General features: G+C 68.4%; 45 protein-coding genes (1 of these 45 running past the window's edge). 22 read left to right on the plus strand and 23 right to left on the minus strand.

Features of this window, described 5'->3' with window-relative positions; translation table 11 throughout:
• On the minus strand, positions 1-266 hold a 266-nt coding region (locus IPJ59_RS25830), incomplete at its 3' end, for a hypothetical protein (RefSeq protein ID WP_293273732.1).
• Between IPJ59_RS25830 and IPJ59_RS25835 the strand changes: the two genes are divergently transcribed.
• The 11 genes from IPJ59_RS25835 (at position 265) to IPJ59_RS25880 (ending at position 17,107) form a co-directional block, all read left to right on the plus strand.
• The gene (locus IPJ59_RS25835; protein ID WP_293273733.1) at positions 265-1,455 is read left to right on the plus strand and encodes a hypothetical protein; all 1,191 of its coding nucleotides are present in this window, start codon (positions 265-267) and stop codon (positions 1,453-1,455) included. The genes IPJ59_RS25830 and IPJ59_RS25835 overlap by 2 nt on opposite strands.
• A gap of 186 nt (positions 1,456-1,641) precedes the next feature.
• Positions 1,642-2,445 carry a coiled-coil domain-containing protein gene (locus IPJ59_RS25840; protein ID WP_293273734.1) on the plus strand — a complete coding sequence of 268 codons (804 nt, stop codon included), beginning with the start codon at positions 1,642-1,644 and terminating at the stop codon, positions 2,443-2,445.
• Positions 2,446-2,586: 141 nt separating this feature from the next.
• Positions 2,587-4,128, plus strand: a complete 1,542-nt coding sequence (locus IPJ59_RS25845; protein ID WP_293273735.1) for an AAA family ATPase — start codon at positions 2,587-2,589, stop codon at positions 4,126-4,128.
• On the plus strand, positions 4,125-6,161 hold the full coding sequence (locus IPJ59_RS25850; protein ID WP_293273736.1) for a hypothetical protein: 2,037 nt from the start codon (positions 4,125-4,127) through the stop codon (positions 6,159-6,161). The genes IPJ59_RS25845 and IPJ59_RS25850 overlap by 4 nt, the downstream gene beginning before the upstream one ends.
• A gap of 1,235 nt (positions 6,162-7,396) precedes the next feature.
• Positions 7,397-8,503 (plus strand): hypothetical protein, encoded by a 1,107-nt coding sequence (locus IPJ59_RS25855; protein WP_293273737.1) that lies wholly within the window; start codon positions 7,397-7,399, stop codon positions 8,501-8,503.
• 759 nt (positions 8,504-9,262) lie between these two features.
• Positions 9,263-9,355: a K(+)-transporting ATPase subunit F gene (gene kdpF / locus IPJ59_RS38125; protein WP_366524684.1), complete on the plus strand. Its 93-nt coding sequence runs from the start codon at positions 9,263-9,265 to the stop codon at positions 9,353-9,355.
• On the plus strand, positions 9,352-11,052 hold the full coding sequence (gene kdpA / locus IPJ59_RS25860) for a potassium-transporting ATPase subunit KdpA (protein WP_293273738.1): 1,701 nt from the start codon (positions 9,352-9,354) through the stop codon (positions 11,050-11,052). The genes kdpF and kdpA overlap by 4 nt, the downstream gene beginning before the upstream one ends.
• A 15-nt stretch (positions 11,053-11,067) precedes the next feature.
• Positions 11,068-13,137 carry a potassium-transporting ATPase subunit KdpB gene (gene kdpB / locus IPJ59_RS25865; RefSeq protein ID WP_366524685.1) on the plus strand — a complete coding sequence of 690 codons (2,070 nt, stop codon included), beginning with the start codon at positions 11,068-11,070 and terminating at the stop codon, positions 13,135-13,137.
• Between the two features lie 13 nt (positions 13,138-13,150).
• Positions 13,151-13,726, plus strand: a complete 576-nt coding sequence (gene kdpC, locus IPJ59_RS25870) for a potassium-transporting ATPase subunit KdpC (protein ID WP_293273740.1) — start codon at positions 13,151-13,153, stop codon at positions 13,724-13,726.
• On the plus strand, positions 13,713-16,406 hold the full coding sequence (locus IPJ59_RS25875; RefSeq protein WP_293273741.1) for a sensor histidine kinase: 2,694 nt from the start codon (positions 13,713-13,715) through the stop codon (positions 16,404-16,406). The genes kdpC and IPJ59_RS25875 overlap by 14 nt, the downstream gene beginning before the upstream one ends.
• Positions 16,403-17,107 (plus strand): response regulator, encoded by a 705-nt coding sequence (locus tag IPJ59_RS25880; protein ID WP_293273742.1) that lies wholly within the window; start codon positions 16,403-16,405, stop codon positions 17,105-17,107. Before IPJ59_RS25875 ends, IPJ59_RS25880 begins: the two co-directional genes overlap by 4 nt.
• Positions 17,108-17,132: 25 nt before the next feature.
• Here the strand turns inward: IPJ59_RS25880 and IPJ59_RS25885 are convergent, their stop codons facing one another.
• Positions 17,133-18,443 (minus strand): outer membrane beta-barrel protein, encoded by a 1,311-nt coding sequence (locus tag IPJ59_RS25885; protein ID WP_293273743.1) that lies wholly within the window; start codon positions 18,441-18,443, stop codon positions 17,133-17,135.
• 143 nt (positions 18,444-18,586) lie between these two features.
• Between IPJ59_RS25885 and IPJ59_RS25890 the strand changes: the two genes are divergently transcribed.
• The 3 genes from IPJ59_RS25890 to IPJ59_RS25900 all read left to right on the plus strand — a co-directional run bounded on the left by IPJ59_RS25890 (position 18,587) and on the right by IPJ59_RS25900 (position 24,449).
• Positions 18,587-21,265, plus strand: coding sequence for a sensor histidine kinase (locus IPJ59_RS25890; RefSeq protein ID WP_293273744.1), 2,679 nt, complete (start codon positions 18,587-18,589; stop codon positions 21,263-21,265).
• Positions 21,246-21,380: a hypothetical protein gene (locus IPJ59_RS25895; RefSeq protein WP_293252891.1), complete on the plus strand. Its 135-nt coding sequence runs from the start codon at positions 21,246-21,248 to the stop codon at positions 21,378-21,380. The genes IPJ59_RS25890 and IPJ59_RS25895 overlap by 20 nt, the downstream gene beginning before the upstream one ends.
• Positions 21,381-21,518: 138 nt before the next feature.
• Positions 21,519-24,449, plus strand: coding sequence for a serine/threonine-protein kinase (locus IPJ59_RS25900; RefSeq protein ID WP_293273745.1), 2,931 nt, complete (start codon positions 21,519-21,521; stop codon positions 24,447-24,449).
• 6 nt (positions 24,450-24,455) lie between these two features.
• On the opposite strand, the gene IPJ59_RS25905 is transcribed toward IPJ59_RS25900, so the two are convergent.
• The 5 genes from IPJ59_RS25905 to IPJ59_RS25925 all read right to left on the minus strand — a co-directional run bounded on the left by IPJ59_RS25905 (position 24,456) and on the right by IPJ59_RS25925 (position 31,191).
• Entirely contained in the window at positions 24,456-25,781 is a 1,326-nt protein-coding gene (locus IPJ59_RS25905) for a tRNA modification GTPase (protein WP_293273746.1), read from the minus strand.
• A gap of 152 nt (positions 25,782-25,933) precedes the next feature.
• Complete coding sequence (gene mnmA / locus IPJ59_RS25910) at positions 25,934-27,064, minus strand: tRNA 2-thiouridine(34) synthase MnmA (RefSeq protein ID WP_293273747.1); 1,131 nt, start codon at positions 27,062-27,064, stop codon at positions 25,934-25,936.
• Positions 27,065-27,117: 53 nt separating this feature from the next.
• The gene (locus IPJ59_RS25915; protein ID WP_293252903.1) at positions 27,118-28,002 is read right to left on the minus strand and encodes a hypothetical protein; all 885 of its coding nucleotides are present in this window, start codon (positions 28,000-28,002) and stop codon (positions 27,118-27,120) included.
• An 80-nt stretch (positions 28,003-28,082) separates the two neighbouring features.
• A complete protein-coding gene (locus IPJ59_RS25920) occupies positions 28,083-28,433 on the minus strand; it encodes a hypothetical protein (protein WP_293252905.1) in 351 nt (116 codons plus the stop codon).
• A gap of 73 nt (positions 28,434-28,506) precedes the next feature.
• Positions 28,507-31,191 carry an alpha/beta fold hydrolase gene (locus IPJ59_RS25925; RefSeq protein WP_293273748.1) on the minus strand — a complete coding sequence of 895 codons (2,685 nt, stop codon included), beginning with the start codon at positions 31,189-31,191 and terminating at the stop codon, positions 28,507-28,509.
• A gap of 472 nt (positions 31,192-31,663) precedes the next feature.
• Between IPJ59_RS25925 and IPJ59_RS25930 the strand changes: the two genes are divergently transcribed.
• Together IPJ59_RS25930 and IPJ59_RS25935 are read left to right on the plus strand one after the other, a co-directional pair.
• A complete protein-coding gene (locus IPJ59_RS25930) occupies positions 31,664-33,901 on the plus strand; it encodes a DUF4215 domain-containing protein (RefSeq protein WP_293273749.1) in 2,238 nt (745 codons plus the stop codon).
• 204 nt (positions 33,902-34,105) lie between these two features.
• Positions 34,106-34,474, plus strand: a complete 369-nt coding sequence (locus IPJ59_RS25935) for a hypothetical protein (protein WP_293252914.1) — start codon at positions 34,106-34,108, stop codon at positions 34,472-34,474.
• 68 nt (positions 34,475-34,542) lie between these two features.
• Here IPJ59_RS25935 and IPJ59_RS25940 read toward each other — a convergent pair whose 3' ends face one another.
• Entirely contained in the window at positions 34,543-35,139 is a 597-nt protein-coding gene (locus tag IPJ59_RS25940) for a hypothetical protein (RefSeq protein ID WP_293273750.1), read from the minus strand.
• Positions 35,136-35,306 (minus strand): hypothetical protein, encoded by a 171-nt coding sequence (locus tag IPJ59_RS25945; protein ID WP_293273751.1) that lies wholly within the window; start codon positions 35,304-35,306, stop codon positions 35,136-35,138. The genes IPJ59_RS25940 and IPJ59_RS25945 overlap by 4 nt, the downstream gene beginning before the upstream one ends.
• A 167-nt stretch (positions 35,307-35,473) precedes the next feature.
• On the opposite strand from IPJ59_RS25945, the gene IPJ59_RS25950 reads away from it, so the two are divergent.
• Entirely contained in the window at positions 35,474-37,126 is a 1,653-nt protein-coding gene (locus tag IPJ59_RS25950) for a vWA domain-containing protein (protein ID WP_293273752.1), read from the plus strand.
• Between the two features lie 150 nt (positions 37,127-37,276).
• Here IPJ59_RS25950 and IPJ59_RS25955 read toward each other — a convergent pair whose 3' ends face one another.
• The gene (locus IPJ59_RS25955) at positions 37,277-37,780 is read right to left on the minus strand and encodes a hypothetical protein (RefSeq protein WP_293252923.1); all 504 of its coding nucleotides are present in this window, start codon (positions 37,778-37,780) and stop codon (positions 37,277-37,279) included.
• A 402-nt stretch (positions 37,781-38,182) separates the two neighbouring features.
• Here IPJ59_RS25955 and IPJ59_RS25960 point away from each other — a divergent pair, with 402 nt between their 5' ends.
• The 5 genes from IPJ59_RS25960 (at position 38,183) to IPJ59_RS25980 (ending at position 43,518) form a co-directional block, all read left to right on the plus strand.
• Positions 38,183-38,545: a hypothetical protein gene (locus IPJ59_RS25960; protein ID WP_293273753.1), complete on the plus strand. Its 363-nt coding sequence runs from the start codon at positions 38,183-38,185 to the stop codon at positions 38,543-38,545.
• The gene (locus tag IPJ59_RS25965; RefSeq protein WP_293273754.1) at positions 38,509-39,156 is read left to right on the plus strand and encodes a DUF4215 domain-containing protein; all 648 of its coding nucleotides are present in this window, start codon (positions 38,509-38,511) and stop codon (positions 39,154-39,156) included. The genes IPJ59_RS25960 and IPJ59_RS25965 overlap by 37 nt, the downstream gene beginning before the upstream one ends.
• Positions 39,157-39,257: 101 nt before the next feature.
• Positions 39,258-39,425 carry a hypothetical protein gene (locus IPJ59_RS25970; RefSeq protein ID WP_293252927.1) on the plus strand — a complete coding sequence of 56 codons (168 nt, stop codon included), beginning with the start codon at positions 39,258-39,260 and terminating at the stop codon, positions 39,423-39,425.
• A gap of 102 nt (positions 39,426-39,527) precedes the next feature.
• The gene (locus IPJ59_RS25975; RefSeq protein WP_293273755.1) at positions 39,528-41,450 is read left to right on the plus strand and encodes a LamG-like jellyroll fold domain-containing protein; all 1,923 of its coding nucleotides are present in this window, start codon (positions 39,528-39,530) and stop codon (positions 41,448-41,450) included.
• A gap of 205 nt (positions 41,451-41,655) precedes the next feature.
• Entirely contained in the window at positions 41,656-43,518 is a 1,863-nt protein-coding gene (locus IPJ59_RS25980) for a spherulation-specific family 4 protein (protein WP_293273756.1), read from the plus strand.
• Positions 43,519-43,523: 5 nt separating this feature from the next.
• On the opposite strand, the gene IPJ59_RS25985 is transcribed toward IPJ59_RS25980, so the two are convergent.
• From IPJ59_RS25985 to IPJ59_RS26045, 13 genes are all read right to left on the minus strand, one after another.
• Complete coding sequence (locus IPJ59_RS25985; RefSeq protein ID WP_293273757.1) at positions 43,524-46,481, minus strand: serine/threonine-protein kinase; 2,958 nt, start codon at positions 46,479-46,481, stop codon at positions 43,524-43,526.
• 79 nt (positions 46,482-46,560) lie between these two features.
• Complete coding sequence (locus IPJ59_RS25990; RefSeq protein ID WP_293273758.1) at positions 46,561-47,673, minus strand: tyrosine-type recombinase/integrase; 1,113 nt, start codon at positions 47,671-47,673, stop codon at positions 46,561-46,563.
• 809 nt (positions 47,674-48,482) lie between these two features.
• Complete coding sequence (locus IPJ59_RS25995) at positions 48,483-49,184, minus strand: P-loop NTPase family protein (protein WP_293273759.1); 702 nt, start codon at positions 49,182-49,184, stop codon at positions 48,483-48,485.
• Between the two features lie 38 nt (positions 49,185-49,222).
• On the minus strand, positions 49,223-50,440 hold the full coding sequence (locus IPJ59_RS26000) for a hypothetical protein (RefSeq protein ID WP_293273760.1): 1,218 nt from the start codon (positions 50,438-50,440) through the stop codon (positions 49,223-49,225).
• Between the two features lie 4 nt (positions 50,441-50,444).
• Positions 50,445-50,678, minus strand: a complete 234-nt coding sequence (locus IPJ59_RS26005; RefSeq protein WP_293273761.1) for a hypothetical protein — start codon at positions 50,676-50,678, stop codon at positions 50,445-50,447.
• 407 nt (positions 50,679-51,085) lie between these two features.
• The gene (locus IPJ59_RS26010; RefSeq protein ID WP_293273762.1) at positions 51,086-51,673 is read right to left on the minus strand and encodes a class I SAM-dependent methyltransferase; all 588 of its coding nucleotides are present in this window, start codon (positions 51,671-51,673) and stop codon (positions 51,086-51,088) included.
• Positions 51,674-51,692: 19 nt separating this feature from the next.
• Positions 51,693-52,862 (minus strand): hypothetical protein, encoded by a 1,170-nt coding sequence (locus tag IPJ59_RS26015; protein WP_293273763.1) that lies wholly within the window; start codon positions 52,860-52,862, stop codon positions 51,693-51,695.
• Between the two features lie 26 nt (positions 52,863-52,888).
• Complete coding sequence (locus IPJ59_RS26020; RefSeq protein WP_293273764.1) at positions 52,889-53,506, minus strand: hypothetical protein; 618 nt, start codon at positions 53,504-53,506, stop codon at positions 52,889-52,891.
• Positions 53,503-53,811 (minus strand): hypothetical protein, encoded by a 309-nt coding sequence (locus IPJ59_RS26025; RefSeq protein WP_293273765.1) that lies wholly within the window; start codon positions 53,809-53,811, stop codon positions 53,503-53,505. Before IPJ59_RS26025 ends, IPJ59_RS26020 begins: the two co-directional genes overlap by 4 nt.
• 211 nt (positions 53,812-54,022) lie before the next feature.
• Positions 54,023-54,706 carry an SDH family Clp fold serine proteinase gene (locus IPJ59_RS26030; protein ID WP_293273766.1) on the minus strand — a complete coding sequence of 228 codons (684 nt, stop codon included), beginning with the start codon at positions 54,704-54,706 and terminating at the stop codon, positions 54,023-54,025.
• A 9-nt stretch (positions 54,707-54,715) separates the two neighbouring features.
• Positions 54,716-55,288, minus strand: a complete 573-nt coding sequence (locus IPJ59_RS26035) for a hypothetical protein (protein WP_293273767.1) — start codon at positions 55,286-55,288, stop codon at positions 54,716-54,718.
• A complete protein-coding gene (locus tag IPJ59_RS26040) occupies positions 55,281-56,177 on the minus strand; it encodes a peptidoglycan-binding protein (protein WP_293273768.1) in 897 nt (298 codons plus the stop codon). Before IPJ59_RS26040 ends, IPJ59_RS26035 begins: the two co-directional genes overlap by 8 nt.
• 36 nt (positions 56,178-56,213) lie before the next feature.
• Positions 56,214-57,671 carry the end of a hypothetical protein gene (locus IPJ59_RS26045; protein ID WP_293273769.1) on the minus strand. Its footprint extends 1,842 nt past the window's final position, so 1,458 of the gene's 3,300 nt are visible here — the last part of the coding sequence; its start codon lies beyond the right edge, outside the window; its stop codon occupies positions 56,214-56,216.

The raw sequence follows: 57,671 nt of genomic DNA on the forward strand, positions 1-57,671 counted from the left end.
TGCGGAGGACACCATGGCGTCGTTCGATAAGGCCACCCCGGTCCTTCGCTTCCCGGCGTGGCAAGGTGCCGGGCGCCGTGTGGCTCCTCTGGCCCGTATTGGTCTGGCGGGTAGTCGCGCCGGTGCCGCGCGAGCAGGTCCTCAACTTCTTCCAGCGCGCCGTCTTGGCGCTCGCGCGCGCCGGTGTGGTCCGCGTTGTCGACGTCGCCGAGCGTCTGATGATGGCCAGACCTCACCGGTCTCGTCGTCCAGGAACTGCGCGGCATGGGGTTACTCGATTACTCCGCTCGCCCCACTCACCGCGGGCTACAGACGCTCGACGATATCGAGTTCGATCCTCCGGAGGACGCGACCTTCGGTCACGTCCTCTCCGATCCCATCACGGGCAAACTGTGGCCACGCTTCATCACCGGGGACCTTCCGATCGCGGATGTCGAGCCAGACGAGGAAGGCTGGCCTGTGCTCCTCGGCGGCAGCGCAGGCGATCCATGGAAAGATCGGACGTACAGCGTCATCCCAGGCACCCAGCGGATCGTCCAGCCGGACGCCCGCGACGTGCTTCGCGTCGCCCGGCGGACACGTCGGCAGCGCGCGCTCGAAGACGACGCGCGGGACATCCCGCGGCTGCAACGAGTCTCGTTCGTGGACTTGCGCCCTCAATCGTTCTGGCTCGCCGTATGCGTGCGCCGGCACGAGTCCGGCGACTGGATGGTCGACGACCCCCTCGGACACGGCGAGTCGATGGAAATGCGGGCACAGATCGATGCCATCCTCGACCGGCACCAGGAGCTGCGCCGAAGGATCTCTCGGATCATCGGCGACGATTCTGGCTCACCGTCGCTGACCCAGCTCCATGCGCAGGCCACATTCGACATCGATGAGCGACTGACGATGGCGATTCGCCAGCACGAATCCGTCCACGAGCGCCTGGTCGCCATGCAACGCGCGTGGCTCGAGGCATCGCTGGACGGTGCTCCGGGCGACAAGCTGGACGACGTGCTGGTGAAGGCCCAGCGAGCCGCCGAGCGAACCTTGCGCATCGCCCACGATCCCTGGCGCGACGTGGCTCCGCCGCTCTTCAGCGAGCTCGCCGAGTCCGACAAGGCGCTCAATCAGCAGCTCCTCGACACGATCGCCAGCGAGCTCGGGTTTACCACGCCCCTGCCGCCGACCCTCGCGTCGGTCCGCCGTGGCAAAGTCCAGCACGCCGAGGACAGTGGCCACGGCAGCCTGCGCCCGCTCGTCATCCTGGCGCTGCTCGGCGCCGGCCGGGACCGGACACACCCCTTACACCGCGCCGCATGCCGGCACCCGGACCTGCTCGAGCGCCTCGACCGGCTCGCACAGGCCCGCGACCGCGTCGCCCACGATAACGACGATCCCCCGTCCAGGACGGTCGAGCGCCACCGCGAGACCGTATTGCTCCTTGTCGAGACCCTCCTCCTCACCCGCTGAATCGACCGAGATATACCTGCATGAGCAAGAAGAACGGCAAGAACCGACCGAACCCCACCCCGCGGCCCCCATCCACCCCGACGGCCGCGGCGACCCCAACGATCGAACCGACGACCGAGCAGCTCGCGCGCCTCGATCAGGCCGAGACCCTGGTCGCAGCGCTGACCACCGAGCCCGGGCCCGTCGTTGAATGCCCTCCTGAGCCGCCCGGCCCGACCCTCGCGGAGTGTCTGCGCCGCGTCGAACCCCTGCTCCGGGACGCACGGACCCATTTCGAGAGGGCCAAGCAACGCGAGGCAGCCGCCAGGGGCCGAGGAGGACCGCGTCGTCAGCGAGAAGCGGGCGCAGGACGAAGCGCTCCGGCAGGCCAGTCGCACTGCCGACGAGCAGCTCGCTGCCCGCAAGACCGAGCTCGACAGCGCCGACGCCGAGATCCTGCGCCGCATCGAGGCCTGCGACGCCCGCGAACATGCGGCCGATCGACGATCCTCCAAGCTCGACACACGCGAGGCCCTCCTCCTCGAGACGTCCGCCATCCTGACCGAGCGCGAGCTCAACGCCGAGCACGGCTTCCTCGCCGAGAAGCTCCGGATCCTCGCCACGGTCGAGGCCGACGCTGCCCGCCTCCGCGACGAACGCGACGGCCTCGCGGAGGAGCTCGCATCCAGACGTGCCACCGCCGAGGAGGCCGCACGAAGGGCCGCCGACGAGCGCGCCGCGAAGTGGGCACTAGACGACGCCCGACGGATCCAGGCAGCCGCCGACGCCCGCGTCGCCCTCGGCGCTGAACTTGCCGGCACGCGGGATACCAGGCTGACCAGTCTCGGCGCCGAGCTGCAAGACAGACGCGCCCGGGCTGAGGCAGAGCTGCAAAAGCACCTGAGCGCCCGCCGCGCTGCCTTCGATGACGAAGCAGCGGCCCTCGAAAGCACAGGCGAGGGCCCTCGCCGAGAAGCAGCGGGCCCTCCGGGGGCATCGAGCTCGACCTGAAATCCGAGCAGGATATCCTCGCCGAGGATCGAGCCGCGCTAGCGAAGAAGCTCGAGCGCCTGGTCGCCGAACGCACCGAAACCCTGCGCCACGAGGCCGCATCGATCGAGCGGCAGCTCGCCGACGCCCGCGTCCAGCGCGATGCCTACGCGGTCGAGATCGACGCGCCGCGAGCTGGATCGGCGCTTCGGCGACAAGACCCCCGAACACATCCTCGCCGACATCAAGCACCTCGAGCAGGAGCGCGACGAGCTCGCCCGCCAGCTCCGCGAGCGTCCGGACGCTCGCGACGGCGAGCGCCTCGCCGCGCTCCTGCGCGAGCGCTCGGCCTGGCTGGAGGAGCAGGCGATCCTTCGTGGCGATCTGGCGAAGGCCGCGGGAGAGCTCGCCACCCGCAGGCTCGCCGCGATCGAGCTCGAATCGCTGCGGAAGGAGAAGGAGGCCCTCGAGGTCCACAAGCAGCTTCTGGACGGCGCGCTGGACGAGCTCCGCGCCCGCGTCCAGGAGCTGACCCGGCAGGAGGACCATCGAAACCCGATGACGGCCCTCACTAGCCTCGACACCACTGAGGCGCTCCAGAGCGAGAAACGGACCGTCACCCCGCTCCGTCCGGCCACGCCGACCCTCCGCGAATTCGCCGACGACCTTCGGCACCGGATCGCCACCGGCATCGACGGGCGGACGCTCTACTACGCCGCGCGAGACGTCCGCGCGTTCCTCGGCGGCCTCGCCATGACCCGCCTGATGCTCCTGCAGGGGATCTCGGGCACTGGCAAGACCAGCCTCCCGCTAGCCTTCGCCAGCGCCGTCGACGGCGGCCGCGAGGTCGTGGAGGTGCAGGCCGGCTGGCGCGACCGCCAGGATCTCGTCGGCTACTACAACGCCTTCCACCGCCACTATTACGCGACCAACTTCCTGCAGGCGCTCTACCGTGCCGGCACCCCTGCCTTTCGTGATCGGCTGTTCTTGATCGTCCTCGATGAGATCAACCTCTCGCGCCCGGAGCAGTTCTTCGCCGACTTCCTTTCCGCGCTGGAGCAGCCCATGGAGGACCGGCGGCTCACCCTCGTCAGCGATCCCGTCGCGGACGCGCCGCGCCTCCTGGTCGATGGGCGCCATCTGCCGATCCCGCCGAACGTCTGGTTCATCGGCACCGCCAACCACGACGAGAGCACCGCCGAATTCGCGGACAAGACCTACGACCGTGCCCACGTGATGGAGATGCCGCGCAATACCGGAGCGGCTCGCTTCGACATCAACGACAGGGGCCCCCGCGCCCCGATCTCCTACGGGGCGCTGATGGAGGTCTTCCAGGGGGCGCGCGGTCGGCAAGCCGACGCGGTGAATAAGGCGTGGACCTGGCTGCAGCGCGCCTCCTTCGCCCGCACGATCGAGCAGAAGTTCCGGATCGGCTGGGGCAACCGGCTTGAGCAACAGCTCGCCGCCTACTTGCCGGTCGTCGTCGACGCCGGCGGCACCATCGGTGAGGCGATCGATCACCTGCTCGTCACCAAGATCCTGCGTAAGCTGAAGGACCGCCATGACATCCGCGTCGACGCCCTGGAGCAGCTCCAGGCGCAGCTCACGGACGACTGGAACGGGCTCGACGACACGCTGCCCGAGCGTTGCATCGACCTCCTCGGGCGGGAAATCGCCGCCAAGAAAGTCGAAACCAACGAGTGACACGCTTTCTCGATCGTCTCGGCGGCGCCTCGTCGACGCTCCCCCGGCCAGCCGTCTGTGACGCATGGACGGCCGACGACCGGCGTTTCGGCGACGAATGGCCTGCTCTCGCTGGCGACGCCGTGCTGGGGCGCTGGCCCGACGAACTCGAGACCGAGGCGGCGACCAGCCTGGCGATCACATTCGGCGACGACGCAGCGTGGGACGACCTTGCCGGCGCGCCCGCCGTCGTCCAGGGGCTCGCCGAGCGCGCCCGCCTCCAGCCGCTCGACCGCGAGCTGCTGCGCCATCTCCCGCACCTACAGCACGTCTGTCACAGACCCCGTCTCCACCTCCGCGTCGACGAGGAGCGCGTACCGGTCTCACGCGCTCGCCGGACCCCCGTCCGTGCGGTCGCCGACCTTGTGTCGCACCCCGGCGACTGGGAGCACCGAACACTTCGCAGCATTCAGCCGTCCCGCGTGCTCGCCCGCCTCATCGAGGACGAGTGGAACCTCTATGAGAACCGCGTCGCCGCCCGGCTCGTCGATCATCTCCTCGCCTACGTCGCCCGACGCCTGGCGGAACTGCACAAGGTCGAGCGTTCGCTCCGCGCCCACAAGGAGAATGTCGACGAGGGCAAGACCTCGTTCTGGCGCGCGCGCCGGATCATGACCCTCTGGGCCGGGGCGCTCGACTCGAAGATCGAGGACGACCTGCGCGCGACCCGGCAGCAGCTCGAGCACGCGAGGCGCGACCTGCAAGCCCTGCTCGACGCACCACTATATCAGCAAGTGCCCCGGCGAGTGAGCGTCGCCCTCTCGCTGCAACCGACGAACATCCTCGTCAACGACCCTCACTACCGCAAGGTCGCGGCGCTCTGGCGGGCGTGGGTCAAGCTCGGCCACAGGCGGCAGGAGACCCAGGAGCAGCGTGCGGCCCGGCGACAGATCGAGGCGCGTGCATGGGACCGCTTCGTGCTGCACCTCGTCATCCGCGCCTTCTCCAGCCTCTCGTGGAGCGCCACCTGCACGCGAGCGGGCTGGACGCTCTCGCGCGATGGCCACTCGACCGTCGACCTGACACGCGACGATCAAGGCGTGATCGTCCTGCGCGCCGCCGAGGGGGCCACGCTCCGCCTGCTGCCGCTCTGCGCCTCGTTCGCGGAAGAGGACGGTCCTGGTTTGCTCGCGCAACTCCGGAGCTGGGACCGGCTCGGCGCCCTCGTCGCAGTGTACGTGCATTCCCCGGTCGAGCGGGCGGGTGTGGACGTAGGGGCAGAGGCGGTCCAGATTCCGCTTGAGCGGTTGGATCCCGATCGGGCGAGCGGCTGGATCCTCGCCGAACGAGCGGCGCTTCTCGGGTGCTCCCCCTGGGGCATCGACAGCGAGGAGCGCATCACGCGGATGCTCAACGGCTGGATCCATCGGACCACTGTCCCCCGCTATCCCGCGCACGAGAAAGCGCGTGACCTGCCTACCCTCCCGGCGACTTGGCGGTGGCTCCGCTACGACGGCATCCACCTCGTGGCAATGCAAGCTCCCACCCCGAACGAGCGCGACGCCGCAGCCACATGGGCAGCCGCGCAGGAGGTCGCCTTTGAGGCCCAGGCGCGCGTAGCGAAGACCACGCGGCAGGCCGTCAACCCTGCGCCGCTCGCGGCAATCAAGACACTCCGCCCATGGGTCGACCAGGCCGTCAGCCTCCTCGACAATCTGGGGACCTGCCCGGTCTGCGGCGAAGAGGGCCACGTCGAGGCTCGACCCGGCAAGGAGCCCGACGGCTCCGACGCAACATGGTGGGCCCACTGCACCGCATGCGAGAGTGAGTGGGGGCTGCGGCTGTGCCGGGGCTGTGGCTTCCGCTACCGGGCACTGACGCCTGCCGTCGGGTTTGATCTCCAACAGACGGCCGGCAGCGTTGCCGAAGCAGAATGGCCCGACAGCGTGCTCGGACGCGATGTGTGGGCACAGCCTTGCCGACAAACACCTCGACAATTTCGTTGTCCAGGTTGTGGGCAATGCGCGCAAAGGAATTGCGGTCGGTGCCAATGACCACCGTGTTGGTCGTCGTGGCGCGTCCCGGGACCATCCTCGCTCTTGGCGAGCTGCCAGCTCCACTCGGCGAGGATTTGGTCCCCGGAGGCGGAGCGGGCGCGGGCGAGCGTGAGGACGTAGGCGCCTCCGACAGCCGCACTCCGTCACTCGAGCGACGCCACCTGACTCAGGCACGACCAACACAGGAAGGATGGGATCGCCTTGGCGACCAGTCCTTCCTGCTTTGCCTCGGTCCAGCCCCGACCCATCGCCTGTTGCCGGGCCCGCCGCCGATGTGATCGCCGAGATCACGCGTCCGTTTTGCGTAGCAGAGCCGGACCTATCCTGGTGAGCGCTGAAGTCCCGGGCGATCAGGCCGCTCGACGCGCGAGTTTCGGGTCGCCAGAGACTCAAAGCCCTGCGCGCGACCACGGACGAGATCGCCGTGATCGTGCGAGAGACCGACGCCAGGAAGTCAACGGAGCCGCGTGATTGTTCCACGCGTCCGTCTGGTGTTGCCCAAAGGCGACGAAGGGCGTAAAATAGGCCGTGGCTAAACGTCCCACAGCCCCCCCGGAACGCATACGCAATGAATCGGATTTCAAGAGGGGAACCGTAACGGGTTGGCCGCACGCGAACGATGAGAACCTCATACTGCGTGCGCATTACCAGCCCGATGGGAAACACAAGAGCTACGCTGACCCCAGATGGGGACAGGTTGGTCGTTCTGAAGGCCAACGCTGCCCGAAGATCCCAGACGAGGCGTGGCCGATCTTGGCAGAGGCGCTCCACGAAGCGCTAAGGGCCGGTGTCGTTGATTTCACCGACATCCGCGGACCCTTTCCTACAAGGGCATGGGCTTATATCAACGGCCACCTATTCGAGGCAAAGCTAAGCAACAAGGTTAGCGGTATGTTTCATGGGTTTCCGCTCGACCATGAGGAGCATTTTCCAAGAGATCAAATGGGGCGACTGGCGAATGCACCGAGGAAACAGATATGAGTCGCCTCGAAGTTGAATGGAATCGCGTCCCCGATGAGGGAGATCCGATCGAGTGTAGAACGTGGGCCCGGCTAGAGTGGTTGGCGGGGAGGCACATTCTTACGCGTGTCTATGATCGTGATGCTCGAAGCGAACGACGTGGAATTTACGTGCCCCAGTATCCAATTGCGAATTGGATTGTAGCTAATTGGTGGTCTCTACTCTACGAGCCTTGGCCGTTCGATGGTCCCATTCCGGCCCCGGGTTCAAAAATGAGCGAAGATGTCGCCGAATGGCTTCAGCGCCACTGTCTGCGCGCGTCAAATTCGGGATACGCGTGCCCATTCACGTGCATTTTCAGCCAAGGGAAGGCGAAGATCGCCATTGTAAACCGAGAAGACCCTAGTGATCTTTATCCGCATTGTCCTGTAGAGTTTATTGAAGACGCTGAGCTGACCGAGGACCGGCAGGAGATTCGTGATGTGCTATCCGAATTTGTCAATCATGTCATCGCTCGCCTGGATGGGTTCGAGGATGAACGTGTGAGTTCGCTGCGGGCTCAATGGCAGACAGTTCAAGGGCTTTCTGCTGAAGAAGAGGAATTCTGCCGAGCGTCAGGTCGGCTCGGCCTGGATCCGTTTGATATGGAGAATTGGCCGGCGGGGTTACTCAGCTGGTTTGAGCGCGCGCTTCCGGGAGAGCTCGATAGTGCCTTTGCCATGGATCTGATGGAAACCCCGGGGCCAGCACGAGAAAAATCTGCACATCACCAGGCCCTGCATCAAATCATTGAGAGTTTTCATCTGGGCCCCGCGGCTAACATTATGGGGCCGGCATTTAATGCTCAGACCCCGTATGATGAGGGATACTCTCTTGCAGAGTGGGTGCGCAGAAAACTGGGTCTCGCTCAGTCGGATCAGCTTGCTGACGTTAACGATGCGGCAGAGGTTGCCTGTCAGCGAGCACTGAGAATCCAAACTTCGAACCTAATCCCTCAAAGCCGCGTGCTCGCGGTTGTTGGGTGGGCCCGCAACCCTGGACCGATCATTGCAATGCGAGATCAGCCCAAGTTGGATGCAGCCCGTTTTCTGTGCGCTCGCGGGGTCTATATGGCATCTCGTGCGTCGAGTAATGGTCCGCGTCTGGTGACTGAGGGAAGAACTTGGGATCAACGAGCATCCCGAGCGTTCGGTGCTGAATTGCTTGCCCCCCGCGTTGGAGTCAGGGAGATGTTCGAATCGACGTTGCGGCGGATTGGACAAGACGAAGTCGGCCATTATGAGGCTGAGACACGTGTTGCACAGCATTATAATGTGAGCCCCATGATTATTCGGCATCAACTGGAAAATTCTCGTAGCAGCCTGTCTGGATGGATGTAGGCAGTGCGGATTCGGCGCCCGCTATGGTTTGCTGCTGCGCATTTACGCTCGGCGATGTACGGCTCGCTGACCTTGGACCTTGGAGCTAGGGATTGTCGCCTGCGCGGTGCTCCAGCTCATCGTCACATCCGCCGGCCGAGCGCATCGCCCTCGGCCCCGCCCGCGGCGGACCCCCGCGCGTGCACAGCCACCTCGTCCCTCACACAGCTCGTAGAACGTAGAACTGTCGTGTACCGTGTACCGGTACACGCGACGCAGGCCGCCGCTGCGCGGCTCCAAGCGTCTCCACCAGCTCTCCAAGAGTGGGGCTGAATCCCGAGAGTTTTGGGCACTCACGGGAGTTCAGCCCCTGGGCGAATTCACAAATGACGACGCGGACTTGTGGCGAAAGGCGAGCGCTTACAAGGGGTTGTGAAAATCCGCGTCATCGTGTTTCCAACAGTGATGGTCTCTTGGATCTGGCCGCGTGCGAGGACCGTGGGTCCAGTCGGATGGCGAGGCGTGGCGCGTCTACAAGCAGCCGATCTTCTGCTGGCAGCTGGTGACCGAGCTCGAGCGCATCCTGCAGCGGGCGGCGCGATCTTGACGCTTTCTTGATCCGGCGCGCGCATCTTGACGCTTCCTTGAGGTGTCCCCGCCTATCCTCCGATCACGGAGTATCGGCGTGGACGACCTCATCAACGTGCTCATCATCCTGGGCTTCTTCGCCCTGTCCTGGGGCTTCGTGCGCCTGTGCGACCGGTTGTGGGGGGGTCCGCCATGCTGAGCTTCGAAGCCATCGCTGCGGTGCTCGCGGTGCTCCTCGCCGCTTACTTGCTTGTGGCCCTGTTGAACCCGGAGAGGTTCCAATGACTGGGATCGCCATTGTTCAGTGTGCTGTGTACCTCGCGGTGTTGATCGGCCTGAGCGTCCCGCTCGGCCGCTTCATGGCGCGCGTCCTGGAGGGCGAGCGCACGTGGCTGCACGCCCTTCTCGGGCCGCTGGAACGGCTGATGTACCGCGCGGCGGGCGTCGATCCGCAGGCTGAGATGCGCTGGAGCGCCTACGCCGGGGCGCTGCTCGTGTTCAACGTCGCCGGCCTGCTCGTGGTGTACGCGCTGCAGCGGGCCCAGGAGGCGCTGCTGCTAAACCCCGATGGTCTCGCTGCGGTCGCCCCGGACCTCGCGCTCAACACGGCGATTAGCTTCGCCTCCAACACCAACTGGCAGGCCTACAGCGGGGAGACGACGCTCAGCTACGCGGTCCAGATGCTCGGATTGACCGTGCAGAATTTCGTGTCGGCGGCGACCGGTATCGCCGTACTCGTGGCGCTGATCCGCGGCCTGACGCGGCGACAGAGCCCGGGCGTCGGCAATTTTTGGGCCGACCTAACGCGATCGACGCTGTACATCCTGCTGCCATTGTCGCTGGTGCTGGCCATGGTGCTGGTCGCGCTGGGTGTGGTCCAGACCTTCGACGGCGCCGCGACTGTCACCACCCTCGAGGGCGGCACCCAGACGATCGCGCTCGGGCCGGCCGCCTCGCAGGTGGCGATCAAGCAGCTCGGCACCAATGGCGGCGGCTTCTTCGGGGTCAACTCGGCCCACCCCTTCGAGAATCCGACGCCGATCAGCAACTTTATCGAGTGTCTGGCGATCCTGCTGATCCCGGCGGGGCTTTGCCATACCTTCGGGAAAATGGTCAAGGACGTTCGCCAGGGCTGGGCCTTGCTCGCGGCGATGACGGCTGTGTTTGTGGGCCTGCTGGCCGTGTGCGTGTGGGCCGAGCTGGCCGGCAACCCAGTCCTGACCGCCCTCGGCGTCGATGCCACGCCCGGCAACCTCGAGGGCAAGGAGCTGCGATTCGGCGCCGTGAGCTCGGCCTTGTGGGCCACGGCGACCACCGCGGCGTCGAACGGCTCGGTCAACGCGATGCACGACAGCTTCACGCCGCTGGGCGGCCTGGTGCCGATGTGGCTGATGCAGCTGGGCGAGGTCATCTTCGGCGGCGTCGGCTCTGGACTCTACGGAATGCTGGTCTTCGCGGTGATCGCCGTGTTCATCGCGGGCCTGATGGTCGGGCGCACCCCGGAGTATCTCGGCAAGAAGATCGAGGCATTCGAGATGAAGATGGCCGCCCTGGTGGTCCTGCTGCCGCCGTTCGTCGTGCTGCTCGGCACCGCGATCGCCGTCCGCGCGGACGCTGGCGTCGCGGCGATCGCCAATCCCGGCGCGCACGGCTTCAGCGAGGTGCTCTACGCATATTCCTCCGCCGGCAACAACAACGGCAGCGCATTCGGCGGGCTCGGTGTCAACACGCCATTTTACAATCTCACCCTCGGGCTGGCGATGCTGCTCGCTCGCTACGGCGTGATCGTCCCGGTGCTGGCGCTCGCCGGCTCGCTGGCGATGAAGAAGCAGATCCCGCCGGGGGCGGGCACCTTGCCGACCCACACGCCGCTGTTCATCGCGCTCCTGATCGGCACCGTGGTGCTGGTCGGCGCCCTCACCTTCGTCCCCGCCCTCGCGCTCGGCCCCGTCGCCGAGCACCTCCAGCTCATCCGTCCCTGAAAAGCGAGCGCTCCCATGCGTACTCCCACTGTTCGTCCCTTGTTCGACCGCGCGCTCGTCCGCGTCGCGCTGGTCGACGCGCTCAAGAAGCTCGACCCGCGGCGCATGCTGCGTAATCCCGTGATGTTCGTCGTCGAGGTCGGCGCGGCCTTCACCCTCGCGCTGGCCGTCCAGGCCGGGCTCGGCCGCGGCGAGGCGCCGGTGGGCTTCATCGTCGCGATCTCGACGTGGCTGTGGCTCACGCTGCTGTTCGCCAACTTCGCCGAGGCGATGGCCGAGGGTCGCGGCAAGGCCCAGGCCGACAGCTTGCGCAAGGCGAGGCAGGACGTGTTCGCGAACAAGCTCGCGGAGGCGCGGCGCGACGCGTCGACCCAGAAGGTGCCGGCGTCGTCGCTGCGCCGCGGCGACCTGGTGCTCGTCGAGGCGGGCCAGGCGATCCCCGGCGACGGCGAGGTGATCGAGGGTATCGCGTCGGTCGACGAGAGCGCGGTCACTGGCGAGAGCGCTCCGGTGATCCGCGAGAGCGGCGGAGACCGCAGCTCGGTCACGGGCGGCACCCAGGTGCTCTCGGATTGGATTGTCGTGCGCATCAGCGCGAACCCGGGCGAGACCTTCCTCGATCGAATGATCGGGATGGTCGAGGGCGCCAAGCGCAAGAAGACGCCCAATGAGATCGCCCTCGACATTCTGCTGGCTGCCCTCTCGCTGGTGTTCTTGCTGGCGACGGCGACGCTGCTGCCGTTCTCGCAGTTCGTCTCCGAGGCGACCGGTCGCGGCGCCCCGGTGACGCTGACCGTGCTGGTGGCATTGCTGGTGTGCCTGATCCCGACGACGATCGGCGGCCTGTTGTCGGCGATCGGCATCGCCGGCATGGACCGAATGATCCAGGCCAATGTGATTGCCACCTCGGGTCGCGCCGTCGAGGCCGCGGGCGACGTCGACGTCCTCCTGCTCGACAAGACTGGCACGATCACGATCGGCAACCGTCAGGCGGCCGCCTTCATCCCGGCCCCGGGCGTCAGCGCCAAGCAGCTCGCCGAGGCCGCGCAGCTGGCCTCGCTCGTCGACGAGACGCCCGAGGGCCGCAGCATCGTCGTGCTCGCCAAGGAGCTGCACGACCTGCGCGCTCGGGAGGTCCGCGGCGGCAACGCTCGCTTCATCCCGTTCTCCGCCCAGACCCGCATGAGCGGCGTCGACATCGACGGGCGAGAGATCCGCAAGGGCGCGACCGACACGATCGCTGCCTACCTGCGCGAGCGTGGCGGCAGCTTGCCCGCCGAGGTCGACGCGGCCGCCCGCGAGGTCGGGCGCGGCGGCGGCACGCCGCTGGTGGTCTGCGAGGGCAAGCGCGCGCTCGGCGTGGTGCACCTCAAGGACATCGTCAAGGGCGGCATCCGCGAGCGCTTCGCCGAGTTTCGCGGGGTCGGCATCAAGACGATCATGATCACCGGCGACAATCCGCTGACGGCGGCGGCGATCGCCGCCGAGGCCGGCGTCGACGACTTCCTCGCCGAGGCCACGCCGGAGGCCAAGCTGCGGCTGATCCGCGAGTATCAGGAGAAGGGCCACCTGGTCGCGATGACCGGCGACGGCACCAACGACGCGCCGGCGCTGGCCCAGGCCGATGTCGCCGTGGCGATGAACACGGGCACGCAGGCGGCCAAGGAGGCCGGCAACATGGTCGACCTCGACAGCGACCCGACCAAGCTGCTGGACATCGTCCAGATCGGCAAGCAGATGCTGATGACCCGCGGGGCGCTGACCACCTTCAGCGTCGCCAACGACATCGCCAAGTACTTCGCCATCATCCCGGCCGCGTTCGCCGGCATCTACCCCGAGCTCGCGCAGCTCGACATCATGCACTTGCACTCGCCCGCCAGCGCGGTGCTGTCGGCGGTCATCTTCAACGCCCTGATCATCGCATTCCTGATCCCGCTGGCGCTGCGGGGCGTGGCCTACCGCGCCGCGCCGGCCTCGGTGACGCTGCGCCGCAACGTGCTGGTCTACGGCGTCGGCGGCCTGGTGGTGCCCTTCATCGGCATCAAGCTGATCGACCTGCTGCTGACCGTGACTCACCTGGCCTGAAAGGACATCCACCATGCTCACGCACATTCGTCCGGCCCTCGTCCTGCTCGCCTGCTTCACCGTGTTGACGGGTGTGATATACCCGGTGCTCGTGACCGGGCTCGCTCGCTCAATCTTCCCGCACCAGGCCGGCGGCAGCCTGGTTGGTGGCGCGAATGGCGAGCTCGTCGGCTCGGAGCTGCTCGGCCAGACATTCGCCGAGGCCCGTTATTTCGCGGGCCGTCCGTCGGCCACGGGTCCCGCGCCTTACAATGGCGCCGCCTCCGGGGCCACCAACCAGGGCCCGCTCAATCCGGCCCTGCACACCGCCGTGACCGAGCGGATCGCCGCGCTGCGGGCGGCCAACCCGGAGATGAAGGGCGAGATTCCTGCCGATCTGGCGACCGCGTCGGGCTCGGGGCTCGACCCGCACATCAGCCCGGAGGCGGCCCGCTTCCAGGCCCCGCGGGTCGCCGCGGCGCGCGGCTGGACGACCGAGCGGGTGCTCGTGCGGGTCGAGATGCATGTCGAGCCGCGGACCTTCGGCATCCTCGGGGAGCCGCGGGTCAACGTGCTGCGACTGAATCAGGACCTTGATGCGCAGCGCTGACGAGCTCGCCCGTCCGGACCCCGAGGCTCTGCTCGCGGTGGCGGCGCGCGCCGACGAGGGGCGCGGGCAGCTCAAGATCTTCTTTGGTGCGGCGCCTGGCGTGGGCAAGACCTTCGCCATGCTCGAGGCGGCCCGCCGGGCCCAGGCCGAGGGCCTCGACGTGGTCGTCGGGGTGGTCGAGACCCACGGTCGCGACGAGACGGGCGCGCTGCTCGCGGGCCTGCCGGCGCTGCCGCTGCGTCAGCTCTCGCACCGCGGCGTCGGATTGCAGGAGTTCGACCTCGACGCTGCGCTGAAGCGCCGTCCGGGGCTGCTGCTGATCGACGAACTGGCGCACACCAACGCTCCGGGCTCGCGCCACCCGAAGCGCTGGCAGGACGTGTTCGAGCTGCTCGCAGCCGGCATTAGCGTGCACACGACGCTCAACGTGCAGCACCTCGAGTCGCTCAATGACGTCGTCGCGCAGATCACCTGGATCCGCGTGCGTGAGACGATCCCCGACGCGGTCTTCGATCGAGCCGACGAGGTCGAGCTGGTCGACCTCCCGCCCGACGCCCTGCTCGAGCGCTTGCGCGAGGGTCGCGTGTATCTCCCCGAGCAGGCCCGGCAGGCCGCGCACGCCTTCTTTCGCAAGGGCAACCTCCTCGCATTGCGCGAGCTGGCGCTGCGGCGCATGGCCCAGCGGGTCGACAGCGACGTGCAGGCCTATCGCCGCGAGCATGGCATCGCGACGATGTGGCCGGCGGGGGAGCGGCTGCTGGTCTGCGTCGGCCCGAGCCCCAGCGGAGCCAGGCTGGTCCGCGCGGCCGCCCGCATCGCCGCGAGTCTGCGCACCGAATGGATCGCCGTGAACGTCGAGACTCCGGCGCTTGCGCTCGCGGGCGCGGCCGAGCGCGACCAGCTCGCCGGCTCGCTGCGACTCGCCGAGTCGCTCGGGGCCGAGGTCCTCGTTCTCGTGGACGAGGCCGTGGCCGACGCGTTGATCCGCCTCGCGCGTGAGCGCAACGTCACCCGCATCGTCGTCGGCAAGCCGGCACGCAGGCGCTGGCGCGATCAACTGCGCCGATCGCTGCTGCGTGAGCTCGTGCGCGGCAGCGACGGCATCGACATCCACGTCATCACCGGCGATCGAGAGGCCCCGGCGAAGCCGCCCGGGCGCCCGGGCTCCGAATATTCTCCGGCAGCACATTATCTGTGGTGTATCGCCCTGGTCGCAGCGCTGACGGCGGTGGATTCGTTGCTGTTCCCATATGTCGATCGCTCGGACCTGATCATGCAATATATCGTCGGCATCATGCTGGCCGCGGTCCGCTTCGGGCCTGGCCCGGCGACGATGACCGCCCTGCTCAGCGTCGCGGCCTTCGACTTCTTCTATGTCCCGCCCTACTACACCTTCGCCGTCAGCGACGGGAAGTATGTGCTCACATTCGCGGTCATGCTCGCGGTCGGCCTGCTGATCTCGACCTTGACCGCGCGGATCCGGATGCAGGTCGAGGCGGCCCGGGTGCGGGAGCGTCGGACCGCCGCGCTCTACTCGCTCAGCCGCGAGCTCGCGCAGCTGCGGCACAAGGTCAGCATCGCCACCTGCGCCGCCCGCCACATCGGCGAGACGCTCGGGGCCCGCGTCGCTGTCCTCCTCGTCGACGAGCGCGGCCAGCTCGTGCCGGTCCAGGGCACCGATGCCGAGCTGGTCGCGGACCCCCGCGAACTCAGCGTCGCTCGCTGGGCCTTCGAGCACGGACCCGCCGGTCGCGACACTGATACGCTGCCTGGCGCAGCGGCGACCCACCTGCCCCTGGTCGCCGCCGGGCGCACGATCGGTGTCCTGTCGGTCGAGCCTGGCAAGCGCCCTCGCGACACCGCCGCCGCTCAGCTGCTCGAGACGCTCGGCAGCCAGACCGCGCTCGCCTTGCATCGCGTCCTGCTGGCTCAGGAGGCCCAGGCCGCCGAGCTGCGCGCACGGGCAGAGGAGCTGCGCAGCTCGCTGCTCAGCTCGGTGTCGCACGACCTACGCACGCCGCTGGCGACGATCACCGGGGCCGCCACGACGCTGCTCGAGGGCGGGCCGGAGCTGCCGCGGGAGGTGCATCGCGACCTCGCGGACGCGATCCGCGAGGAGGCGGAGCGCCTGGCGCGGCTGGTCGGGAACCTGCTCGACATGTCACGCCTCGAGTCGGGCGAGCTGGTGCTCGCGCGCGAGTGGACCCCGATCGACGAGCCGATCGGCGCGGCGCTCGGCCGTCTCGAGGGGCGCCTGGCCGGACGTGCCGTTGACGTTCAGATCGAGCCCGGTCTCCCGCTGGTCGCGCTCGACGCAGTGCTGATGGAACAGATGCTCACGAACCTGCTCGAGAACGTCACGAAATATACGCCGCCGGGTACGCCGATCACGGTCCAGGCGGCGCGCGAGGGTGAGTCGATCGTGCTCGAGATCCTGGATCGCGGCCCGGGGATCGCGGACGACGCGTTGCCGCGGATCTTCGACAAGTTCGTGCGTGCTGGCGGTCCGCCGGGGACACAGGGTGTGGGTCTCGGCCTGGCGATCTGCCGGGCCGTCGCCGAGGCCCACGGCGGGAACATCACGGCCGGCAAGCGCCCCGGGGGCGGCGCAGTGTTTCGTGTGACCTTGCCGATCGGCGGCGTGGCCCCACCGATACCCGCGGAGGAGGAATCCGAATGACCGAACACAGTCCGCTGATCTTGCTGGTCGAGGATGAGCCGCAGCTGCGACGCTTTCTTCGTCCGATGCTGCGGGCCCAGAACTACCGCCTCGTCGAGGCGGAGACCGCCCGCGAAGGGGTGGCGCTCGCCCACTCGCACAATCCGGACGTCATCCTCCTCGATCTCGGTCTCCCCGACGGCGACGGCGTCGAGGTCACGCGCCAGATCCGTGTGTGGTCGCCGGTGCCGATCATCGTCATCTCCGCGCGCGGCAAGGAGCAGGACAAGGTCGGGGCCCTGGACGCGGGCGCCGACGATTACCTCATCAAGCCCTTCGGCTCCGCGGAGCTGCTCGCGCGCCTGCGCGTCGCCCTGCGCCACGCGGCCCGCGGATCGCTCGCCACGCCGGATGCGATCCATACTTTCGGCGACGTGCGCGTCGACCTCGGGCGCCGCACCGTGCATCGCGGCGAGGTCGAGGTGCACCTGACCCCGCACGAATACAAGCTGCTCGTCACGCTGATTCACAACGTCGGCAAGGTGGTGACGCATCGTCAGCTCCTCCGCGAGGTGTGGGGCCCGGGCGCGCAGGAGAACCACTATCTCCGGGTGTACATGGGCCAGCTGCGTCAGAAGCTCGAGGAGGACCCGGCCCGCCCGCGCTGGCTGGCGACCGACGCCGGGGTGGGTTACCGCCTGCGCGACGAGCCGGCCCGCTGAGGCCGGCTCGCCGAGGCTTTGGCCGTCAGTTGCGCATCCGCGGCAATCGGCGCTCGAAGTAGCCGATGAAGTTGAAGATGATCGTGTGCTGATCGTGCGCGAGGTTCGGGGCGTCGTCCGTGATCTGGTCGCCGCGATACCAGAAGCCCTTGCTGGCCGTCGAGCGGTCGTAGCGGTATTCGACGCGGAACAGCAGCCCTTCGAACAGGCGAAAGTCGTTGGTGTAGGTGGCGCCGTACATCCAATTATCGCGGTCCGGCGCGCCGTAGATCCGCCCGTTGCGGTCCCAGAAGAACTCGGGGCGGCCGGCCATGAACCACTTGAAGTTCTTGCGCTCCAGCACCTCGCCGCGCACCGACACCATCCCGTTGGCCCACTGCGCCACCGGGCTGTCGGTCTTGAAGGTCAGCTTCTCGCGGCCATAGTCGCCGACCGCGGCGATGCTCCACTTATCGGCGATGTAGACGATCTGGCTGTCGAGCAGCAGGCGCCACGCATCGGGCTTGATGCTCACGTCCTCGGGGCCTGCGTACACGTTCTGCACGAGCGTGAGGCGCTTGGTCGGCATGACGACCAGGTTCAGGAGGCCGACGGGCGCCTTGTTGGCGTCGCCCATCAGACCGTACGAGTTGGCCAGCCACAGGCCGATGCCGGCCTTGTCACCGAGCGGCTGATACACGCGCGCCCCCATCAGATAAAACGGCACCGACGAGTAGCCCCAGGTGATCGATGAGTGCCAGTTGTCCTTGGCCCAGAAGCTGCCAAAGTGCGTCGGCGCCAGCATCAAGCCCGCCGCGAGCTCCGTGCCGCGCTTGAGCTTGACGCCGGCGTTGGCGCGGCCGATGTGCTTGAACACCTCGACACCGGCGTAGCGCCCAGCTGTCCCGCCCGCGACCGGCTCCGAGGCGTACAGCGCGTCGGCGGCCGGGCCCGCCTGCAGCGCCAGCTCGAACATCCACGGCGACTTGATGGGATCCCGGCGGACATAGCCGACGACGAGGTTCGGGCTAAATTCACCCGTCCTCGGCGTATTTGGGGTCCCGCGAAAGATGTGGTTGTCGGGGAGATTGCTGTTGACGACATACTGCGTATCGACGAATCCGCCGACCACCCACGGCGTGACCGCGTCCTCCTCGTCGGGCGTCAACGCGGCGGGTGCTGGGGCTGCCGCACCCGCCGCGGGGGCCGCCGGGGCCGCTGCAGCGGGCGAGGCTGGTGCGGGCACATCCTGGACGATGCGAGCGAACGGAGTGGCGAGCGCCGGTGCTGGCAGCGCGATGAGCGGAAGACCGAGGGCCCAACAGTAGCGCGACCATGAGCAGAATGTGCGGTGCATGACGGGCTGCATCCTGGCAGGACGGCCCTCAAGATCTCGTCAATTTGCGAGTAATGTGCATCCGCGAGCGGACGCTGATCTTTCGCGCTCATGGCCCGGTCTTGACGATTCCTTGATCTCATTTCTGGCAGGTTGTCAGGCCCATGGATGATCGCCGTCCGGATCCCGATCGGCTGCTCGCGCGGGTCGTCGCCGACGAGGCGGAGCAGCGGCGCGGCAAGCTCAAGGTGTTCCTCGGCGCCGCTCCTGGCGTCGGCAAGACCTACGCGATGCTGAACGCCGCCCGCGAGCTCCGCAAGCAGGGCGTGGATATCGTCGTGGGGGTCGTCGAGACCCACGGCCGCAAGGAGACCGAGGCGCTGCTGGCCGGGCTCGAGGTGCTGCCGCGCCAGCGCATCGAATACCGGGAGCGGGCCCGCGAGGAGATGGACCTCGACGCGCTGCTGCGCCGGCGCCCGGCGCTCGCGCTCGTCGACGAGCTGGCCCACAGCAACGTGCCGGGGGCGCGCCACGAGCGTCGCTATCAGGACATCGAAGAGTTGCTCGACGCGGGGATCGACGTCTTCACGACGATCAACGTCCAGCACCTCGAGAGCCTCAACGACGTCGTCGAACAGATCACCCACGTCCGCGTCCGCGAGACCGTCCCTGACGCCTTTCTCGACCGTCTGCAGGACATCGTGCTCATTGACCTGCCGCCGCGCGAGCTCATCGAGCGCCTGCGCCAGGGCAAGGTGTACATGCAGGAGCGGGCGCAGGCGGCCCTCGATCGCTTCTTCTCCCCGACCAACCTGGCGGCGCTGCGCGAGCTGGCGATGCAGACCGCGGCGAACCTCGTCGATGCCGATCTCCGTGACGACCTCGCGGCGAACAGCGCGGCGGGTGGCGCCAGCTTGCGTCGACGCGTCCTGGTGGCCGTCGACGGGCACGAGTACACCGAGTACTTGATCCGTGTCGCCCGCCGCTTCGCGGAGCGGCGTCAGGCGCCGTGGACGGTCGTCCATGTCGACACCGGGGACCGCTCGCGCACCGATGGCGACAAGCTGCAGGCGGCGCTGCAGCTCGCGCAGCGGCTGGGGGGCAGCACGGTGCTCCTGCGCGGGTCCAGCGTCGCTGATGAGCTGCTCAGCTACGCCGGACGTCACGGCGTATCGTCGATCATCATCGGGCGCACGCGCGAGCGCCCGCTCGCGCGCGCGTTCAATCGAACGATCACGCAGCAGCTGCTCAATCGGGGCGCACGCTTCGAGCTGACGATCGTGAACACGCCGCTCGCCCGCATCGGTTCGCGTCGCCGCCTCGCCGGCGAGCTCCAGTGGCCCGAGCGCCTCCACGAGTACGGGCTGGCCACCGCGGTCTCGGCGGTCGCGGTCGTCCTCTGCGCCGGTCTCGAGCGGTGGTTGCCGCTGGCGAGCCTGGCCCTGGTGTTCCTCTGCGCCGTGCTCCTCGTGGCCGTCTCGTCCCGCACCAGCGTCTCCATCTATACCGCCCTGCTGTGCTTCCTGGCCTATAACTTCTTCTTCACCGAGCCGCGCCTCTCGCTGCGTATCACCAGCGCCGCCGACGTCGTCCCCGTGATGGCGTTCCTCGCCGCCGCGCTGGTATGCGGCCAGCTCGCGGCCCGGCAACACGCGCAGGTCGTGATGCTGCGCGCGGCCAACGAGCACGCCCGGGTCCTGCTGGCCCTGGGCGAGCGCCTGGCGGGTGCGGTCGACGAGGCCCAGGTGTTCCAGGCCGGCTGCGAGGCGCACGCGACGGCCCTGGAATGCGCCGTCGTCATGCTCCGCCGTGACAGTGACGATGGCTCGCTGCGCAGGGTCTGTGCCGTCCCGGCCGAGGTCCAGCTCGACGCCCGGGACATGGCCACGGCGGACTGGGCCACGGCGAACGCCCGCCCGGCGGGGCGCGACACCGAGACAGTTGCGAGCTCGGTGTGGTGGTTCTTGCCGCTGGTGGTCAAGGGCGGCTGTCTCGGCGCGGTGGCCCTGCGGTTTTCGTCGGCACGCGGGCGCATCCGTGACGAGCAGCGGCGGCTGGCCGAGGCGATCGTCCAGCAGATGGCGCTCGCCGCCGACCGGGCCGCCCTGGCCGCGAACTTGGAGTCGGCGCGGGTCGAGGGGGAGACCGAACAGCTGCGCACGGCCCTGCTCGCGTCCGTGGCGGATGGCCTCGGCTCCCCGCTCGCGGCGACGGTCGCCGCTGCCGCGAGCCTGGCGAGCAGCGACGCGACGATGAGCGAGGAGACCCGGCGTGGGCTCGTGGACATCGTTCGTCGCGAGGGTGAGCGCCTCGATCGCTATGTCCAGAATCTGCTGGACATGACGCGCCTCGGCGCCGGACCGATCAAATTGCGGCGGGACTGGGTCGGGCTCGCGGAGATCCTGGACTCGGCGCTCTCGGGCCTCCGCAAGCTGTTCCCCCGACTCGAGGTGAGCGTCGACATGGAACCCGACCTGCCACCATTGTTCGTCCACGGGGCGTTGATCGAGCAGGCGCTGTTCAACATCCTCGAGAATGCGGCCAGATTCTCGCCGCCGGGCGCCGCCGTGGCCGTGACGGCCCGCCGCGACGGCGGAAGTACGCTCGTCCTCGACATTCAGGATCGGGGTCCGGGGATCGCCGAGGAAGAGCGGCGGCGGCTGTTCGGGAAGGCGCAGGGCAGGGGCGATGCTTCGCGGAGTACGGGGCTCGGCCTGGCGATCGTGCGTGGCATGATCGGCGCTCACGGTGGCAGGGTCGAGGCGTTCGCAGGGGATGCTGGCGTCGGTACGACGATCCGCGTGACCCTGCCGCTCGCCGAGCATGAAGCTGCGAAGACCTGAGCGGCATAAGATCCTGGGCAGCGAGTTCGCCGGCGTGGTCGCGGCCGTTGGCGAGGCCACGCGCTACGTCGAGACCGGGGAGAAGACGGGCAATGTGGTGATCACGGTGGTCTGACCGGTCACGTTGCGCGTCGGACGCCGAGTCATTTCGCGCACTTCACCCCGAGCGCGCCCCGAGTTCGTCGAAGTGGGCGACGCGGTCGCGGGCGGCCCCGTTGCTTCGCGGGCCCAGATCTATGATCCTCGCGATCGCGTGCGGGATGACAGCGAAGCGCGGGATGACTCGGTGACGCGCGTCGACAGCGGGCTCAACGGCCCGTCGTCCCCGGCCAGGACCGACGAGCCGGCGGCCGGCCCAGGGGAGTTGTTCTCCGTGCTGCTGCGCGCCCGCCTCGGCAGCGGCGCGCAGACCCGGCTCGGACGCTACGTCCTGCTCCGGATCCTCGGCGAGGGCGGCATGGGCGTCGTCTTCTCGGCGTACGACGAGGAGCTCGATCGCCGGGTCGCGATCAAGGTGCTGAGTGTACCGGCCACTGGCGGCACCACCGGTCGCGCTCGCATCCGGCGCGAGGCCCAGGCGCTGGCCAAGCTGTCGCACCCAAACATCGTCCAGATCTACGAGGTCGGCGAGGAGGCCGGCCAGATCTATCTGGTGATGGAGCTGATCGACGGCGATAACCTCCGGGTCTGGCAGCAGGCGGCGTCGCGGAGCTGGCGCGAGATCCTCGCCCGCTGGACCGAGGCCGGCCGGGGCCTCGCGGCCGCCCACAAGGCCGGCCTCATCCACCGCGACCTCAAGCCCGACAACGCGATCCTGGGCCGCGACGGGCGCGTGCGGGTCGTCGATTTCGGCCTCGCTCGCAGCGGCGATCTGGCCGAGCTCACGCCGAGCGCCGGCGAGGCCCACCGCGAAGGGACGACCCTCACTGTCGCCGGTACCATGCTCGGGACGCCAGCCTACATGGCGCCCGAGCAGCACCTCCGCCTGCAGGTCGACCACCGCGCCGATATCTTCGCCTTCTGCGTGGCGCTGCACGAGGGCCTGTATGGCGAGCGCCCATTCGTCGGGCAGGGCACGATGCTGGCGGTCGCCGTCGCCAGCGGCCACGTGCGCGAGCCCCCGCGCGGCTCGAAGGTTCCGCAGTGGCTCCGCCGGGTGGTCCGCCGCGGCCTGCGAGCGGACCTCGCTGAGCGCTGGCAGGACATGGACACGCTGCTCGCGGCCCTCGCCGACGACCCGGTCGTGCGCTGGCGGCGGATCGCGGGGATCAGCGCGCTGGTCGTCGGCGCGGCCGCAGTCGGCAACCTCATGGGCGTCGATGTCCGCGAGGAGCCCCCCGCGTGCAGCGAGGCCGGCGCGGCGATCACCGCGGTGTGGAACGACGAGCGGGCGCGGACGATCGGCGCGGCCCTCGCGACCACGGGCCTGCCGCACGCCGCCGCCACCTGGGCCCGTGCGCGCGCCACGATCGACGCGCAGGCCGAACAGTGGCAGGCCGCGAGCGTCGCCGCCTGCGAGGACACGCATGTCCACCAGCGGCAGTCCGCGGCGCTGCTCGCAGGTCGTCTCGCGTGCCTGCACGAGCGTGAGCGCGAGCTCGCGGCGCTGCTCACCTCGCTGCCGGCTGGCGGTGCCGCGGCCGTTGACCACGTGATCGAGGCGAGCGCCAGCCTGACGCCGATCGCCCGGTGCAGCGCCGAGGCTGTGCTGCGCGATCGGGTCGAGCCGCCCGGTGACCCCGCCCTCGCGGCCGTGGTCGAGGAAGTGCGCGACGAGCTCGCCCGCATCGAGGCCACCAGCGACGCCGGGCGGCCGGGCGAGGTGATCGCGGCCGCGGACGCGGTGACCGCCCGCGCCGGGACGCTCGGATACCTGCCGATCGAGGCGGAGGCCCAGCTGCGGCGCGGCCTCCTGCACGAGCTGAGCGCCGACAACAAGGTCGCCGAGGCGGCCCTGACGGCGGCCTGGTGGGCGGCCCTGGCGAGCGACCACGACGAGGTCGCGCTGCGGGCCGCGGGCTATCTCTCGCGGGTGATCGGCGCGCAGACCGAGCGTCACGCGGAGGCGATGGTGTGGGTCCAGAATGCTCACGCCGTCGCCCGCCGCCGCGGCCTGTCGCCGCGCGACGAGCTGGTCCGCCTGCGCAACCTCGGCTTCCTCGACGAGAGCGCCGGGCGCTACGCCGAGGCCAGCGCCCACCTCGCGGAGGCCCTGAGCATCGCGGAGGCCGAGTACGGGCCGCGATCGGCCGATGTGGGCAGCGTATGCGAGTCGCTGGGGCTCGTGCAGCGCCTGACTGGCGACTACCCGGCGGCCCTCACTCATGTCGACCGCGCCCTGGCGATCATGCGTGAGACCCACGGCGAGGAGCACCCCAAGCTCGCGTCGATCCTGCAGATCAAGGCGATGATCCTGTCCGAGATCGGCGCCCGGGACGACGCCGACGCGGCCACGCGCGAGGCGATCCGTCTGACCGAGCGGGCCTACGGCGGCGATAGCCCGCGCCTCGCCTTCATGCTCAACGACCTCGCCGTGACCACCTGTGAGCGCGGGGAGGTCCCCGAGGCCGAGGTGATGTACCGGCGGGCGCTGGCCCTGCGGATCGCCTCGCTCGGGCGTGAGCATATGCTGGTGACCACGTTGTTGTATAACCTCGGCATGTGCCTCGCAGGCGAGGCGACGCGTCGCGACGAGGCCCGCGCGCTCTACGAGGAGACCCTGGCGATCCGCGAGCGTCTGGTCGGTGCGGAGCACCCGAAGGTCGCCTTCCCGCTGCTCGGCCTCGGCGATCTGGCCGTCGACGAGGGGCGCCTCGACGAGGCCGAGCGGCTGTACCAGCGCGTCCTCCAGATCCGCGAGAAGAGCCTCGGCCCCGAGCACGCGCGGCTGTCCTTCCCGCTCGCCGGGCTCGCCAGGGTGGCCCTCGCTCGCGACCGTCCGCGGGACGCTGCGCCGCTGGCCGAGCGGGCGCTACGGCTGCGCCAGAAGGCGACGAGCCAGGCCCGCGAGCTCGCGGAGGACCGCTTCCTCGCGGCCCGCGCGATCGTCCACGAGCCAGACCAGGCCGCGCGCGCGCGGACCCTCGCCATCCAGGCCCGCGAGGGCTTCGCCGCCGCCGGCGCGGTCAAGGTCAAGGAATTGTCGGAGGTCGACGCCTGGCTGGCGAAGCACGCTGCGCCCTGATCGCCGCTACTTGCCGATGCAGAAGCGCGAGAAGATCGCGTCGAGCATCGTGGCGCCGATCGGGCCGAGGCCGGTGTGACCGGTGATCTCGCCGACGCGTTGTTGGGCCTGAGCCAGGGCGAATGCCACCAGTTCGAGGCCGGCGCTGGCCTGCAATTGCTCGCGGGCCTCGGCGAGGGCGAGTTTCGCCTCGTGGGCCCGGTCGCGGTGGCGGGCGAGGCCGATCCAGCCCTCGCCGGGCTCGCCGAGGGCGCCGGAGATCGCGGCGCGCAGGGGTTCGAGGGTGGCGGGGTCGATCGCAGATACGCCGAGCCAGGTCGGTCGCTGGCGGCCGAGGTCGGCCTTGTTCTCGACGGCGATCGTCGGGACCTCCGTGTCGGCGATCGCCTCGCGCTCGCGCTGCCAGTCCGGGCGCGTCGGCTGGTCCGAGCCCTCGATCCACAGGACCAGGTCGGCGCCGGCGAGCTGTTCGCGGCCGAGCTCGACGCCGGCGCGCTCGAGGATATCGTCGCTGGGTCGCAGGCCGGCGGTGTCGACGACCGTCAGCTCGCGGCCCGCGATCGTCAGCTCGGCCTCGACGAAGTCTCGCGTGGTGCCGGGTTGCGCGGAGACCAGGGCCCGGCGGCGGCCGAGCAGGGCGTTGAACAGCGCGCTCTTGCCGGCGTTGGGCGGGCCGGCCAGGACCACGCGGGGCTTCGCGCGCGCGCGTCGGCCGGCCTCGTAGCGCGCGAGCCAGCGCTCGAGCTCGGCCTGGAGGTGCTGGCATTCGTCGGCCCAGCGCAGCTCGTCGGCGGCGGCGACGTCCTCGGGGAAATCGAGGTTGGCCTCGACCTCGATGCGGAGCTGCTCGAGCGCGGCCCGGACGACCTCGACTTCGCGGCCGAGCTCGCCGGCGACCAGGCGTTTGGCTTGCGCGAGCGCGGCCTGGGTGCGCGCGCCGATCAGCGCGGCGATACCCTCGACCTGATCGAGGCTGAGTCGGCCGTGCTCGAAGGCGCGGCGCGAGAAGTCGCCGGGTCCGGCCGCGCTGGCCCCGGCGGCGAGCATCAACTCGAGCACGCTGGCGACGTTGCAGGCGCCGGCGTGGATGTGCAGCTCGACCACGTCCTCGCCGGTGAACGAGCGCGGGCCGGGCATCCACGCGACCAGGATCGCCTCGCCTGCGAGATTGCGCAGGCCGAGCACGCGGGGCGCGGGCAGGGCTCCGACCTGTGCCTCGGCGATCGCTCGCGCACGCGGGCCGCTGAGGCGAACGATCGCCACCCCGCCGTCGGGGCTGCCGGTGGCGATCCCGACGAGGGTGTCCGAGGCGACCACGCCGGTCCCGACCATGCCCGGGTGTATAGCCAATCTCGGCAGGGCACGGTGAGCCGGGTGATCGTATTTACATCGTGCTCATACGCACGCGAATCGCGGATGTCCGTGGAATTCAGCGAGTGACCAGGGCCAGGCCGGGTTCGTGGTAACTCGGGTGTCCGTGGGATTCAGCGAGCGACCAGGGGTGGCAGGGCCAGGCCGCGTTCGTGGTAGCTCGGCCCGGGCTGCTCGACGATCGCGCCGCCCAGGCACACGTCGTCGGCGTAGAACACCACCGATTGGCGGCGGGCCACGGCGCGCTGGGGGAGGTCGAAGCGGACCTGCAGCTGGCCGTCGCCGAGCTCGGTCACCGCGCAGTCCTGGTCGCTCTGGCGATATCGCAGCTTCATCTTGCAGCGAAAGCTGCCCGGCTGCGGCGGCGCGCCGCTGACCCAGCTGACCTCGCTGGCGATCAGCTCGTCGCAATAGAGCGCAGGGTGTCGCTCACCGCGCTCGACGTAAACGACCTGCCTGGACATATCCTTGCCGACCACGAACCACGGCTCTCCGGCGCCGCCCAGGCCGAGGCCCTTGCGCTGGCCGATCGTGTAGTACGCCGCGCCCTGGTGCTGGCCCACGGGTACGCCCGCGAGGGTCTGGAACTCGCCCGGCTGGGCCGCGATGTAGCGGCCGAGGAACTCCGGGAAGTCGCGCTCGCCGATGAAGCAGACGCCGGTGCTGTCCTTCTTGGCGTGGGTGGCGATTCCGTGGCGCTCGGCGATGGCCCGCACCTCACGCTTGGGCAGGTCGCCGATCGGGAACAGGACCTGGCGGAGGGTCGCTTTTCCGATTGTATAGAGAAAGTAGGTCTGGTCCTTGGCGGCGTCGACGGCCTTGATCAGTCGGTGTTCGCCCGCCCGCAGCTCATTGCGGCAGTAGTGGCCGGTCGCCAGGTAGTCGGCTCCGAGCTTCATCGCCAGGTCGAAGAACACGGCGAATTTGATCTCCCGATTGCACAGGATGTCGGGGTTCGGCGTATGGCCGGCCTTGTAGTCGGCGATGAACTCGACGAACACGCGGTCCCAGTACTCCTGGACGAAGTTCACGGCGTAGTAGGCGATCCCGATCTGCTCGCAGACTCGGGCCACATCGGCGTAGTCGGCCGCCGCGCTGCACACCCCGCTGTCGTCCTGCTCCTCCCAGTTCTTCATAAACAGGCCGATCACCCGGTAGCCCTGCTGGTGGAGCAGGAGCGCCGCGACGGAGGAGTCGACGCCGCCGGACATCCCGACCACGACGGTCTGCTGCTGCGGGGCCATGCGCGGGCGATCGTCGGGTGCCCGGGCGCATACGTCAAGCCGCGCGTGGGCCTTCAGTCGCAGGATGAGACGTTGATCGCGGCGCTGGCGCCCTCGCCGAGGGTGGCGAATTCATCGCCTGCGCCGAGCCAGGTGACGGCCTCGCCGAGCATCTCGTCGGCGACGGGCAGCTTGCATGGTTCGCCGGCCAGCGCCTCGGCGGCGGTCTGTTCCGGCTGCATGGGATAGTAGAACAGGCTCGAGTGGCTGCGCATGAGGATCGCCGTGCCGTCCGGGTGGATCGATCCGCCGGTGAAGCGATTGTCGCCCTTCGGCGGCTGGACCTCGCCGACCTGGGTGGCCATGAGGGTCTTGCCGGTGGTCAACTCGCGCGGCAGGGCGAAGATCTGGGCCGGGCCGTCCTCGACCTTGGTCACGATCGTGACCTCGCCGGTGACGGGGTGGACCAGCAGCACCTCGGCGTCGTGGGCTCCATCGCTGTAGGTGAAGACCAGGCGGTCGGCGGCGATCGACTGCTCACCGGCGACGATGGCGGTTGGTTCGCTCATGCGATACAGCGTGTAGGCCAGGCGCTCCAGCGCGTTGTCGCCGATGTCGGCGATATACAGGCAGCTGCCGGCGGGGCAGGGGCCGCGGTCCATATCCTCCCAGTCGATGTTCTGGGCGCCGGTCACCTTGAAGGTCCCGAGGTCGGCGCCGGTGCGCGAGACGGCGAAGAAGCGCGAGGAGTCGCCGGAGTCGTTGTGGGCGAACAGGACGTCGGGGAGCAGCGAGCTGGCGGTGATGCCGGAGGTCTCGACGAGCTCGGGGTTGGCGAGCGTGCCCTGACGCGTCGGCTCGCCGCACTTCGGGCAGGTCTCGGCGCCGCCGCAGGTCACGGCGAGGGTCGCGGCGAGCAGGCATGGCGCGAGGTGACGGGGTGCGAGCAGCGTGGGCATGGATCCTCAGGCCGCGAGCATACGCGCCAGGCTCGCGGTGAGGAATCGTGGCGAGGTCGGCCCGCGGCGCGCAGCGCGGGTCACTGCGGCGTGTCGCAGCTGGCCCAGTTGACGATCTGATCGTGCTCGGCCGAGCTGAGCTTGGGGCTGCCCGCTGGCGGCATCGACCCCGACTCGACCTCCGAGCGCGCCAGGTCGGCGTCGGCGACGGCGCTGTCGTAATTGTCGAAGTTGATGTCGCCCGGGGCCCCGACCCGACCGGCGCCCGTGAGGGCGGTGCTGTGGCAGCTGGTGCACTTGGCCCACGCCGTCATTTCAGCGTACTTCGGGACCGTGACCTGCTTGCAATCGACGTTGCTCGCGCCGCTGGTGCAGCCGAGCAGGAGGTGGGCGGTGGAGACAAGGACGATGATTCGCGGCAGGGATGGCATGATTCACCGAGTCTGGGTGGCTGGTCTGCGCGACGGCAGACCTCGCCCATGAGTGCCCGGTCGAGGACCTGCGTTACAGGTCCGCATCCATTTCGCGCGCGAGGATCGCGCCGGGACATGATGCGTCGACGAGGTCGCCGACGAGGCCCTGCGTGGCGCGGCCGACGGAGATTGTTCCGGGTCGGGCGGCGGCGGCCAACGCGGCGGCGGCCTCGACGACGGGGCCAGCGAGCTCGATGCCCGCGTAGAGCTCGCCGGTGTCGACGCCGATCGTGAGCATATGACCGCGGGCCTGCATCGCCGCCGCGAGGGTCCGCGCGCAGTGGACGGCACAGCCCGCGGACTCGAAGATGCCGCGGCGGGCGGCGGTATCGTCGGTGGTCAGCGGGACGCCGGAGTGCCGGGCGAGCTCACGACGATAGTGCTCCTCGAAGTCCTTCGTGGCCCGGGGCCGCGGGTCGTGCAGGCGCGCGACCATGACGGTGGCCGCGAGCGAGGTGCCGAGCACGGCGGTCGGGACGTGGGTCAGGAACTCGTGGATCGCCGTGAGCACCGATTCACTGTCGCCCGACCAGGGCACATGATCGGCGCCTGGCAGCTCGATCAGCCGGGCTCTGGGGATCTGCTCCGCGAGTCGTCGCGCCTCGGTGACTGGCCATATGGGATCTCCGACGCGGTGCACGAGCATGGTCGGCGCGTGGACCATCGCCGCGATCCCGCTGATGTCGATCGCGGCGGCCGCGGCGAGCAGATGTCCGGCGTCGGCCCGGCTGGTCGCGCGGCGCAGCAGGGTCGCCCACCAGCGTCGATAAGCGCGCTCGCTGGCGAGGCTGGCCGCGAGCTCGTCGACGAACAGCGGCGCCCCCCAGCGCTCCCGCACTGCGGTGAGCGCCCGGGCGAGCTGCGCCGGTGCGGCGGGGTCGTGCTCCGGCAGCATGCGTACGCCGCTGGCCAGCAGCACCAGCGCGCGGACGCGGGCGGGGTGCGTCGCGGCCAGCAGCGTCGCCGCGGCAGCGCCGTCGCCGATGCCGATCACGACCGGCTGGTCGAGCGAGGCCGCGTCGAGCACCGCGAGCGCGTCCTCGACGAGGAGCTCCAGCGTCGGCTTCGCGGTGCGCTGCGACAGCCCGCAGCCGCTGCGGTCGAACATGACGACGCGGGCCATCGCGGCCAGGCTGCGCAGGAACTTCGCGGGCGCGGGGTGTTGCCATATCTGTTCGATATCCGTGACCCACTCGCCGACGAGGAGGACGTCGACCGATCCGTTGCCGAACACCTGGAAGCCGAGCTCGGCCCCGCGGCGCTCGGCCCAGCGGGTCCGGGGTGGCGCGAGCGGGAGGTTCCAGGTGTTGCTGGCGCGGGCGAGCGGACGGGGCTGCGAGGCGAGCTCGTGCTCCATGCTGCGCTGGATGACGCCGGCGATGCGGGCGTACTCGGTGGCCCAGGCGCGCTCCGTGTCGCCACCCCACTCCGGATCGAGCTCGGCGAGGGTCGCCAGCAGGTTGCGGCCCATCGAGCCGAAGTGGCGGGTGCTGAGGCCGTAGTGCGCGTGGCGCCGTCCGAGCTCCTCGAGCAGCGGGACCAGCCGCTCGGGCCTTCGCAGGTTGTCGATGGCCAGTTTGAGCGCGGCCGTCAGCATGCGCTGCTGTTGCGCCGGGTCGGAGCGAAACAGCGGGCGCACGGAAGGGTCGTCGGCGAACCATAGCTCGTAGAAGCGAGTGGCGAGGCGGTCGCCGGTGCTGGCGACGCGGGCGAAGGATTCGCCGAGCAGCGCGACCTCGCGGTCGCTGTCGCCGTCCGCGCCGATGAAGGGCCGATAGAGGGCGGCCAGCGCCTCGAGGGTATCTCGCACCTCGGCGGCCGAGGCCGGGCGGGCCTCGGGTTCGCGGGCGACCAGGCGGTCGACGATCTCCGTCAGTGGTCGCGGCACCTGCGGCATGCGCCCGGCCAGGCCCGGCATCTCGCAGTCCATCGCCGTGCGTGCCAGCTCGTCGCCGACGAGGTGGGCGAAGGGCAGCTCGCCCGCCAGCAGCTCGTACAACACGACGCCGAGGCCGTAGAGGTCCGAGCGCTCGTCCGCCGGCTTGCCGCGCCAGCGCTCCGGCGCGAGGTACATCGGCGTGCCGATCACCGTGCCTGCGACGGTGAGGGGGCCGGTCTCGTCGGTCTCCTCGGCCGGGAGCCGCGGCACCGAGGTCGGTAGATTGCTCAGCAGGGTGATGTCGACGCTCAGCGGTGCGGGCAGCGTCGCGGGCAGCGGCGCATCGCCGGAGCGCGCGGCCACGAGGTCGGTGAGCTTGGCCATGCCGAAGTCGAGCAGCTTCACCTCGCCATCGGCGGTGACCATGATGTTGGCCGGCTTGATGTCGCGATGGAGCACGCGCGAGTGGTGGGCGGCGGCGAGGCCCCGGGCCAGGCCGACGCCGATCGAGAGCACGCGCTGCCACTCCATCGGCCGGGCCAGGCGGTCGAGGCGGCTGCCGGCGACGTACTCGGAGGCGAGGTAAGGGTGGCCGTCGATGTTGCCGACGCGATAGGCGGCGACGATGTTGGGGTGCTGCAGGCGGGCGACGGCGCGTGCCTCGAGCGGGAAGCGCTCACGCGCGGCCGGGTCCGACGCGTCCGGCGCCACGAACTTGATCGCCACCAGGCGGTCGAGCAGGGTGTCGCGCGCGAGATATACATAACCCATCCCGCCGGCGCCGAGGTAGCGCACGACCTCGAAGTCGTCGAAGGTGGTGGGTGGTTGCCAGCGCATTGGCCATTGGTGCCTCGGTGTGCCTACCATGGCCGCAGCGCGAGCTACCGCGCATAAGGTGCGGCCGGGCCACGTAGCGCCATTGGAGGACCCATGGATTTGCGACCCGGGAATAGTTCCGCGCGGCTTGATCTCGCCCGCGGGCCATGAAGGTGCCCGGAGCCCTCGGATAGTCCCGAGGGCCCCGGGCGGTTGGCCGGGTGTATATGGATAACCCGTCGGGTGAGAGCGATATGCCGGCGGTGGAATGCGGTGATCGGTGGGACTTGCCGAAGGGCCGCATCCAGGCGCCTCGGCCGGGGCTCTCGAGTTGTAAGCGTCGGTCCGCCGCGGGGCGGGACGTTACAGGGCATTACAGCCGCGCGGCCCGCTGTAATGCCGCGTAATGCCCCGCTCCGCGGGCGTCGGACGCTACCTCGACGACCCGACGCCGACGCGTCACCCAACCCACCGATCGAAAAGGTAGACCCCGATGTTACGCAGCAGCCTCACAATCTCCCTCCTTTGCCCCCTCCTCATCGTCGCATGCACCGAGGATATGCCCGACTCCGAGCGCATCCACGGCACGGAGGACGACCTGGGCGAGATCGAGGACCCCGAGGCCGACTCGTCCGAGGCCCAGCCGACCCCGAGCACCCCGGGCCTCAGCAGCAACAACTGCGTCGGCGACAGCTGCGTCCAGGCGACCACCTGCGCGTCGGTCGGTCAGGAGCGCGGCATGTTCATGTGGGAGGAGTGGATCCTCGACAGCGTGAGCCCGACCCCGACCGCGCTGACCGACGAGCTCGTCGGCTTCGCCGCCAGCCACGGCGTCACCCGCATCTACTTCCAGGCCCAGGGCCACCTGCCGACCTCGGCCGGTCGCACCAAGCTCGCCGCGCTCATCGCCGCCGCCGACCAGCACTGCATCGGCGTCGACCTCCTGCTCGGCGACCACAGCTGGCACCTGCCCGGCCAGACCGGCGCCCAAAACCTCCTCACCAACGCCTATCAATTGGTCGCCGGCCTCGGCGCGACCGCCCGCCCGGTGCGCGTCCACTACGACGTCGAGCCGCACGCGAACGCCAGCTGGAACTCGAAGAACAACGCGCAGAAGACCGTCGCGCTCGGCCAGCTCATCAGCATGTACCAGTCCCTGCAGACCCTGGGCGGCCAGCTCGCCGCCCAGTACGCGGGCCAGCTCTCCGCGCCGCTCGAGATCGTGGGCGTCGCGCCGTACTGGTTCGACGAGAAGGTCTACTCCACCGCGGTGCCGGTGGGCGGCGTCACCCGGCCGATGATCGAGTGGATGAGCGACACCCTCGACGTGGTCAACCTGATGGACTACCGCGACACCTATACGAGCATGCGCAGCAAGGCGATCAATGAGGTGACCTACGCCCAGACCAGCGGCGGCAAGATCATCGCCGGCGTCGAGACGATCTGCGGCCTGTCGGCCTCCACCACCTTCTGCGAGGAGGGCGAGCAGGGCACGCCGTCCAAGCCGGGGATCTTCCCGGTGCTCAAGAAGGTCAACGACTACTTCGGCGCGGCCGCGCCGGACGCGTGGAGCGGCGTGTTCGTCCACCACACCGTGAGCTGGATGCCCCTGTCCCCCTGCAATGTGGCCCAGAACAATTGCGCGGCCGGCCAGACCTGCCAGACCAGCCAGATCATGTCCGCCTACGCGACCCGCAAGGGCCTCTCGCAGCAGGGCTGGGCTGTGTGCGTCGGCGAGGCCACCCCGAGCTGCGGCGACGGCGTCGTCAACGGCTCCGAGACCTGCGACGACGGCAACAGCGATGATACCGACCGCTGCTCGAATGCCTGCACCGTCCAGGCCTGCCCGTCCGCCGGCGACGTCAAGGGCCTGTGGGTGTGGAACGACTACGTGAACCTGGTCAACGACAGCGCCGCCGCCGGCGAGCTCCTCGACTTCGCCCGCGAGAAGGACGTCACCCGCCTCATCTTCGACCTGTGGGACGAGGAGGCCGGCGCCCTGCTCACCGCGACCACGCCGGGCCGCGGTCTCCTGGCCGACTTCATCGCCGACGCCGACGCCCGCTGCGTCGAGGTCGACCTCCTGGTCGGCCCGAAGACCGACACCGCGTTCCCCGCGATGGAGGGCTGGATGGACCCGTCGGGCAATGTCAACACCGCGATCGCCTTCGCCGAGGACGCCGTCGAATTCACCGACGCGCTCACCGGCCCGAAGCCGGTCGGCATCCACCTCGACATCGAACCCGCGCACGCCCCCGACATGGGCAGCAACACGGCCGGCGTGGTCGCCCGCCTCATCGACCGCCTGTACCAGATCACCGACGCCTTCGAGGCCGCGCAGGCGAGCGCCGGCACCACGCTGCGCATCAACACCGACGCCAACGTCTGGCTGCAGCACCACAACATCACCCGCAGCGGCGTCACCAAGGCCGCCCACGTGTGGCTGCTCGACCGCCTCGACGCGACCTTCATGGACTATGTGGATAACTCCACCAGCCTGATCGACTATGTCAGCACTGAGATGAGCTACGCCGCGGGGCTCAGCGACCGCCAGGTCATCGTCGGCGTCGAGACCATGTGCGGCCTCGACGACGGCGACACCTTCTGCGAGGAGGGCGAGGCGGCGATGGCCAGCGCGCTCGCCACGGTCGCCAGCTCGTACAGCGCGAACCCGGCCTGGCAGGGCACGGCGATCCACTACTACGACGCCTACGCGGTGCTGCCGAACTGAGCGGGGGCCGCGAGGAAATCGCGGCACACTCGCGTACCCTGGCGCGCTCGTGCTTCGCAGCGCGCCAGCATGGCGCCGGCCCGGGAGTCGGCCCGCGCTTCGTTCGCGCACAAGCCGCCCGCACAGCGAGGCCCATACCCGCACTGGTGGGCCGGGCTCGCGGCACCTTTACTCGGGCACCGGTCTTCCCTACCCTGGCAGCCCATGTCCACACGACACCCCCCCGGTCTCGGTCTCCCTGGAGCGCTCGTCTCGCTGATCCTCGGCGCCATCCTCGGTGTCGCGTGTGGCCCGCCGCCCGGCGCCTCGTGTCGCCTGAACCCGTTGTGCGGCTCCGGCGATATTGGCGCGACCTGCAACGGCAACGGCGACTGCATCTCGAACCACTGTTGCGGTAACAAGGACTGTGACGGCGGGACCTGCACCTACCAGTGCGGCGACGGAAAAAAGGATGCCTCGTGCCCCGGCGGCATGAACTGCCACGGCGGCGAGTGCTTCTTCGGCTGCGCTTTCGACACCGACTGCGCCAACGGCCAGCGCTGCAAAGACGGCAAGTTCTGCTCGTGGGATTGATTGGCACGCCGCCGCGTCACCCCCTGCGTCAGGACCTTGTTCCTGACGTGGGGCTCGCGGCGGCCGCTCTATGGGAAGAGTGGGCACATCTGGGTGTTGGGGTCGGGCTTGATGCACTTGTTCATGCAGTCCGGGATGCCGCACGGGTAACAGCACAGCAGGCCGGGAGCGCAGCCGTCCGGGTTGTCTTGACAGACCTCGCCCTCGCCGAGGCCGCCGCCGCCGGTTGTGCCGGTGCTGGCGTCGGTGCTGGTGCCGGTGTCGGTGCCGGTGCCCGTTGCGTCGGTGCCGGTGCCGGTTGTGTCGGTGCCAGTGCCGGTTGTGCTGGCGTCGGTGGTGGTGTCGGGGTCAGTGGTTTGGCTATCGGAGTTGCCCGAGGTGGTCCCGGAAATGCTGCCCTCGGTGGTCGGGGTGGTGCTGGTCGAGCCGGCGGCGGTGGTGGTCGGGGTGGTGTCCGCGGTGGTCGAGCCGGCGGCGGTGGTCGGGCCATTGCTGTCGGTGTTCTGCCCCGTATCGTTGTCGCTACCCAGAAGAATGCAGCCGCTGCTCAACATACCGCCGAGCGCGAGTCCCCAGGCCTTGCTAGCGAGCCGCGCGCGAGCCAGTGTCTGCGCGTGGGCGCACGATTTGCCGATATTGATCTCGCTCCATGAATTGTGCTTCATAACAGATACTCTCCCGTAACGCCGCAGCTTACGGCGTTCGGGTCGCCTTGAAAAGACAATTGCTCGCCCACCCGAAGATCCCCCTTCGCGGACCAGCGGCCGCACAGGATCGTCGTGGTCATGATTGTGTCGCCGTAGCCCGTCGGGTACCGCTCGGCCTGGGCCACGGCGACCGGGATGCTTCGGGCCGTTGACCTTCGGGGCCGGAGCAGGCGGGCGACGCCGCGCCTGTAATGGCCTGTAATGGTCCGTGCCGGGCCCGGAGCGCACCATCGTTGTGGCGAGGTGGCAGCACCGCGCACGCGCATCAACCGTGAATCACTAGGTCTTACGTATGAACTCCCGCACCTGCAACCTTCGTATCGCTCCCATCTCCCTCGCCCTGCTCGCCGCGCTCAGCGGCGCCTGCGGGGACAGCGGCGACGGCGGCTATTCCTCCTACAGCGTCTCCGAAGGCGGTGGCGACAGCGGTGGCGGTGTCACCGGCTATGACAGCTCGCCCACCACCACCGCCAGCGACCCCACCAACGGCAGCTCGCCCACGAGCGGCGCAGGCTCCGACAGCGCGGGTAACACCGATGGCGGGGACTCGGGGAACACCAGCGGCGCCGACACCGGGGACGCGACCAGCGGCGACGCCAGCACCGGCGACGCGAGCAGCAGCACCGGGACCACTGGCGAGGCCGCGTGTGACATCGAGACGCCGGTCGTGCTGTACCTGTCGCCCGACGACTCGAATTCGACGAGCTCGCCGGTGCAGGTCCGCGAGGCGGTGCTCGGCGACTTCGGCGGCCTGAACGGGGTGCCGATCCGCACCTGGGAGTTCATGAATTACTACAGCTTCGCCTACGCCGCGGCCGAGCCCGGGCAGGTGCGGGTGACGCCTGAGCTGGCCCAATTCCAGGGCCAGCCCGACGGCCAGTACACCATGCAGATCGGCATCAGCGGCGAGGCCGTCCCGGCCGCCGACCGCCCCCTGATGAACGTCACCCTCGTCCTCGACGAGTCCGGCTCGATGCAGGGCCTGCCGATCGAGATGGAGCGCGAGGTCTGTCGCACGATCGCCGGCAGCCTGCGCAAGGGTGACATTGTCTCGATGGTCGGCTGGGACACCAGCAACGCCGTCAAGCTCGCCGGCCACGTGGTCCAGAGCGCCAACGACCCCACGATCGTGGCCGAGTGCGACGCCCTCGAGTCGGGTGGTGGCACCGACCTGAGCGGTGGCCTGAACGCCGGCTACATGCTGGCGAGCGAGCACTTCACCCCGGGCCGCATCAACCGCGTGGTCCTGATCAGCGACGGCGGCGCGAACGCTGGCGAGACCGACATCGCGGTCATCGCCCAGGGCGCCGGCGACCAGGGCCAGGACGGTATCTACCTGGTCGGTGTCGGGGTCGGCACCAGCGACAGTTACAAGGATGAGCTGATGGATGTGGTCACGGACGCCGGCAAGGGCGCGTCGCTGTTCATCCCGCACAAGGCCGAGGCGACCCGGATGTTCAAGGACCGCTTCGTCTCGACGATGATGGTCGCCGCCCGCGACGTCCGCGTCCGCCTCGACATGCCGCCCGGCTTCGAGATCGTGCGCTTCTCCGGCGAGGAGTTCAGCAGCAACCCCAGCGAGATCGAGCCGCAGCACCTGGCCCCGAATGACGCGATGGTGTTCCATCAGACCGTCGAGACCTGCGCCCCGGCGCTCGTCGACGCCGAGGCCAGCATCACGATCACGACGCGCTTCCAGGACGCCGTCACCTTCGAACAGCGCGAGGTCCAGGAGACCCGCAAGATCGCCGAGCTGCTGGCCGACCCGTCCGCCAACCTGCTCAAGGGCGCCGCCGTGTTCGCCTACGCCGAGGGCCTCAAGGCCATCCAAAGCGGCGACCCGGCCGGCAAGACCCGCGCCCTCGAGGCCCTCACCCTCGCCGAGGCCGCCCTCCCCGGCGACAAGGACCTGGCGGAGATCCGCGCCGTCCTCGAGGCGCTGTAACGATCGGCTGGCCGCGAACGACGGCGCCGCAGGCACGAGTCGGAGGGCGACCAGTCCTGGACGACCCGGATGTCGCCAGCCCGCGAGGCCATGCTGGCCGGTGTGAGGCAGACGCGACGCGACGAGGGCAACCTCGCCGCGTCGCTTCGCTTATGGGAAGAGCGGGCACATCTGGGTGTTGGGGTCGGGCTTGATGCACTTGTTCATGCAGTCCGGGATCCCGCACGGATAGCAGCACAGCAGGCCAGGCGCGCAGCCGTCCGGGGCGTCCTGACAGACCTCGCCCTCGCCGAGCCCGCCGCCACCGGTTGTGCCGGTGCCGGTGGTGGTGTCGGTGTCGGTACCTGTGTCGGTCGCGGTGCCGGTGCCGGTTACGTCGGTGGTGCCGGTGCCGGTGCCGTTTGTGTCGGTGGCCGTCGCGCTGGGGTCCGTGGTCGTGACTTCGGTGGCGGTCGCGCTGGCGTCGGTGGTCGGGGTGTCGGTGGTCGGGGTGTCGGTGCCGCTTATGCTCTCGCTGCCGGTCGGGGTAGTCGCGCTGGGGTCGGTGGTGGTCGGGTTGTCGGTGGTCGCGTTGCCGGTGTCCGGACCATTACTATTGGTATTCTGCCCCGTATCGTTATCACTACCCAGCAGAATACAGCCGCTGCTCAACATAGCGCCGAGCGCGAGCCCCCAGGCTTTGCGAGCGAGGCGCGCGGGGATCCATGAGTGCGCGTGGGCGCAGGAATTGCCGATAGATATCTCGCTCGATGAATTGTGCTTCATAACCGATACTCCTTCGCTACCGCCATGTTGTACGGCAATCGGGGCGATCTGAGAAGGCAATTGCTCGTGCCGCCCGTGACACTTCCACCTTCGCGGACCTGGGCCGCACAGAGCCCCTGGTGGCGGCGCGGCGCGGCCAGGGGGTGGGAGGCCACGGGCCTGTAAGGGCGCGTAATGATCATGGCGACGGCGCCCGACGCTACCAGGACATCGAAGGTCGAGGCCGCCAGCGGCGGTCGCTCGAAACCTCCAACCAGTATTCACGCTCTCCGAGCAAAAGGTAGCAGTGTCATGAATATCCGCACCCTCGTCATCTCCCTCCTTTGCCCCCTCTTTGCCGTCGCCTGCGATATCGATGACGGCACCATCTCCGAGCGCGAGCTCGACGCGGCCTTTGACGACGAGCTCGCCGAGGAGCTCGCCGACGACTGCGAGGGTCCCGCGTGCGAGTTCGCCGCGTTCACCTGCGGCGACGGGGAGCTGAACGCCGGTGAGCAGTGCGACGACGGCAACGGCGAGGCGGGCGACGGCTGCGAGGCCTGCCGCATCCGCCCGGTCAACGATATCTTCACCAACGACGGCGCGCCCGCGGGCGACGATTGCGAGGCCCCGGGTGCGTGCTGGCGGCGTTCACGTGCGGCGACGGGGAGCTGAACGCCGGTGAGCAGTGCGACGACGGCAACGGCGAGGCGGGCGACGGCTGCGAGGCCTGCCGCGTCCGCCCGGTCAACGATATCCTCACCAACGACGGCGCGCCCGCGGGCGACGATTGCGAGGGCCCCGCGTGCGAGCTGGCGGCGTTCACCTGCGGCGACGGGGAGCTGAACGCCGGGGAGCAGTGCGACGACGGCAACGGCGAGGCGGGCGACGGCTGCGAGGCCTGCCGCATCCGCCCGGTCAACGATATCTTCACCAACGACGGCGCGCCCGCGGGCGACGATTGCGAGGGCCCCGCGTGCGAGCTGGCGGCGTTCACCTGCGGCGACGGGGAGCTGAACGCCGGGGAGCAGTGCGACGACGGCAACGGCGAGGCGGGCGACGGCTGCGAGGCCTGCCGCATCCGCCCGGTCAACGATATCTTCGGTAGCAACGGCGCCCCCTCCGGCGACGACTGCGAGGGCCCCGCGTGCGAGCTTGCCGCGTTCACCTGCGGCGACGGGGAGCTGAACGCCGGGGAGCAGTGCGACGACGGCAACGGCGACGCCGGCGACGGCTGCGAGGCCTGCCGCATCCGCCCGGTCACCGATATCTTCGGCACGCCCTGAATCGCCGAGACCGCCAACCAACAGCGCACAACCGTCGGCCCCACGAGGTGCTTCTCCGGAAGCGACGCTCGTGGGGCCGATGTCCGTGACAGGCCCGGCAGGTGGCACCACACGCCGAGGGCCTCAAGGCCATCCAGGGCGGCGACCAGTCCGGCAAGACCCGCGCCCTCGAGGCTCTCAGGCGCGCCGACTCCGCCCTCCCCGGCGACCCGGACCTGGCGGAGCTCCGCGCCGCCCCCGAGGCGCTGCAAGGGCTCGTGGACCTGTAATCGCCTGTAATCGGCCGCCTCGTCGGCACTCGACGCTACCCGATCACGGACCTCGACGACGGGGCCCGCACCACACACCACTCGCAAGAACGGTAGCATTCCATGACCCGCACAATTATCAGCCCGCTCACCCTGTCCCTGCTTTGTCCGCTTCTGGCGTTCGCGTGCGATATCGAGGACATGGCCGACGCCGACCACCTCGACCACCTCGACGATCTCGACGAGGCCGTCAACGGGGCCGAAGCTGCCGCAGCCAGCCCCACACCCGGACCAAATCCAATGGCGCTCAGCGGCCAGTGCAATGGCATCAACTGCGCACAGACGTCCGTGGAGGAGTGGGTCAGCGAAGTGGAGGCAGATCAGCCCCGGAATTGGTGGCGCTTTGATAGTGAGATGGCCGATGACTTCGGCTACCATCCGTTTGACGGCGACCTCCTCAACGGCGCCGTCATCGAGCTCGGTACGCCGTTCGGGAACGCGGTGAAACTCGGGACGACCCCGTGGTCGTGCGTCCATATCGGCGACATCGAGACACTTCAGAAGCCCTGGACGGTCGAGGCCATCTTCGCGGCGGACGGCACCGGAGCCACCGGGAACCCCTCGACCTCGGTGCTCGTCGGTCCGGTCTCCGGCTCTGTGGCGCCCGGCACGCTCAAGGCGGAGACCTGGGACAACTCGGGCAAGATGGGATATACGACCCCGTGGGACACCACCTTCACCTCCCCCGCCGCGGCCACTCCGACCACCTTCAAGCACGTGGTCTTTGTCGGCACTGTGGATGGCATGAAGCTCTATGTGAACGGAGCACTCGTCGGCCAGAACCCTGCGACCATGGACCTCGCCCTCGGCGGCATCGGCGGAGTCTCGTGCGAGGTCGGCTGGGCCCCGGGCGGCGTGTTCGGCGGCCTCATCGACGAGATGGTGGTCTACGAGGGCGAGCTCGGCGTGGAGCGGATCGCGGCCCATTTTGCCGCTGCCAAGAGCGTGCTCGAGTACGAGTATGACTGTGGTAATAGTGTTGTTGAGGGCGTGGAGGAGTGCGACGATGGTAACACCGATAACACCGACCGCTGCTCCAACACCTGCCAGGTCCAGGCCTGCCCTCAGGGTGCGCCGGTGCGGGCCATGTGGGTATGGAACGACTACACCAACATCGCCAACGACCCCACCGAGATCAAGGATCTCCTCGACTTCTCCCGGTCGAAGGCGGTGAACCGGCTGTTCTTCGACGTCTACGACCTCGAGGCGGGCGGCTTCATGACTGCAACGCCCGCGGGCAAGGCGACGCTCGCCACGTTCATCGCCAGCGCCGACGCACGCTGCCTCGAAGTGGAACTCCTCATCGGCCCGAAGAAGGACGGCGATAAGTTCCCCGCGTCGATGACGGGGTGGATGGACAGCGGTGGCAATGTCAACGTGGCAGTCGCCGTCGTCGCGGAGGCAGTCACCTTTACCCAGAATCTCCAGGGCCGAAAGCCCGTCGGGATCCACCTGGACCTCGAGCCCAGTCACGCGTCCGACTGGGACAAGAATGCTACTGAGACAAAGAAGCAGGAAATCTACGGACGCCTCATCGATCGTCTCTACACGATCGCCGATGCCTTCGCCCCCAACGACCCGGAATTCCGGTTGAACGCCGACGCCCCAGTCTCGCTGAACGAATGGATCACGCACGGCAACGGCCCCAATCAGAACGCCTACATGTACCTCCTCGACCGCCTCGACGTCACGTTCATGGACTACATCGACTTTGCGGGGGTACCAGGCCCGGGGGACGGCCTCATCCCCTATGTGAGCGATGAGCTCGCATATGCACGTGACCACGTTCCAGGGCGCAAGATCATCGTCGGCGTGGAGACATTGCCGCCCATCGGGGATCTCGCCGATGAGAATACCTTCCACGAGGAGGGTGCGGATGCAATGAACTCGGCGCTGAATAGCGTGTCGAGCAGCTACGCCAACAATTCCGCGTTCAAGGGCGTCGCAATCCACTGCTACGAGACCTACCCCTCGCTCATGCAATGACCGTAGGCTGACGCGCGGTCATTCGACAAGGGCGGCGTCTCCGGGATCCCGGAGGCGCCGCCCTCTCGCGCGCGGGCCCGGGGCGCTCGTGTAATCCCGCGTAATGACCCGCTGCGCCGCTCCGCGGCGCTACCTAATCAACGAGGGCGCCACCCGCGAGCACGACGCTCCGGGGGCCCACCGCCCTCAGCAAAGGTAGTTTCTCATGCTTCGCAACACCACGGCCCTCGCTCTCCTCTGCCCCCTCCTCGCGCTCGGTTGCGACGCCGACCCTGGACCCGACACGGCCTCGACCGACGGGCCCGAGTTGGCTCCGGCCGACGAGAGCTCCGGGGCGGACGAGGAGCCGTCCAGCTCGCTTGGCGGCGACGACTCGCTCGGGAGCGACGAATGTGTCGACGAATCGTGCGAGCAATACGCCTGCGGCGCCGTCTGCTCGAGCACCTCGGTCAGCTTCCTCGCGTGCTCAGCGGCCAACCAGTGGGCGCAGGACCAGGATGACCTCGCGCAGACATTCACCACCTGCGGCGCCTTCACGCTCACCGCAGTGAAGCTGCCGATGTTCCGCTGCTCGGCCAACGGTGACGTCCAGCTCAAGCTCTCGCTGCGCACGGTGACGAACAACCAGCCGGGGGCCACGGTGCTCGCACAATCCGACGTGATCCCGCCGGGCGGCGTCCATGACGACTGTCAGGGCCCCACCTACGACTTCCAGGACGTGACCTTCTCCTTCGCCAGCAAGCCGCAGCTGGCCGCCGGGACCTACGCGCTCGTGCTCGAGACATCCCCGGTGCCGCCGGCGACCAGCTCGTATGGCTCGGTGTTTTGGCAGCGCAGCCACGACTTCGCCCCGAACCCCTACGCGGGCGGCACCTACTGGCATCGCTACCAGTGGGGCAACAACCCGCCGCAGGCGTGGACGGGCAACAACAACTACGACCTGAGCTTCTCGTTGCAGTCCCTGTGCGGCGATGACGTGCTCGATTCGGGCGAGCAGTGCGACAACGGCGGGAGCAACGGGAACAACGCCGCCTGCAAGCTCAATTGCACGACCAACGTGTGCGGCGACGGCTTCAAGGGCCCGGGCGAGCAATGCGACCTCGGCGGGAGCAACGCGAACACCGCCGGCTGCAAGAGCGACTGCACAATGAACGTGTGCGGGGACGGCTTCAAGGGCCCGAATGAGGTGTGCGACGACGGCAACACCGTCGGGGGCGACCTATGCTCCAGCAGTTGCAGCGAGAAGATGCGGCTGGCGATCCCGTCGTACATCAATCCCGACCTCGACAGCGATCCATCACAATGGAGTACGCTGCTCGCCAACACTGCCCCCGGCGACATCGTCATGATCAACCCGGCGGACGGTCAGGACGGCGAATTTGGTCAGGAGTGGCTTGATGCGACGGTCCAGGCCAGGGACCAGGGCAAGATTGTCCTCGCCTACGTCTCCACGCGCTGGGGCGCCCGTTACTTTGACCGGAACGACTGCTTGGCGAGGAACGAGGGGCCGAGTGAGAACTGCCAGATGGACAGCGGGACGTACACCTTCCTCCTCGACGGCGAGGTCGAGACGGAGACGACGCAGTACATCCAGGCCGACATCGACAATTACTACAGCTGGTATTCGCCCTCCGGGATCTTCCTGGATGAGGGTCCGACCGTCTGGGAAGACACGATCGACGGGGTCACGCAAGCGAAGTGCCAGGATGTCGAGGCCCACTATGCATGGCTCGCCAACTATGTGCGTGAGCACGACGGTGGCGCGACCGTGGCCATCAATCCGGGCACCAAGACCTGTGAGAGCTACCTCGATTACTTCGATATCATCGCCAACTTCGAGGGCAGCGCCAGCACGTACCTGAACAGCTGGGCGGACTATACTCAGAGCTGGCCGGCGAACTACCCGGCGAGTCGCTTCTGGCACATCGTTCACAGCGCTCCGGCGGCCCAGCTCGACAGCATCATCACCAAGGCGGGCCAGCGCAATGCGGGGTGGGTCGATGTCACGGACCACGACTATGGTGCTTTGCCCAGTTACCTCGCGGCCGAGGCCGCGAAGCTGCACTGAGCCGATTACCGCTGCAGCCACGCCTCCACGGCCGCCAGCTCGCTCTGGCGCGCCGGCCCCGCGGCGCGAAGCGCCTCGGCGGCTTGCATTGCCAGTTCGCGGGCGCGGTCCAGGTCGCGGCCGCGTCCGGCGGGGCTGTCATGGAGCGCCCGGGCCAGGTCGAACATTGCGGCGCCGAGCTTGTCGCCGCGGTGGCCTGGTCGCTGGCGGATCTGCAGCGCTCGCTCGAGCAGCGGGACGGCCTCCTCGGGGTTTCCGCGGCGGGTGGCGACGGCGGCCAGGCTGGTGAGGGCGTCGGCGACCTCGGGCACGTCGGGGCCGAGGTTGGTCTCCCATACGGTCAGGGCCTCGTTGAGGCGGGCAGTGGCCTCCGCGGGGGCGCCGGCTTCGAGCTGGGCCCGGCCGAGGATATACAGGGACAACGCCGTCACCGGGTGTTGCGCGCCCTTGGTCCGCAGCGAGATGGCCAGCGCGCGGTCGGCCAGCAGCTGCGCTGCCTCGGGGTCGTGGGGGAGCTGGATGAGGGCGAGGGCGTTGAGGAAGTTTGCGACCTCGGGGTGCTCCGCGCCGAGCACGCTCTCGGCGGTCGAGAGCGCCTCGCGGGCGAGGGTGATGGCCTCGTCGTTCGCGCCCAGGGCGTCGCGGACGGCTGCGAGGCTCTGGAGGGACAATGCGACGTCGAGGTGGTGCGCCCCGAATTTCCCGCGGCGGATCATGAGCCCCTTCTCGAGCAGCAATTGCGCCTCCTCGTGGTCGCCCAGCGCGTGGCTGAGCACGCCGAGGTTATTGTAGATACTCGCCATCCCCGGGTGTCCGGGGGTCAGGACGCGCTCGCGGATCGCGAACGCCCGCTTGAACCGGGCCTTTGCGCCTTCGCTGTCGCCGCGGGTCAGGCGGACGAGGCCGAGGTTGGACAGCGTGGTGGCGACATCGCGGTGATCCGGGCCGAGGGCGGCCTCGCGGATCGCCAGGGCCTGCTCCAGCAGGTCCTGGGCCTCGCCGTAGGCGCCGCGGATGTATTGCAGGTAGCCGAGGTTATTGAGGGTAGTGGCGACCTCGATGTGCTGCGGGCCGAGGGCGGCGCGGCGGATCTTGAGCGCGCGTTCGAACGCAGATTGCGATTGTGGGTAGATGCCCTGCGTCAGGTACAGCAGGCCGAGGTTATTGAGGGTCGTGGCGACGCTCGGGTGATCGGGGCCGAGGGCGGCCTCACCGATCGCCAGGGCCCGCTCGTACGACGCCGACGCGGCGGCGTACGAGCCCAGCGCGCGCTGGACGACGGCGAGGTTATTGAGGGTGGTGGCGACCTCGGGGTGATCGGGGCCGAGCACCTCCTCGCGGATCGCCAGCGCCTGCTGATTGAACTGCAGCGCGTCCTCGAAGCCGCTCTGGGCGCTGTGGACCATCGCCAGGTTATTGAAGAGGCTGGCGCCGAGCAGGCCGCGCTCCTGCCCGAGGCGGCGGATCTGCACCTCGGCGGGCAGCGACCACAGCAGGCCCTCGGCGGGTCGGGCCTGGCCGACGCCGACGGTGCTGACGAGCTGGACAGCGGCCCGGGCGGCGATCTCATCCGCGCCGACGCCACCGGCGTCGAGGTAGACGCGCTTCAGGGCCGCCTCGCCGTGGTCACGCAGCTCCGCGTGGGCGGCGAGGTTGCCGACCATCGCGCGGGCCTCGATAGCGAGGGGACGATAGGCGAGCGCCTCGGCCGAGGTGAGCAGGGCCTCGGCGCGCACGAGCCCCTCCTCATAGCGGCCGGCGGCCAGGAGTCCCTGGATGCGCATCATTTCGCGGCGGAGGGCCTCGACCTGCCGGCGTGCGCCGGGGCCGGACGGTGGTTCCGGGCGTCGCTCGAGGATCGCTCGCTCCGCGCAGGGGGCGACCTGTTCGAGGCCAGCGATGGCCGGGAGGACCAGCTGCACGTCGGTCGCGGTGCTGTCGCCGAGGACCTCGAGCAGTCCGGCGAGGGCGTCGCGGCGCTCGTCGAGGCAAGCGGTCGAGAGTGCATACAATGCCGGCGAGCGGGTGTCGTCGACCTGCGCCTCGCGGCAGACCTGGGTCCGCATCTCCGACCAGGAAGCGGTCCAGCGGTCGATCTGCGGCCCGGCCTTTTCGTAGGTGCTGCCCGCATAGCTGACCTCGGTGGCGAGCAGCGTCGCCCGCAGGGCGGCCTTGGCCTCGTCGTTCCACACGGCCGCGATCTCGGCGCCATGCGATTCACACTCGGCGATACGCTGGGTGCGCAGGCCGAGGATGACGGCGACGACGATGCCCACGGCGCCGACGCCGATCAGCACCCCTGCGGTCCGCTGGCGGGTCTGGCCGCGGGCGATCGCCGCGAGCAGGTCGTCCATCGTCGGGAAGCGGTGGGTCGGCGCGCGGGCGAGGCCGCGCTCGAGCACGCGGCGGAGGAATGCGGGCACCTTGCTGTTCCGGCGCGACAGCGCGTCGATCTCCCCGTTGGTGACCGAGTGCATGATCGCGTGCAGCGTCTTGCCCTTGAATGGTCGCTGGCCGTACAGCGCCTCCCACAGCGCGATGCAGAACGAGAACTGGTCGGTCCAGGCCTCGACCTGGGCGCCCTGCCACTGCTCGGGTGCCATGTATGCCGGGGTGCCGAGCAGCGTGCCCTCGCGGGTCAATCGTGGATCGGAGTGTACTTGCGAGTCGCTGGCCGGCGTATCGTCGGCCAGGACCGCGGTCGGCTCGACCGCGCGGGCGAGGCCGAAGTCCATGACGCGGACGCGCCCGTCGCTGCCCACCATCATATTGTCGGGCTTGAAATCGCGGTGGATAAGGCCGGCCTTGTGCGCCGCGGCGAGGCCGCGACCGGCGGCGAGGAAGAGGTCGAGGATCTCCCGGACCGATCTGTTACGCTGCTGCGTCCACCGGGTGACGGTCATCCCCTCGATGAACTCCATGGCGATAAACACCTCGGCGCCGACGGTCCCGACATCGAACACGGACAGCGGGGCAGCGGCGGCCGGGCCTGCGGGTCGGCGGAAGTGACGTGGGGGTCCGGGCGCACACGGGCGACCTGCGTCAGCTCCGGGGGGAGGCGGCATAGACCGCCCCCATGCCGCCGGTGCCGAGCAGCGATAGGACGACGTAGCGGCCGACGAGCCCGCCGCGGGCGCGCAGGCCCGCGTCGCTGACCGGCGCGGAAAGGGTGTTCGAGGACCCACCCTCCGAGAGCGTGGCCGTCCGGGCGATGGCCAGGTCCGGGTCGTCACGCGCGTGCTCGTCGCACGGCCACCAGGCCTTGGTACCATGCCCGGGGAGGTCACCTCCGAGCGGACGTAGCCGAGGATCTCCGCCGCCCCTCCACCGCCCGGTGAGGACACGACCCCGCTGTGCTCGGAGCGCCCGAGGGCGAGGAGGCGGCGCGGGGCGGGGCGGCGTCATCGGGACCGAGCGGGGCTTGCCCCCCTTCGGCGGGCCGATGTGGCCGTTCCAGTCCGCGAACTCCACGTGGACCTTGTTGGCCCCGTAGTCGATGCGGCTCCACTCGAGGGCGATGATCTCGCCGATGCGCATGCCCGCGTCGCCCCCGAGGAGGACGAGCACGAGGGTCCGCGGGTCGCTGCCCGCCGCGTGGACGAGCCGCTCGTAGTCCTCCGGGATGTAGAAGGCGTGGCGGTGGTCGTTGTCCTTGAGCCGCTTGATCTTCGGCACGCTGGCCACGTGCCCCTTGGCCTGGGCGTCGCGCAAGATCTGGCCGAGCGCCTGGAGGATCTTATTGATGGTGCCGGCGGCGAGCTCGAGCTTCTTGATCTCGAGGACATGGTCCGCGGTGATCTGATCGACGCGCAGGGCCCCGAACATCGGGATGAGGTGTTGCTTGAGGTTCATCTGCATGTTGGCCGCCGTGCTCGGTCGCAGTCGGCATGCCCGCACGTGTTCATCCACGAAACGGACAGCGAACTCGGCGAACTTCGGCGCGGGCTCCTTCTCTCTAGCGGATCGTCCCGTGAGAAAGCCACGGGCCTTCTCACGTGCCCAGCGCTCGGTCGAGGTGCGCGAGGCATGCGGCGACTTCCATCGCCTCCGTACCTCTTGACCTTCCACGAGCATCTTGACGTCGGCCTCCAGTGTGGTGCTGCCCCGGTAGGGGGCGATGGTGATCTTGGTGATCTCTCCGGTCGAAACTGACATGGGGAACTCCATGACAGCTCACAAGCGCGCTCAACATACAGCGCGCCTGCGAGCGTTGCAATCAAAATCGCTAACCACTGAGTGCTACTGAGCACTACTCACGAAGGCGACCATCGTTTTCCATACCAGCGACGATCTCCCGAAAACGGACCAGCTTGCAGCCAACTGGAGCCATGGCGATCAACCACCGGCGACGCAGTTCTTGTGGGATGGCCATCAGTGCCGTAACGACCTCGGCGTCTCGTTCTGTGCCCGGCCGGTAGTGGTCAGGGTCCTGCCTCCAGTACGGGATCGCCTCAAGCGCCAGGATGCTTTCGAGCGTTGTACGGTCAAGCCGCTGATCGTTCGGGCTCGATCTTTCATCTGCGCGCCGTAGTACGCCATTCAGGCACGTGGCGCACACGACCTGATCGTCCGAGAATCGACACAGCCCTTCGATCTCTGGTCGCTTGCAGCAATTGCATTCAAAAACGTTCCTGGGTCTCCGATCGCCGATTTTGTCCGACGCGCGAAGTAGCCGACGAGAATGGGTGGCTTTGGCGACGCTCTCCACCAAGTCCTCCAGTGAAGCGAGCACAACATCACAGGTGATGAGTCTCAGCCGCCGCCATGAGAACGGTGGCCGATCACGATCCTCGTCAGGCTCGCCCCTGTCAGGATTAGAGGGTTCGACCGCAACGACCGCAAGCGCTTGGAGAGTCAGGCCCACCCCGCGAGTCATCAGGTGTCGCAAGAGGTGGACGGTCTGATGTAGTGGCGCTTTGACGGCAAGCGCCCCATATTGTGGCACGCGTGGCATGTGTCCTTGCCTAGCCCTGGCCGAGAGCAGCGATGATGCCGGCGAGCGCCGCTTCCTCGCGTGCACGGTAGTCCCGGTGGATGCCCCGGCTCGCGGAGCCGGGCACCTTCGGGAAGTTCTGGGGAGGTGGTGCACCGGGTGGGTGCAGGCCCACGCGTGCCAGCGCCTCGCTTACGACCCCGAGCATGTCTTTGGCGCCGGCCGAGTCCACGTCGCTGGCCCACAGACACCCCGGCCGCATCTCCCAAAGCTCGGACCGGTTGGGGACCCGGACGTCAGCGAAGCTGACACGCCCCGCGAGCGCCTCGGGCACCCGGAGTGGTAACGGGTCGCTCGGATCGGGCAGCCGCCGGTTCCACACGCAGAGCACCGGCCCCACGAGCTCCTCCGCGATGGCGCGCATCCCGTTGTGGAACGCCGTCGGCGAATCCATCAACATGACCCACAAATCGGGCCGGAGGGTGTGCGCGACGTTCGAGCACGCCCAGACGTCGACCACGCGCAGGTCCCACGGACCGGGCGGGACGTTCTCGGTCGCGTCCGCCCAGGGAAGGGTGGGCGTGAGGAACTCCGCCATGTCGTTGTTCTGGTCTAGCGAGAGCCCAAGCGCAGCGAACCCGAGCGCGTGGGCGTAGTAGACGGTATGGGAGGCGAACAGGGTGGATCCGACGCCACCCTTGCGGTTGAGGAAACAGATCGTTTTTGTTCTCATGATTGTTGGCTCCTATGTATGCACATCGTTGTGGCACCCTATGAGTGCCATTGACCATTGCGCGCACGCCATGGCCAGCGTCCCAGCACCTGAACCTCAGCGACCACGCGATGAAGCAGCAGAGCAGAGGCGAGCGACTCCAGCCCCGGGCGGGAGCGCGTGTTGCCGCCCAGGCTGTAGAGCTTGCCTCGCTGCTGCTCGAAGCGGGGTTTTTCGTCGACGAGGATAACGTCGATAAATGTGCTGCTGCGCCACCTGAAGGTGATCAGGCCACGGTCCAGCCGGGTGGTCGTGTAGTCCAGCTCCAGCCTGGTCATCATGTAGCCGAGCGCGGCTTCATCGACGAACAACTCCCCAGCGACCCAGACGGCGTGCCCGTCTGGGTTCATGGGCAGCGGTTGGCGGCGCATGAGTCTCGTCTGTGCGTCGGTCTGGAGGTCCGGCCATTCCCCACCCCAGGAGACGAGGTTGTAGTGCTCGAGCTCCACAAGGAAGTCCTCCAGCGTGACCTGGTCGAGCAGCGGAGTGATCGTGAAGAGCGGGCCCTCCTGCTCAGGGAAGTGGTGGATCCCGCTATGCTTCGCCAACTGAATCGAGCCGCGCTTCCAGGCCGGCACCACCACCCGATCGTTGACATAGTCGGTCCCGTGGAACCACTCGAGCGAGGTGACCATCGCCTCATCCGCGAAGTAGTCGCCGGCGACCATGAAGTAGTGGCCTTTGGGGCGAGTCTTCGTCGGAAGCTTCGACGGCGGGTCACTCCATGAACTGGCAAGTCTCGGGTTGAAGGCAGTTGGGTGGAGAGGCTGCGGCTCCGGCGTGACCCCTTCGCGGGTCTGCGTCGGCCAGCTTGGGTAGGCGCCCCCACTTTCGGCGAGCCCATACTGCACAAGCAGCACCACGAAGTCCTCAAGCTCCGCGGACCCGCCCGCGTGGTCGATCCAGTAGATCGCCGTACCGACCTGATTCGGTAGGGTCACTCCTGTGGGGAGGAGCACACCGTCGGCACGGCGAAACGCGACCTTCCCTCGTCGGTAGAGGAAGACATCAACGTCGCGTTGCTCGGGTCCCGAACGTTGCTGCGCGCCAGGCAGTCGGCGGACAAGGTCATCGACGAGGGCCTGGTCGGCATAGTAGTGATCCTTGACCCGATAGACGTGTCCGCGGCGGACCCGGGTCGACCACCACACGGTCGCACCGAGACCGGCGCCGAGGAACAGGCCGGCTGCGGCTGCTGCGATTGTCTTGGTTTCCACCTCGTCACCTTCCTTCGTCAGACGCCATTTCGGGCGTGCCACAGGCCGTGACGGCGCCCGGACCTGGAATTGCCGGTGCAGTCGTGACCACACGCCCGTCGCCCGTCACGATCGTGACCCAGCCGCGCTCATCCTCAACGATGGTCTTGCCGTTGCAGGCACGCAAGAACGCCTGCCCGCGGGGCGATAGCGCCTGCGAAATGACCGCGTCACGAATACGCTTACTCGGGATGAACATGGCTACCTCCGTTGATCACGCTTCGTCCAGCGACCGAGCAGCACGCCAAGCCCAACAAGGCCAGCGCCTCCCGCAAGCCGGCCGACGAGGCGCAGCATTCGCATTTCAACCAACATTTCAGAGACCTTCGCCCTCTCTTCATCGGTCATAGAATCCTCATGGTTCTGGTCAGACGCTATTTCGGGCGCGCCACAGGCCGCGGTGACACCACGCTCATCCCGATGGCGACCCCGACCAGGACACCCACGGCACCTGTGCACGCGGCATAGACAAGGACACGGTTCTGATCCGAAACGCCCAGACGGTGGAGGTCGCACCTCGCTTGACGCAACTGATCGGCGAGGGCCTGATTCTCGGTCTTGAGGGCCACCATGGCCTGATCGAGCGTGAGGACGGGGTCCGCCATCTCAGCGCTTCCCTTTCCCCTTTGGCCAGAACGCTGCGGCCGCCAACGCTCCGACCACGCCGGTAGCAACCAGCTTCTCGTCGAGGCCGACGGGGCGCATGTCGACTTTTGAGCCCACCGCGGTCGTGCCCCGCCAGCGCGCGTTCGGGTAGAGCCGGGCCGTGAGGGTCCACGGCTGAACGTTGACGATGAAGACGTTTTCCGCACTGCCGGCGATCCTGGCGATCTCAGCGAGCGCCGCCTCGAGATCGGGGACGTACTCCAGCACGCACGACACGAACACGACCGACGAGTCCGCGGTGAGCTCCGGGACCGGGCCCTTCGTGATGTCCGCGACGATCGTCATCGGGCACTTTGGGCAGCCGTTGAGATCCACGCAGACATCGCCGCAACCGTACGCACGGGCGAGCCGCGTGTGCATCCCAGCGTCCGGATCCCCGATCACGACCAGCCGGCGGCCGAGCGCCGTGGCGCGCTCCATCGCCGACATGAACGCGACGGTTCGCTCGCGGAACCTGACCATGGCTGCGCCGCTCTCCACGAGCGCGGCATAGCCGAGGATCAAGCGTGCAGCAGTTCGAATGGACATGGTGAACTCCGATCGTGGGTCACTCCAAAGATGGTGGTATCGCTGGGCCCTGTTCGCCCTCGGCACGCTGGCGATCTTCGACGATGCCTTCGAGTCGTGTGACGGTCTTGCTCAGTGCGAGAAGCTTTTTGTCGGAGGCATCCGACGCAGCGCGCTCCTCAGCGAGCGACATCCGGACCCGAGTGTCCGACTCTCCAATCATGGTGCCGAGATTGGCGGCACAAACGGTGATCTTCGTATCTACAACGTCAACCTGAGTGTCCGCTTCCACCTCCGTCGGGCGATTGGCCGCCGCCTCAATCGGTCCGCCTGTAACCGGGGTGGGTGTGGCGGCCGGGGCGGGTGGCGGCCGGGCGGCGGCCGGGGCGGGTGTGGCGGCCGGGGCGGGTGGGGATGGGACCGCGGCGACGGTGGTTTCGGGAACCGTGACGGGTGTGTCGGTTGGCACCGCGGCGCCGGGTGTGTCGGCGGCCTCGGTGATCCGAAGCTTGGACTCGAGGACCTGAATCCTGGCACAGAGTCGTGAGACTTCGAGGCTCTGCTGGATCATGCGGCCCCGTAGCTCGGTGTGCTCAGCGGCGACAGTTTGCTCGAACGTTTGCAGGTGCCGCGCCACTTCCATCGTCAACGCGTTGAGCCTGTCGTCCACCGACATCCTTGGGGTGGTTGTTGCCGGCGAGGCGGGTGGCGGTGCGGCCGTCGAGGCGGGTGGCGGTGCGGCATGTGGTGGCGGCGCGGATTGGGAGGCCGATGTGGCGCTTGCCGCCCCCCCCTGTCCGGCCCGCTTCGCGGCGGACGTCAAGTCAGCGCGAAATGTCGGCGCTTGCGGAGATGCCGTTGCTGGCCCGCGGACGGGCCCCTCGCTAGGGTCATCATGCCTCGCACCGGAGAAAATGTCAGACACAGAGTGGTACAGGCCCATCAGGCCATGAGCGTGTGTCATGAGCTCGACAACGGACTTCGCTTTGGTGCGACCCGTGATATCGGCCAGCACTTCCTCGAGGTTCGCTATGTGGACCTGTCCGTCCTTCATGACGTCGTCGAGGAGATTCGGCTGCTGTCCGGTCGCGGCCCGCACCTTGGCGTTCGCCTCTGCCGTGTCGAGCACCTTTTGAACGTAGTTGCCTACTCGAATGAACGAGCGGACAGCCTTCGGGATTTGCTCAGCCTGTTCACTTTGCATGTCCATCACACACCTCCTGTCACCATGGTTTGTCACTTACGGATCGCTGACGCCGCCACGAGGCCGACCCCGAGCAAGGCAGCGCCTCCGACGATGTAGGGGGTCCATCGAAGCAACGTGGCGATCCCACCCGCGAAGTCGAGGCCCACCTTGCCAACCGCTGCGCCGGTCTCGATCAAAGCTTTCGCGGCCGCCTTTCCGACCGCGCTAAATTCCTCGCCCCAGCGCGCTCCCCACTCCGACCAGCTCGCGTCATCGGCGGCGACCTCCCTGGCTAGCTTGTCCATCTTGGTTGCCCAGGTCCTGCGGGGATAGGCCGATGCGATGAGGGCTGTGACCGCCTCGGGCTGCTGAAACAGCGCCGCAGGGTCGTCGAGGGCGCGCGTCACTTGGAGGAACTGCACGATCGCGTCGACCGGCGCACGGGTCAGTAGCTCGGAGAGCAGGGCCCGCACCTCGCCGCGCTCGTGCTTGCTGGCGGCCGCCTCGGCGGCGACCTGGGTGGCGCCGTGCTTGAGGGCGTCGGCGATGTAGTCCTCGTGTGCGTGGACAATGCTCGTCCACCACATGAGCCGGCTCTGTCGGTACTTGACGGTCTCTGTTGATGTCTCCATCTCGAGAACCGACTCCTCCGCTTCGGCGGTGCTCATCGTGCGTCCTCCCGAGGTTGACTGCTGGCACGCAACATCCTGACCCCGACCACCGGGTCCTTAGCCACCACGCAATACGGGCCCGGGCTGGTGAGCCACACTGGCTCGCCGATACGCGGGTTCACATGGAGGCCGACCTGCGCGCCTTGTCGTTGCCGGCTAATGGTCACGCTACCCTTGAAAATGACCAAGATCGCCAAGGCGTCGTCCTCGATCGTCTCGATGAACGTCTCGCCGCGCATCATAAGAAGCGCACCGACCTGGTGGCGGTTACCGTGGAACAGACCTAGCAATGGGAATTTCATGTGCAACGCTCCTACTCTGCTGAACGCCTTGGAAAGCTGCTCTGGACACCGAGGACGAACCCGACGGCCGTGCCGATGAGGGCACACACAACGCCGGCAGAGATGGCGCCGGCGACAAACGCCTTCCGCGCGGCCGCCTCGGGCGACGGTATTTCCTCCACGAGCTCGACCCGGGGTCGATCCGTTGGAATCGTTGTTTCAAGATCATGGGTCATCGCCACCACCGCCTCCTGTACTCGTCGACAAAGTTCGCCCAGCGCGATGGCGCTGGCTCGACCGGGATGCCGAGCTGCGCCACTTCTGCCATCGTGATCGGCCACTCGTGCGGCGTGTGGTCGCCCATCAACCGGGACATCGCCCGGTTGACGACAGCGAGCGACGCAGAGGAGCCTTGCCTCGCCGTGAGTGTGGTCCTCAAATAATCCTCAATCGAGCGCGCATAGTCCCGAGCGCTGAGCACTTCCGTGTCTTGGCTCGTCTCGGGCATGTACTTGACACGTACACCTGAGACGATCGGGTCCACAGCCGAGAGCGCGGCGTTGCGACCCATCTCCAGACGCGTCGCGTTCAGCGCGATAAGCGTGCCGCCGGAGATCGCCATGTACGGCACGACCGCAGTGGATGCCGCGAACCGCCGTAGGCCGTTGGCGATCATCACGCAGGAGAGCACGCAGCCGCCCTGGGTGTGGAGCACGAGCGTAATCTCGTCGTTTGGCAGGTGCTCCATTGCCTCCAGCACCATCTCCGCGACGCGGAAGTCAATGACTGGCGTAACGATTGGGATCACAGGGGTGTGTCGTTCGACCGCGCGAGGCCCCTGCTGGCGACGCAGCAGGTACGTGGCGCCAACGAACGCGGCACCGGCTACAGCCGTCGTGATGATTGCCCTCTTCATTGATGCTTTTCAGTGGACGTCCCGCTGGGTCGTATCCGTGAGCGCCGCCAAGGTGGTCACGGTCGGATCCTCGCGGCAGTAGCCGGTCGCATGCAGCAACGCGTCGTGAATGTCGAGCGGATCCACGCCGCGTCTCGCCGCTGCGACGAGAGCCCCCTCCACGCGCTGCATGTGCTCTTCATGTGTGCGAAGAAGGAGGTCCCATGACGTGCGAACCATTTTGATCGCGTCACTGCTCCACGCGGGCTCTGAATCCTGCTGTGGCGTTGGGTCTTCGGCTGCTTTGGGGGCCTCGACGTCATCGTCATCGAGGTCCCGCGCGAATCGGTTGATTCGTTCCTTGAGGCGCTCAAGAAGCCGGGCCTCGACCTCCTCCGGTGTCTCGGGCCGGCTCGCGTTGCTTCGTGGAGCTGCGCCATCTGGCTGGCGCATCCACAGCCCGGGCAGGAGGTCCGTGGCGAGTAGCGTGACGACCTGCTGCGCCGTCTCCTTGAGCCCGTCAGGGAAGTCAAGCTCTCTGATCGCCGCGTTGATCACCCGGGCACCCTTGTGGAAGTATGTTTGCTTTTTCTCGTCAGACATTTCGCACTCTCCATTTCCAAATGAGCACACCTGTTGCGACTCCGGCGAGGCCGACGGCGCCGATCATGATCTTTCCGAGGTGACTGGCGGCCTTGAGCGGATCGCCGGTACTGGCAGGGCTCGCTGCGGCGCCTTGCTGGATGCCACACTCTTCGCCCACGCAGCCCTGGAGCTCGGCCAGCTTGCTCTGGATCGCGTCCTCCGTCTTCGGGCCCCACTTACCATCCACGCCAACCCCCAGGGCTGCCTGTGCGGCTCGAAGGGCGGCCTCGGAGGCGGCGCCCCAGGCCGCGCCCACGTCGCCAGTGTAGTGCCCAAGCGTGGCGAGGGCCTCGTGGCGCTGGCGTGTCTGCACTAACGAAACCTTGGCACCGACCATGCGCTCGACGTAGCCGGTCGGATTTTGCAGGCCGTTGGGTGGCTCCTCTGACTTCCACCACACGGAGTTTGCGACTCGCCCCTCGGCGGCGTAGGTCTCGAGGTGGATCATCCCGTAGGAGCCGAGGACTCGGCCGAGCTTCTCACCCTTGCGCACCTCCCTCGCGGTCTGGATACCGAACTCCTTGTGCGAGCCGGCCTTGAACCCGCCGAGCACAACAAAGAGGCCGGTCTTGGTACGCAAGAACGCAGCCTTGGACCCCTCACTCCACCCGCGGTCGATGCCGACGACGAGCGCGTCCTCCGGGGCTACGATCGTGGCGCCGTCGGGAGCGCCGGTTAGGTCGATCCCAGCGTGCCAGCGTTCGCACTTCTCGAGCGTGCAGTTGAAGGGCCGTCCGCCGCCGATGCTCCACACGGCGAACTTCGGCGTCACGCCAGGCAGCGGCCAGGCCGGCGCCGGGTCGCCGGTGGCCATCGGCAGCGTCTCCCAATCGGTCGAGCGTGCCATGTTACTCGTGCTCCCGGGTCTCGGTGGTTGGCTTGCTCATGCTTGCTTCTCCTTCAGGATGGCGGACGCCCACCGTGGATCGGCCCGGCCCTCGAACTCGGCATCCAGCAGCAGCTCGACGGCGCCGATGGCTGACTCGAACAGATCGGCGCCGGGCATGGGGTTTCGCTGGGCCTCGTCATAGACCTCGTGGCCGACGGCCTCTCGCGCCTGAGCCTCGATCTCCTCGCGCGTGAGCAGTTGTGGCAAGCCCGAGCGAGACCGGAAGATGTAGTGAATGGGCTTCACCTCCTTGCGCGTGGGCGTGGTGAAGCGCTCACGGAGCTCTTCCGGGGTCGGCTTGACGAGCGCCATCATCGCCAGCGGTGGTTTCCGATTCGACACAACGGCCCCCTGCACGCCACTTGCCAGCGCCACCGGGCCCATCGACGCCCGCATCACACTCACGTCCTCGGGCAACACTGGCAAGCCCGGCGGCGTGGCCAGGATCTCGAGCTGTCCCTCGGCGCAACTCCTGGCGATCTGCGCGGCCGCGGTGCTGATCCGCTCGAGCGCTGCCTGCATGCGCCGCACAGCATCGACGCTACGGCCGTCAATGAGTGCGCGCCGGGCGGTGTCATGGAATGCCTTGGCCTGCGTGAACGCAGCGGCCGCACGCGCCTTAACGTCGCCCTGACAAAGCGGGGCGTCCAGCATGACCGCTGCCCAATAGAGCAGCATGCGCACCTCATGGAGGGTCCGCGGCGCGCGCTCAAGATCATCGTGGAAGGTCCCGAGCTTGCCGTAGAGGTCGACGAAGAATCGTTCGGTACGCTCGGCGCGATGAACCACGTCGCCAGAGCTGAGGCGCTCGCTCGGGTCCTCCACCTCCACTTCGTCCGTGTCGGCGTCGGGGTCGCCGACGCGGACGCGGATGCGGCGGAGCACATTACGCTCCCCCTGCTGGACACGCTGTAGGACGAAGTCACCAGATCTGTCGTCGTCCTGGAAGATGGCCTCCGCGGGCAGGCGCAGCGCACCCGGGCGCCCTAAGACCTCGTCGCGTGTGAGCGTGTCAAACACGCCGGCCCAGAGGTCGCGCATGAGCTGCCGGACCGGCATCGGCTCGCCACCGCGGGCACGCGCAACCACCTCGCTCGCGCTGGTAAGGTCCTCGGCCTCGAGCCAGCGCTGTAGCTCCTCAACGGTGGGCCCGGTGGGTCTGGCCAGGTCGCGCAGCGCTTCGGCGATCGGGCCGTAGCCATCCTTGCGACCAAGATCGGCAGTGGCGGCTGGGCGCGCTCCCAGTTCTTTGCTGCGGCGCTCCATGAGGTCGATCAACTCCTGGAGCGGCGATCGGGGCTGGGCTGCGTCTTTGTCGTCGTCGTCGTCCTCGTCATCCTCCTCCAGGGCATCCCACAACGAACGCTCAAGACGATCGAGGATCGCGTCTCGGTCGCGCTGAGGGAGTCGTTCATCAAGCCAGCGAACCTCGTCGATCTCACCGTTGACCAC

It is taken from the genome of Nannocystis sp., from assembly GCF_016714285.1.
Taxonomy (GTDB): domain Bacteria; phylum Myxococcota_A; class Polyangia; order Nannocystales; family Nannocystaceae; genus Nannocystis.

What these genes read in the sequence shown, in the direction of transcription:
- IPJ59_RS25845 (WP_293273735.1), top strand. Translation starts at nt 2,587, where the DNA reads ATGCCTACGCGGTCGAGATCGACGCGCCGCGAGCTGGATCGGCGCTTC.
- IPJ59_RS25885 (WP_293273743.1), bottom strand. Translation starts at nt 18,443, where the DNA reads ATGCACCGCACATTCTGCTCATGGTCGCGCTACTGTTGGGCCCTCGGT.
- IPJ59_RS26005 (WP_293273761.1), bottom strand. Translation starts at nt 50,678, where the DNA reads ATGTTCATCCCGAGTAAGCGTATTCGTGACGCGGTCATTTCGCAGGCG.
- IPJ59_RS25855 (WP_293273737.1), top strand. Translation starts at nt 7,397, where the DNA reads ATGAGCGAAGATGTCGCCGAATGGCTTCAGCGCCACTGTCTGCGCGCG.
- IPJ59_RS25905 (WP_293273746.1), bottom strand. Translation starts at nt 25,781, where the DNA reads ATGGTCGGGACCGGCGTGGTCGCCTCGGACACCCTCGTCGGGATCGCC.
- IPJ59_RS26010 (WP_293273762.1), bottom strand. Translation starts at nt 51,673, where the DNA reads ATGTCCATTCGAACTGCTGCACGCTTGATCCTCGGCTATGCCGCGCTC.
- IPJ59_RS25925 (WP_293273748.1), bottom strand. Translation starts at nt 31,191, where the DNA reads ATGCGCTGGCAACCACCCACCACCTTCGACGACTTCGAGGTCGTGCGC.
- IPJ59_RS25835 (WP_293273733.1), top strand. Translation starts at nt 265, where the DNA reads ATGGGGTTACTCGATTACTCCGCTCGCCCCACTCACCGCGGGCTACAG.
- mnmA (WP_293273747.1), bottom strand. Translation starts at nt 27,064, where the DNA reads ATGGCCCCGCAGCAGCAGACCGTCGTGGTCGGGATGTCCGGCGGCGTC.
- kdpB (WP_366524685.1), top strand. Translation starts at nt 11,068, where the DNA reads ATGCGTACTCCCACTGTTCGTCCCTTGTTCGACCGCGCGCTCGTCCGC.
- IPJ59_RS25890 (WP_293273744.1), top strand. Translation starts at nt 18,587, where the DNA reads ATGGATGATCGCCGTCCGGATCCCGATCGGCTGCTCGCGCGGGTCGTC.
- IPJ59_RS25975 (WP_293273755.1), top strand. Translation starts at nt 39,528, where the DNA reads ATGACCCGCACAATTATCAGCCCGCTCACCCTGTCCCTGCTTTGTCCG.
- IPJ59_RS26015 (WP_293273763.1), bottom strand. Translation starts at nt 52,862, where the DNA reads ATGGACATGCAAAGTGAACAGGCTGAGCAAATCCCGAAGGCTGTCCGC.
- IPJ59_RS25995 (WP_293273759.1), bottom strand. Translation starts at nt 49,184, where the DNA reads ATGAGAACAAAAACGATCTGTTTCCTCAACCGCAAGGGTGGCGTCGGA.
- IPJ59_RS26025 (WP_293273765.1), bottom strand. Translation starts at nt 53,811, where the DNA reads ATGAAATTCCCATTGCTAGGTCTGTTCCACGGTAACCGCCACCAGGTC.
- IPJ59_RS25960 (WP_293273753.1), top strand. Translation starts at nt 38,183, where the DNA reads ATGAATATCCGCACCCTCGTCATCTCCCTCCTTTGCCCCCTCTTTGCC.
- kdpA (WP_293273738.1), top strand. Translation starts at nt 9,352, where the DNA reads ATGACTGGGATCGCCATTGTTCAGTGTGCTGTGTACCTCGCGGTGTTG.
- IPJ59_RS25955 (WP_293252923.1), bottom strand. Translation starts at nt 37,780, where the DNA reads ATGTTGAGCAGCGGCTGTATTCTGCTGGGTAGTGATAACGATACGGGG.
- IPJ59_RS26035 (WP_293273767.1), bottom strand. Translation starts at nt 55,288, where the DNA reads ATGTCTGACGAGAAAAAGCAAACATACTTCCACAAGGGTGCCCGGGTG.
- IPJ59_RS25980 (WP_293273756.1), top strand. Translation starts at nt 41,656, where the DNA reads ATGCTTCGCAACACCACGGCCCTCGCTCTCCTCTGCCCCCTCCTCGCG.
- IPJ59_RS25935 (WP_293252914.1), top strand. Translation starts at nt 34,106, where the DNA reads ATGTCCACACGACACCCCCCCGGTCTCGGTCTCCCTGGAGCGCTCGTC.
- IPJ59_RS25920 (WP_293252905.1), bottom strand. Translation starts at nt 28,433, where the DNA reads ATGCCATCCCTGCCGCGAATCATCGTCCTTGTCTCCACCGCCCACCTC.
- kdpF (WP_366524684.1), top strand. Translation starts at nt 9,263, where the DNA reads ATGCTGAGCTTCGAAGCCATCGCTGCGGTGCTCGCGGTGCTCCTCGCC.
- IPJ59_RS25950 (WP_293273752.1), top strand. Translation starts at nt 35,474, where the DNA reads ATGAACTCCCGCACCTGCAACCTTCGTATCGCTCCCATCTCCCTCGCC.
- IPJ59_RS25915 (WP_293252903.1), bottom strand. Translation starts at nt 28,002, where the DNA reads ATGCCCACGCTGCTCGCACCCCGTCACCTCGCGCCATGCCTGCTCGCC.
- IPJ59_RS26030 (WP_293273766.1), bottom strand. Translation starts at nt 54,706, where the DNA reads ATGAAGAGGGCAATCATCACGACGGCTGTAGCCGGTGCCGCGTTCGTT.
- IPJ59_RS25875 (WP_293273741.1), top strand. Translation starts at nt 13,713, where the DNA reads ATGCGCAGCGCTGACGAGCTCGCCCGTCCGGACCCCGAGGCTCTGCTC.
- IPJ59_RS25940 (WP_293273750.1), bottom strand. Translation starts at nt 35,139, where the DNA reads ATGAAGCACAATTCATGGAGCGAGATCAATATCGGCAAATCGTGCGCC.
- IPJ59_RS25895 (WP_293252891.1), top strand. Translation starts at nt 21,246, where the DNA reads ATGAAGCTGCGAAGACCTGAGCGGCATAAGATCCTGGGCAGCGAGTTC.
- IPJ59_RS25990 (WP_293273758.1), bottom strand. Translation starts at nt 47,673, where the DNA reads ATGTCAGTTTCGACCGGAGAGATCACCAAGATCACCATCGCCCCCTAC.
- IPJ59_RS25880 (WP_293273742.1), top strand. Translation starts at nt 16,403, where the DNA reads ATGACCGAACACAGTCCGCTGATCTTGCTGGTCGAGGATGAGCCGCAG.
- IPJ59_RS25930 (WP_293273749.1), top strand. Translation starts at nt 31,664, where the DNA reads ATGTTACGCAGCAGCCTCACAATCTCCCTCCTTTGCCCCCTCCTCATC.
- IPJ59_RS26020 (WP_293273764.1), bottom strand. Translation starts at nt 53,506, where the DNA reads ATGAGCACCGCCGAAGCGGAGGAGTCGGTTCTCGAGATGGAGACATCA.
- IPJ59_RS26040 (WP_293273768.1), bottom strand. Translation starts at nt 56,177, where the DNA reads ATGGCACGCTCGACCGATTGGGAGACGCTGCCGATGGCCACCGGCGAC.
- kdpC (WP_293273740.1), top strand. Translation starts at nt 13,151, where the DNA reads ATGCTCACGCACATTCGTCCGGCCCTCGTCCTGCTCGCCTGCTTCACC.